Source organism: Aldersonia kunmingensis (assembly GCF_001646865.1).
Taxonomy (GTDB): Bacteria; Actinomycetota; Actinomycetes; order Mycobacteriales; family Mycobacteriaceae; genus Aldersonia; species Aldersonia kunmingensis.
Window position 1 is genome coordinate 1 of the sequence record NZ_LRRB01000250.1, and the last position, 44977, is coordinate 44977.

Annotated in this window: 47 protein-coding genes and 1 pseudogene; 21 read left to right on the forward strand and 27 right to left on the reverse strand. The window is 67.1% G+C overall.

Annotated elements, in window-relative coordinates; all coding sequences use genetic code 11:
* From A8G08_RS19210 to menD, 5 genes are all read right to left on the reverse strand, one after another.
* Positions 1–3496, reverse strand: a 3496-nt coding sequence (locus tag A8G08_RS19210) for a bifunctional nitrate reductase/sulfite reductase flavoprotein subunit alpha (RefSeq protein ID WP_084436556.1), incomplete at its 3' end; no start/stop codon positions are given.
* Between the two features lie 114 nt (positions 3497–3610).
* Entirely contained in the window at positions 3611–4309 is a 699-nt protein-coding gene (locus A8G08_RS19215; RefSeq protein ID WP_281182167.1) for a demethylmenaquinone methyltransferase, read from the reverse strand.
* 28 nt (positions 4310–4337) lie between these two features.
* Positions 4338–5477, reverse strand: coding sequence for a glycosyltransferase family 4 protein (locus A8G08_RS19220; protein ID WP_084436549.1), 1140 nt, complete (start codon positions 5475–5477; stop codon positions 4338–4340).
* Positions 5478–5540: 63 nt separating this feature from the next.
* Positions 5541–5963 (reverse strand): DUF3592 domain-containing protein, encoded by a 423-nt coding sequence (locus tag A8G08_RS19225; RefSeq protein ID WP_425394583.1) that lies wholly within the window; start codon positions 5961–5963, stop codon positions 5541–5543.
* Positions 5964–6073: 110 nt separating this feature from the next.
* On the reverse strand, positions 6074–7699 hold the full coding sequence (menD, locus tag A8G08_RS19230; RefSeq protein ID WP_068277768.1) for a 2-succinyl-5-enolpyruvyl-6-hydroxy-3-cyclohexene-1-carboxylic-acid synthase: 1626 nt from the start codon (positions 7697–7699) through the stop codon (positions 6074–6076).
* Positions 7700–7797: 98 nt separating this feature from the next.
* Between menD and A8G08_RS19235 the strand changes: the two genes are divergently transcribed.
* Positions 7798–8622, forward strand: coding sequence for a siderophore-interacting protein (locus tag A8G08_RS19235; protein WP_068277859.1), 825 nt, complete (start codon positions 7798–7800; stop codon positions 8620–8622).
* Between the two features lie 87 nt (positions 8623–8709).
* Here A8G08_RS19235 and A8G08_RS19240 read toward each other — a convergent pair whose 3' ends face one another.
* Both A8G08_RS19240 and A8G08_RS19245 read right to left on the reverse strand, forming a co-directional pair.
* Entirely contained in the window at positions 8710–9156 is a 447-nt protein-coding gene (locus tag A8G08_RS19240; protein ID WP_245672903.1) for a DUF6918 family protein, read from the reverse strand.
* A gap of 43 nt (positions 9157–9199) precedes the next feature.
* Entirely contained in the window at positions 9200–10189 is a 990-nt protein-coding gene (locus A8G08_RS19245; RefSeq protein ID WP_157108670.1) for an o-succinylbenzoate synthase, read from the reverse strand.
* 79 nt (positions 10190–10268) lie between these two features.
* Here A8G08_RS19245 and A8G08_RS19250 point away from each other — a divergent pair, with 79 nt between their 5' ends.
* On the forward strand, positions 10269–10877 hold the full coding sequence (locus A8G08_RS19250; protein WP_068277772.1) for a lipocalin family protein: 609 nt from the start codon (positions 10269–10271) through the stop codon (positions 10875–10877).
* Between the two features lie 125 nt (positions 10878–11002).
* On the opposite strand, the gene A8G08_RS19255 is transcribed toward A8G08_RS19250, so the two are convergent.
* Genes A8G08_RS19255 through A8G08_RS19265 form a run of 3 tightly spaced genes read right to left on the reverse strand, consistent with a single transcriptional unit; the run spans position 11003 to position 13435 of the window.
* Positions 11003–11659: a PaaI family thioesterase gene (locus A8G08_RS19255; RefSeq protein WP_068277775.1), complete on the reverse strand. Its 657-nt coding sequence runs from the start codon at positions 11657–11659 to the stop codon at positions 11003–11005.
* 60 nt (positions 11660–11719) lie between these two features.
* Positions 11720–13141 carry a CYTH and CHAD domain-containing protein gene (locus A8G08_RS19260; protein WP_068277778.1) on the reverse strand — a complete coding sequence of 474 codons (1422 nt, stop codon included), beginning with the start codon at positions 13139–13141 and terminating at the stop codon, positions 11720–11722.
* A gap of 60 nt (positions 13142–13201) precedes the next feature.
* Entirely contained in the window at positions 13202–13435 is a 234-nt protein-coding gene (locus A8G08_RS19265; protein ID WP_245672904.1) for a hypothetical protein, read from the reverse strand.
* Positions 13436–13622: 187 nt separating this feature from the next.
* Between A8G08_RS19265 and A8G08_RS19270 the strand changes: the two genes are divergently transcribed.
* The 10 genes from A8G08_RS19270 (at position 13623) to A8G08_RS19315 (ending at position 20940) form a co-directional block, all read left to right on the forward strand.
* Positions 13623–14204: an HD domain-containing protein gene (locus tag A8G08_RS19270; RefSeq protein WP_068277781.1), complete on the forward strand. Its 582-nt coding sequence runs from the start codon at positions 13623–13625 to the stop codon at positions 14202–14204.
* Positions 14205–14213: 9 nt separating this feature from the next.
* The gene (locus tag A8G08_RS19275) at positions 14214–15107 is read left to right on the forward strand and encodes a 1,4-dihydroxy-2-naphthoyl-CoA synthase (protein ID WP_068277784.1); all 894 of its coding nucleotides are present in this window, start codon (positions 14214–14216) and stop codon (positions 15105–15107) included.
* 76 nt (positions 15108–15183) lie between these two features.
* Entirely contained in the window at positions 15184–15579 is a 396-nt protein-coding gene (locus A8G08_RS19280; RefSeq protein WP_068277788.1) for a VOC family protein, read from the forward strand.
* A gap of 125 nt (positions 15580–15704) precedes the next feature.
* Positions 15705–16949 carry an inorganic phosphate transporter gene (locus tag A8G08_RS19285; protein WP_068277868.1) on the forward strand — a complete coding sequence of 415 codons (1245 nt, stop codon included), beginning with the start codon at positions 15705–15707 and terminating at the stop codon, positions 16947–16949.
* 11 nt (positions 16950–16960) lie between these two features.
* On the forward strand, positions 16961–17236 hold the full coding sequence (locus tag A8G08_RS19290) for a hypothetical protein (protein WP_068277791.1): 276 nt from the start codon (positions 16961–16963) through the stop codon (positions 17234–17236).
* Positions 17237–17271: 35 nt separating this feature from the next.
* Positions 17272–17577: a DUF3349 domain-containing protein gene (locus A8G08_RS19295; RefSeq protein WP_068277793.1), complete on the forward strand. Its 306-nt coding sequence runs from the start codon at positions 17272–17274 to the stop codon at positions 17575–17577.
* Positions 17578–17588: 11 nt separating this feature from the next.
* Entirely contained in the window at positions 17589–17894 is a 306-nt protein-coding gene (locus tag A8G08_RS19300) for a DUF3349 domain-containing protein (RefSeq protein WP_068277870.1), read from the forward strand.
* A 13-nt stretch (positions 17895–17907) separates the two neighbouring features.
* On the forward strand, positions 17908–19068 hold the full coding sequence (gene menE, locus A8G08_RS19305; RefSeq protein WP_068277796.1) for an o-succinylbenzoate--CoA ligase: 1161 nt from the start codon (positions 17908–17910) through the stop codon (positions 19066–19068).
* A 58-nt stretch (positions 19069–19126) separates the two neighbouring features.
* Positions 19127–20110 carry an ATP-binding cassette domain-containing protein gene (locus A8G08_RS19310; protein WP_068277799.1) on the forward strand — a complete coding sequence of 328 codons (984 nt, stop codon included), beginning with the start codon at positions 19127–19129 and terminating at the stop codon, positions 20108–20110.
* Positions 20107–20940, forward strand: coding sequence for an ABC transporter permease (locus A8G08_RS19315; RefSeq protein ID WP_068277802.1), 834 nt, complete (start codon positions 20107–20109; stop codon positions 20938–20940). The genes A8G08_RS19310 and A8G08_RS19315 overlap by 4 nt, the downstream gene beginning before the upstream one ends.
* A gap of 147 nt (positions 20941–21087) precedes the next feature.
* Here A8G08_RS19315 and A8G08_RS19320 read toward each other — a convergent pair whose 3' ends face one another.
* A complete protein-coding gene (locus A8G08_RS19320; RefSeq protein ID WP_245672905.1) occupies positions 21088–24354 on the reverse strand; it encodes an AfsR/SARP family transcriptional regulator in 3267 nt (1088 codons plus the stop codon).
* A gap of 152 nt (positions 24355–24506) precedes the next feature.
* On the opposite strand from A8G08_RS19320, the gene A8G08_RS19325 reads away from it, so the two are divergent.
* Positions 24507–25376, forward strand: coding sequence for a 1,4-dihydroxy-2-naphthoate polyprenyltransferase (locus tag A8G08_RS19325; protein WP_068277804.1), 870 nt, complete (start codon positions 24507–24509; stop codon positions 25374–25376).
* A 2-nt stretch (positions 25377–25378) separates the two neighbouring features.
* On the opposite strand, the gene A8G08_RS19330 is transcribed toward A8G08_RS19325, so the two are convergent.
* From A8G08_RS19330 to A8G08_RS19350, 5 genes are all read right to left on the reverse strand, one after another.
* Entirely contained in the window at positions 25379–25759 is a 381-nt protein-coding gene (locus A8G08_RS19330; RefSeq protein WP_068277808.1) for a phage holin family protein, read from the reverse strand.
* A 34-nt stretch (positions 25760–25793) separates the two neighbouring features.
* The gene (locus tag A8G08_RS19335; RefSeq protein ID WP_068277810.1) at positions 25794–26381 is read right to left on the reverse strand and encodes a Clp protease N-terminal domain-containing protein; all 588 of its coding nucleotides are present in this window, start codon (positions 26379–26381) and stop codon (positions 25794–25796) included.
* Positions 26381–26602 (reverse strand): hypothetical protein, encoded by a 222-nt coding sequence (locus tag A8G08_RS19340; protein WP_068277875.1) that lies wholly within the window; start codon positions 26600–26602, stop codon positions 26381–26383. Before A8G08_RS19340 ends, A8G08_RS19335 begins: the two co-directional genes overlap by 1 nt.
* Positions 26603–26901: 299 nt before the next feature.
* A complete protein-coding gene (cds1, locus tag A8G08_RS19345) occupies positions 26902–27990 on the reverse strand; it encodes an L-cysteine desulfhydrase Cds1 (protein ID WP_068277812.1) in 1089 nt (362 codons plus the stop codon).
* Complete coding sequence (locus tag A8G08_RS19350; protein WP_245672906.1) at positions 27987–28355, reverse strand: DUF4229 domain-containing protein; 369 nt, start codon at positions 28353–28355, stop codon at positions 27987–27989. The genes cds1 and A8G08_RS19350 overlap by 4 nt, the downstream gene beginning before the upstream one ends.
* Positions 28356–28547: 192 nt before the next feature.
* On the opposite strand from A8G08_RS19350, the gene A8G08_RS19355 reads away from it, so the two are divergent.
* The 4 genes from A8G08_RS19355 to A8G08_RS19370 all read left to right on the forward strand — a co-directional run bounded on the left by A8G08_RS19355 (position 28548) and on the right by A8G08_RS19370 (position 30567).
* Entirely contained in the window at positions 28548–28760 is a 213-nt protein-coding gene (locus tag A8G08_RS19355; protein WP_068277878.1) for a BldC family transcriptional regulator, read from the forward strand.
* A gap of 85 nt (positions 28761–28845) precedes the next feature.
* Positions 28846–29730: a phosphatase PAP2 family protein gene (locus A8G08_RS19360; protein ID WP_084436553.1), complete on the forward strand. Its 885-nt coding sequence runs from the start codon at positions 28846–28848 to the stop codon at positions 29728–29730.
* Entirely contained in the window at positions 29727–30305 is a 579-nt protein-coding gene (locus A8G08_RS19365; protein ID WP_068277820.1) for a TetR/AcrR family transcriptional regulator, read from the forward strand. Before A8G08_RS19360 ends, A8G08_RS19365 begins: the two co-directional genes overlap by 4 nt.
* A gap of 70 nt (positions 30306–30375) precedes the next feature.
* On the forward strand, positions 30376–30567 hold the full coding sequence (locus tag A8G08_RS19370; protein ID WP_068277885.1) for a hypothetical protein: 192 nt from the start codon (positions 30376–30378) through the stop codon (positions 30565–30567).
* A gap of 4 nt (positions 30568–30571) precedes the next feature.
* Here the strand turns inward: A8G08_RS19370 and A8G08_RS19375 are convergent, their stop codons facing one another.
* The gene (locus A8G08_RS19375; protein ID WP_068277822.1) at positions 30572–31213 is read right to left on the reverse strand and encodes a TetR/AcrR family transcriptional regulator; all 642 of its coding nucleotides are present in this window, start codon (positions 31211–31213) and stop codon (positions 30572–30574) included.
* A gap of 229 nt (positions 31214–31442) precedes the next feature.
* On the opposite strand from A8G08_RS19375, the gene A8G08_RS19380 reads away from it, so the two are divergent.
* The 3 genes from A8G08_RS19380 (at position 31443) to A8G08_RS19390 (ending at position 34488) form a co-directional block, all read left to right on the forward strand.
* Positions 31443–32477 (forward strand): beta-propeller fold lactonase family protein, encoded by a 1035-nt coding sequence (locus A8G08_RS19380; RefSeq protein WP_157108672.1) that lies wholly within the window; start codon positions 31443–31445, stop codon positions 32475–32477.
* An 11-nt stretch (positions 32478–32488) separates the two neighbouring features.
* Positions 32489–34174, forward strand: coding sequence for a GMC oxidoreductase (locus tag A8G08_RS19385; RefSeq protein WP_068277827.1), 1686 nt, complete (start codon positions 32489–32491; stop codon positions 34172–34174).
* A 110-nt stretch (positions 34175–34284) separates the two neighbouring features.
* Positions 34285–34488, forward strand: coding sequence for a cold-shock protein (locus tag A8G08_RS19390; RefSeq protein ID WP_068277829.1), 204 nt, complete (start codon positions 34285–34287; stop codon positions 34486–34488).
* Positions 34489–34579: 91 nt separating this feature from the next.
* On the opposite strand, the gene ccsB is transcribed toward A8G08_RS19390, so the two are convergent.
* The 6 genes from ccsB to hemL are packed head-to-tail and all read right to left on the reverse strand — an operon-like array spanning position 34580 to position 40639.
* Positions 34580–35548: a c-type cytochrome biogenesis protein CcsB gene (gene ccsB / locus A8G08_RS19395; RefSeq protein ID WP_068277831.1), complete on the reverse strand. Its 969-nt coding sequence runs from the start codon at positions 35546–35548 to the stop codon at positions 34580–34582.
* A gap of 2 nt (positions 35549–35550) precedes the next feature.
* Positions 35551–37218 (reverse strand): cytochrome c biogenesis protein ResB, encoded by a 1668-nt coding sequence (gene resB / locus A8G08_RS19400; protein ID WP_068277833.1) that lies wholly within the window; start codon positions 37216–37218, stop codon positions 35551–35553.
* On the reverse strand, positions 37215–38051 hold the full coding sequence (locus A8G08_RS19405) for a cytochrome c biogenesis CcdA family protein (RefSeq protein WP_068277836.1): 837 nt from the start codon (positions 38049–38051) through the stop codon (positions 37215–37217). Before A8G08_RS19405 ends, resB begins: the two co-directional genes overlap by 4 nt.
* 13 nt (positions 38052–38064) lie before the next feature.
* Positions 38065–38643: a TlpA disulfide reductase family protein gene (locus tag A8G08_RS19410; RefSeq protein ID WP_483757017.1), complete on the reverse strand. Its 579-nt coding sequence runs from the start codon at positions 38641–38643 to the stop codon at positions 38065–38067.
* 26 nt (positions 38644–38669) lie between these two features.
* Positions 38670–39320: a histidine phosphatase family protein gene (locus tag A8G08_RS19415; protein ID WP_068277838.1), complete on the reverse strand. Its 651-nt coding sequence runs from the start codon at positions 39318–39320 to the stop codon at positions 38670–38672.
* Positions 39317–40639: a glutamate-1-semialdehyde 2,1-aminomutase gene (hemL, locus tag A8G08_RS19420; RefSeq protein ID WP_068277888.1), complete on the reverse strand. Its 1323-nt coding sequence runs from the start codon at positions 40637–40639 to the stop codon at positions 39317–39319. The genes A8G08_RS19415 and hemL overlap by 4 nt, the downstream gene beginning before the upstream one ends.
* A gap of 144 nt (positions 40640–40783) precedes the next feature.
* Between hemL and A8G08_RS19425 the strand changes: the two genes are divergently transcribed.
* Entirely contained in the window at positions 40784–42748 is a 1965-nt protein-coding gene (locus tag A8G08_RS19425) for an acyl-CoA dehydrogenase family protein (protein WP_068277841.1), read from the forward strand.
* A gap of 118 nt (positions 42749–42866) precedes the next feature.
* Here A8G08_RS19425 and A8G08_RS26825 read toward each other — a convergent pair.
* The 4 genes and pseudogenes from A8G08_RS26825 to A8G08_RS27595 all read right to left on the reverse strand — a co-directional run.
* Positions 42867–43529: pseudogene (locus tag A8G08_RS26825) on the reverse strand (PQQ-dependent sugar dehydrogenase).
* Positions 43530–44011: 482 nt separating this feature from the next.
* Positions 44012–44293 carry a metal-sensitive transcriptional regulator gene (locus A8G08_RS19440; protein WP_068277848.1) on the reverse strand — a complete coding sequence of 94 codons (282 nt, stop codon included), beginning with the start codon at positions 44291–44293 and terminating at the stop codon, positions 44012–44014.
* Positions 44290–44571 carry a hypothetical protein gene (locus A8G08_RS19445; RefSeq protein WP_245672908.1) on the reverse strand — a complete coding sequence of 94 codons (282 nt, stop codon included), beginning with the start codon at positions 44569–44571 and terminating at the stop codon, positions 44290–44292. Before A8G08_RS19445 ends, A8G08_RS19440 begins: the two co-directional genes overlap by 4 nt.
* Positions 44568–44977: hypothetical protein (locus A8G08_RS27595; RefSeq protein ID WP_169823335.1), on the reverse strand; the 410-nt coding region annotated here is incomplete at its 5' end. The genes A8G08_RS27595 and A8G08_RS19445, both read right to left, overlap by 4 nt.

Here is a 44977-nt window from a genome sequence, read left to right on the forward strand (position 1 = left end):
CCTGAATCGGGAACGCGCGCATCAGGTCGGGCGCGTGCCGGCCCCACATCCACTTGGCCAGGTCGTTCTTGTTGTCCCGGCGGAGCAGCCGCGCGAGTTCCAGATCGGAGTTGCGCGCGGCCACGAACTTCAGCAGATCGGGGGTGATCCGGCTGATGTCGAAGCGGGTGCGCAACGCTTCGGCCAAGGGAATGTCCACACCGTCGACGTCGATCCGGCGGTCGCCGTCCAGGCCGGTGGCCTCGAGCCAGCTGTCCACCGCGGCAAGGGTGTTGGTGGGGTACACGCCGAGCGAATCGCCCGCCGAGTACGTGACACCGGTGTCGGCGAGATCGAACCCGAACCGGCGCACCTCCTTGGTCGACTCGGAACTGGTGAGCACTTCGTTGCGCACGAGCGGCGCGAGCACGGGCTTCGCCCTGGTGCCGAGCGCGCCCGCAGTCTTCCGGGCCGGCGCGGCGGCGCGCGGCGTCACGACCTCGACCCTGGCCCGCGCAGGGGCCGGTGCGGTGAGGGTCGCTACGCCACCGACGGCAGGGCCTACCGGGGCCGGCGCTGTCGGAGCAGTCGGTGCCGAATCCTCGCCGCCGCGTTCCCGCAGCATGTCGATCATTTCGACGAGCCACGCGTCGGCCGGTGCGGAATCGTCGGGTTCGCATTCGACGCGGGGCTTCATCCGGCTCGCGCCGAGGCTCTCCAGCCGCGCATCGAGGTTCTTCGCGTGCCCGCAGAAGTTGTCGTAGGCGGGGTCGCCGAGTCCGAGCACAGCGAACCGGATGCCGTCGAGGCGCGGCGCGTCCTCGGCCTCGAGCTGCGACCAGAAGTCGGCACCGTTGTCCGGCGGCCCGCCGTCGCCGAACGTGCTGGTGACCACCAGCAACTCGCGGCAGCCGATCAGATCCGCCGGCCGGGCGTCGTCCATCCCCACGGTGCGGACCGCGATCGAGTTCTCAGCGAGTGTCGCCACAGCGTGCGCAGCGAACTCCTCGGCATTGCCAGTCTGCGAGGCCCAGAGCACCAGTACGCCCGGGGTTTCCGGCTCTGCTGCGGGCGCGTGTGCGGCCACCGCCGCGGCGTCGGCGCGGCTGAACATCCCGGCCAGGACGCCGTCCACCCACATCCGCATCGGCTTGCTCAGCGGTGCCGAGGCCGGAACGCTCGGCACGCCGACCGGATCGGCGCCGATCCCGGCCAACAGTCCGGCGAGATAGAACTTCTCGTTCTCGGTCGGGGTCGGCGGCATGAAGCCGGAGAGCCCGAGCATGCCGTGCAGGTCACCGGCTGCCGGCGCCGCCGGCAGGGCCACCGGCACATCGACCGGGCGCAACGAGACTGCGCACACCTTGAACTCGGGCTGCAACGACGCGGCGTCCGTCGCGTCGTTGGTGACCGCGTTGATGGTCAGGTACTCCCCGTGCTCGTCGTTCCAGTGGAACGGGGAAAAGCAGTTGCCGGGCCGCACCCGGTTGGTGACGACTGCGGGCAGCACGGCCCGGCCACGGCGGGATGCGATCTCCACCTCGACCCCCTCACGAATGCCGAGGCGCTCCGCGTCGTCGGGGTGGACTTCCACGAACGGCTTCGGGTTCAGCTTGTTGAGCTTGGCCACCTTGCCGGTCTTGGTCATGGTGTGCCATTGGTGTTGTAGCCGACCGGTATTCAGCACGATCGGGTATTCGTCGTCGGGCATCTCCCGCGCGTCCATGTGCGGCCGGGCGTAGAACACCGCGCGCCGGCTCGGCGTCGGGAACGCAAGGCGCGGGGTGTACCCGTCCTCGTCGACGAAGAGATCCTGACTGACCCCGTCGTTGAGGTACCGGATCGGGTGACGGTCGGTGCGGTCACCCGGAGGCGCGGGCCACTGCACCGGCTCGCGGCGCAGCCGCTCATAGCTGACACCGCGCAGGTCGTATCCCGTGCGCGGGTTGGAGAACCGGCGGATCTCCTCGAAGATCTCCTCGCTCGTCTTGTAGGAGAACGCCTCCGCGAAACCGAGCGCGCACGCGACATCCGCAATCAGCTGCCAATCCGGCCGGGCGTCGCCGGGCGCCTGCGTCGACTGCTGCAGCAGGGTCATGTTCCGTTCGGAGTTGACCATCACCGCGTCGGCTTCCGACCACAGGGTCGCGGGCAGCAGGATGTCGGCGTAGGCGTTTGTCGCGGTCTCGGTGTAGGCGTCCTGGGCGATAACCAGGTCGGCCTGTTCCAGCCCGTTGATGACGATCTTCCGATTTGCCACGGAGGCAACGGGGTTCGTGCAGATGATCCAGCACGCCTTGATCTCGCCGGCACCGAGCCGATCGAACAGTTCGATGGTGCCCGGGCCGACATCGCTGCGGATGCTGCCCGGCTCGAGTCCCCATTCCGCTTCGCAGAATTCGCGGTCGTCGGCCGACAGCACCGCGCGCTGACCTGGCAGGCCGGGGCCCATGTAGCCCATCTCGCGCCCGCCCATCGCGTTCGGCTGGCCGGTGAGCGACATCGGCCCGCTGCCCGGCTTGCAGATCGCGCCGGTCGCGAGGTGCAGATTGCAGATCGCGTTGGTGCTCCACGTGCCGTGCGTGGACTGGTTCAGGCCCATCGTCCAGCACGAGATCCACGACTTCGACTGCGCGATCAACTGCGCGGCAGTGCGGATGTCGTCCTCGGCGAGACCGGTGATCTCGGCGACCCGCTCCGGCGTGTAGTCGGAAAGGAATTCCGGGAGAGCTTCGAAGCCCTCGGTGTGCTCGGCGATGAACTCCTCGTCGATTTCGCCCGACTCGACGAGCAGGTGCAGCAGTCCGTTCAGCAGCGCAAGGTCGGTGCCCGGCTTGATCTGCAGGAACAGATCGGCCTTCTCCGCGGTGGTGGTGCGGCGCGGGTCCACGACAATGAGCTTTGCGCCCGCCTTGAGCCGGTCGGCCATCCGCAGAAACAGGATCGGGTGGCAATCGGCCATATTCGAGCCGATAACGAAGAACAGGTCGGTGATGTCGAAGTCGGCGTAGGACCCGGGCGGGCCGTCGGCGCCGAGCGACTGCTTGTAGCCGGTGCCTGCGCTGGCCATGCAGAGCCGGGAGTTCGACTCGATGTGCACGGTGCGCAGGTAGCCCTTGGCAAGCTTGTTGGACAGGTACTGCGCCTCGATCGACATCTGCCCGGAGACGTACAGCGCGACCGCGTCGGGACCGTGCGTGTCGACGATGTCGCGGATCCGGCGAGCCGCCTCGGCGACCGCATCGTCCACCGGGACGGGCGTCGGAACGCCGCCACGCTGGGTACGGATATGCGCGGTGGTCATCCTGCCGTCAACCGCGGCCATCAGTTCCGCATGCGTCGCGCCTTTGGTGCACAGCCGACCGAAGTTGGTCGGATGCAGCTTGTCACCGCTTACCTTCGCGATGAGCGGGTTGCCCGCGGGCCCCGGCGTGGTCTCGACCACAACACCGCATCCCACGCCGCAGTAGCTGCATGCGGTGCGGGTCTTCGCTGTCGTCCCCGTTGTCTCGACCATCGCCACCGATGATTGCGGCGGCGCGTTCCGCTTGATCGACAACGACGTTATCGTCGTGTCACGGCTGGCTCACTTTTGTAACAGGTAATGACGTGAGGAACCGGAAAGCGCAGGTCAGGGCTTGGTTGCGCGGTGTAGCCCGACGATGCCGCCAGTGAGATTCCGCCACTGTGTCCCCGACCACCCATTGGCGTCGATCCGGTCGGCGAGACGGCGCTGATCGGGCCACGCACGGATCGATTCGGCCAGGTAGACGTAGGCATCGGGGTTGCTCGACACCCGGCGCGCCACCTGCGGCAGCGCCTTCATCAGATATTCGAGGTACACCGTCCGGAACGGCCTGAACACCGGGGTGGAGAACTCGCACACGACCAGGCGCCCGCCGGGCTTGGTGACCCGAGCCATCTCGCGCAGACCGGCCTCGAAATCGTGGACATTGCGCAGCCCGAACGAGATCGTCACCGCATCGAAAACGCCGTCGGCGAACGGCAGCGCCATCGCGTCGCCTGCGACCATCGGGACGGGACGCGAACGCCCGGCCGCGAGCATGCCCTTGGAGAAGTCGGTGGCCACGCACCACGCGCCGGATTTCTGCAGCTCAACGGTGGAAACTCCGGTGCCTGCGGCGAGGTCGAGAACCTTCTCGCCGGGCTTGAGATCGAGCGCTTTACGGGTGGCGTGCCGCCAGTAGCGGTCCTGTCCCATGGAGATCACCGTGTTGGTGATGTCGTACCGCTTGGCGACCCCGTCGAACATCGACGCGACCTCGTGCGGAGCCTTTTCCAGTGACGCGCGCGAACCCTTGGCTTCGATCACCGGTCGACCGTACCCGTCCCCTTGGTCAGGCCGACCGGGAGTCCCGGCCACGCTCGCCACCGATCACGGCGGCATAGTGCCCGAGCAATTCGTCGCATATCGCGGGCCAGCTTCGCCGCAGGACCGAGCGGCGTGCGGCGGCCGCGAAGCGGGCCCGCAGGGCCGCGTCGGTGAGCGGACCGATGGCACCGGGCAGCAGCTCCGCGAAGCGCTGCGGATCGAGCAGGTAACCGGTGCGGCAGTGCCCGATCAGGTCGCGCGGGCCGCCGGCGTCGGGCGCGATCGCCGGCACCCCACTCGCCAGCGCCTCCTGCACTGCCTGGCAGAAGGTTTCGTGCTCGCCGGGGTGGATGAAGACGTCGAGGCTCGCGTAGGCCTGGGCAAGTGCGTCGCCGCCGAGCTGACCGGTGAATACCGCCGACGGCATGAGCCGCTCGAGCCGCGTCCGGTCTGGTCCGTCGCCGACGACAACGAGCTGCAACCGCGGGTCGGCCGCAAGGACGGCGAGCCGTTCAACATGCTTTTCCGGAGCGAGCCGGCCTACGAAGCCGACGATCAGCCGGCCATTGGGCGCCCAGAAGTTACGCAATTCGGCCCGGCGAGCATGCGGACCGAACCTGTCGAGATCCACACCGCGGCCCCAGCGGTGCACCCGCGGGATCCGGTGCCGCTCGAGGTCCGCCACGGCCGCGGTGCTCGGTGCGAGTGTCCGTGCGGCGCGCGTATGGATGCGACGGGTCCACGCCCATGCCGCGCGGCTGGTCACACCCAGCCCGTAGCTGGCCGCGAACCCTGCAACGTCGGTCTGGAAGACCGCTATCGCTGGCACATCGAGGCGCAGCGACGACGAAAGACCACCCGCGCCCAGCAGAAACGGCGACGCGAGATGCACGACGTCCGGATCGAATTCGCGCAACGCCGAGGTCATCCGCGGCTGCGGCAGCCCGATCGGCAACGAGTTGACCTTGGGCACCATCACCGCCGGGAACCGGTGGACCGGGACGCCTCGGTACCCCGGCCGCAGCGCCTCGCCGCCGGGCTGTCCCGGCGCGAGCACGATCGCCTCGTGCCCGCAGCGCTCGAGATGAGCGAGCACATGCAGCACCGAGTTCGTCACGCCGTTCATATTCGGCAGGAACGATTCCGCGACTATTGCCACCCGCACGGACCCGAGTGTGACCGGCGTGAGGTCACCGATGCGAACAGCCGGGTGACGGGTCGGCGAAGTTCAGGCGAAGGATTCGGGTGAGGGTCCGCCAGCGATTCGGCGCTCGCGCCGGTGCCGCATTCTGCGCTCGAGGTAGAGGGCCGGTATGGCGATTGCCCACACGACCACGATCACCGAGGCGGTCGGGAGGATCGCGACCCGCGCATCGCGGCCGGCGACGCGAACCAGGTCCGGATCCGCGCGGAAGTACTCGACGTCGATGCGCTGACCCGCGGTGAGGTTCGTCGGGTAGAGCACCCCTAGCTCGGGGTTGTGCGTCACGCCGTCCGGTGTCACGAAGCTGACCGCCGAGCGCAACTTGCCCGCCGAAAGCACCTCGGCAGTCGCCTTGCCCATGTCGCTTTCGATCTTGGCGTCGTCGCGCCACGCGGCGAGCAGCAGCAGTATCGACAGCACCGTGATGGTGATCGCCGCGATGTAGATACTGAGCCGGACCCGGTTGCGCTGCTGAGGAACTGGAGTTTCTTTGGACACCGGCGTCTCGTCCGACGTCGGCGTTTCGTTTGACACGACAGGCTCCAGCGCGGGTTCGGTCACAGCCGGGCCCGCACCGCGGCGTGCAGCTCGCGCAGTCCTGAGCGTTCGGTGGCCACCTCGAGCACCCGCACGCCGCCGGCCGGCAACTTCAGTTCGACCGCGAGTTCGGCGGGATCGACCAGTGCGTGTGGGATCCGGTACGCGCTGCACAGCGCGGCGAGATCCATGCCGTGCGGTGTCCCGAATACCCGCTCGAAGACACCCGCGTACTGCGGGTCGCCCTGTTCGAGCAGTTCGAAGATGCCACCGCCATCGTCGTTGGCCACCACGATCGTCAGATCGTCGGGCCGCGGCTCACCCGCACCGATCAGCAACCCGGCCGCGTCGTGCAGGAAGGTGAGGTCGCCGATCAGCGCGATCGTGCGGCCGTCGTGGTGCAACGCCGCGCCGACGGCCGTCGACACAGTGCCGTCGATGCCCGCGACACCGCGGTTCGACAGCACCTTCACCCCCGGCTTCGGGTGGCTCACCAGGGCGGCGTCGCGCACCGGGTTGGAGGCACCGAGCAGTAGCTGATCGCCCTCGCGCAGCGCGTCCATCACCACGGCCGCGACATGCAGACCGGTGGGCTTGGGATGCGCGGCGAGTTCGTCACGGACCGCGCGGTCGGCACCCTCGCTGATCCGTGCGCAGCGCGTCAGCCAGGCCTCGCGCGGCTCACCGGTGATGACCGCGCGGGTACCGGTGCCAACGACGTTGCCGGAGACGTCGGGCCAACGGGGCCCGGTGGTGAGGGCGTAGACCGCTACGGCCGGATCTGCGAGCAGCTTGGCCACCGGGCGGTGCAGCGTGGGACGGCCGGTGATGATCGCCTGCCGCGGTTCGAGCAGCGGCAGGACGAGCGGGTGCAGCGCCGGGCCATGCAGCGGAGCCGTCGGCTCGGCCACGGTCGGCAGATGGGCCAGCTCGGGACGGTAGGCCGCGCCGTGACCGGAGATGACCACGGTGTCCGGGGTCAGGTCGATCTCGAGCGGGACATCGAGGGTGGCGTGCGCGGTGGACGTCCACGGTGCGCCTTCGGGCCGGCCGGACGGTGTCCCCGCGCCGGGGTGCAGATCCGGCACGAGCGGCTCGCGCAGCGGGATGTCGAAGTGGACCGGGCCCGCATTGCCGGAGCGCGTGCCGCGCGCGGCGGCGAGCACGCGGCAGACCGCCGAGCGCCACTTGCTGTTCTGTTCGCGGCCGTGTTCGTCGCGATCGTCCTCTGCGAGTCCCAGGCTTATCGTCGCGCGCACCTGCGTGCCGAACAGGCCGAGCTGTTCGATCGTCTGGTTCGCGCCGGTGCCGAGCATCTCGTAGGGGCGGTTGGCCGACAGCACGACCAGCGGCACACGCGCGTAGTTCGCCTCGAGAACCGCCGGGCCGAGGTTAGCCACCGCGGTACCCGAGGTCATCACGACGGGAACCGGCTGCCCGCTCGCGATGGAAAGTCCAATCGCGAGGAATCCGGCAGTCCGCTCGTCGATGCGCATGTGCAACCGGACGCGTCCGTCGACATCGGCCTGCTGCAGCGCGAACGCCAGCGGCGCGTTGCGCGAGCCGGGGCACAGCACCACCTCGCGCACGCCGCCGCGAATCAGTTCATCGACGACGACAGTGGCCTGAGCGGTGGACGGATTCACCTCACCAGATTGTCAGAACCGCGGAGAAATTCGTGCAGCGCTCTCTTATTAGGTTTTGCTAACCTAATCGCGACTTGTTTCGGATGAGCGAGGAATCGATGGCCAAACGCAGTAAGTACGTCAAGCCCGAAGAGCCCACCCTGCTGCGCGCGCATGTTCTCGCCAGCAAGCAGGTGAGCCCGAACTTCGTGCGCGTGACAGTGGGCGGCGAGGAGCTGAGCAGCTTCACCGCAATGGGTTTCGACCAGTGGTTCAGGCTGTTCGTCAAGAAGCCCGGACAGGCCGAACTTCGCCTTCCCACGCAGACCAGCCTGCTTTGGTACGCGCAGTACCTCATGATGGGCGCGGAGAAACCCCTCTGCCGCAACTTCACGGTCCGCGAATACCGCTCGGCCGAAGCCGCGCTACACGGCGCCGGCCCGGAGATCGACATCGACTTCGTCTCGCACGGCGATGCGAGCCCGGCGTCGGCATGGGCCAACTCGGTGAGCCCCGGCGATGAGCTCGGCATGCTCGATGAGGGCCTGATCTACAACCCCGAGCCCGCGGCCGACTGGCAGCTTTTCGTTGGCGACGAGAGCGCACTCCCCGCAATTCTCGGCATCCTCCGGTCGGCCGATCGGGGCCTTCGCGGCGAGGCTTTCATCGAAATTCCGCACGCGGATGACGCGCAGGAGGTGGATGCACCCGAGGGTGTGAACTTGCACTGGCTGGTCCGCACCGATTCGCACGCGCGCGCCGGAAAGCTTGCGCTGGACGCGGTGACGGCGGCAACGCTGCCCACCGGACGCGGCTACGCGTTCCTGGCCGGAGAAAAGGATCTCGCCACCGGCCTGCGCCGCCTGCTGGTCAACGAGCGGGGTTTCGCAAAGGAGGACATCTCCTTCACTGGCTTCTGGCGGTTCGGTAAGGCCCAGGGCTGAGCCTTCACCCCCTCCAGAGACAACTGCGCGCGGCGTGTGCGACTCCCTAACGGGAGATCAGCACAGCCGCGCGTCGTTGTTTCTGGACTAGCTTGCGTGCTTCTCGATCACGTCGCCCAGACGGGGCAGCGCTTCCACGACGTTCTTCTTGGCTCCGGAACGCATCGTCGAGTACACCGGCTTGACACCCTGCTGGCTGGTGTTGGCGACCTTGGCGTCGACCACCTCGAGCAGCTCTTCGGCGACCTGGTCGCCGCGATCCGCAAGGAATGCACCGAATCCGGTACCGGCAGCGCCGTATTCGCTCCAGTGCTTGTCGAGCTTGTCGACGAACGCGGGCAGCAACGAATCGAGCGCGTCGGACACCAGACCGGACTTAATCTTGTTTACTGCTCCGTAGCCCGCCTTCACGGCGAGGCCAGTAGCGCCGCGCTTCTCTTCGACCTCGGCGTCAATGACACCCACCGCAGCCTTCAGGAACGCTTCGCGACCCGACCCGAGCAGCGCGTCGTGCAAAGTGGTTACAGCGACCACCGAACTCCTCCGAACACCGTTGTTGGGGACCTCGAGAACGAGGCTATTGACCGTTGAACTGTACAAGCGAAAAGCAACGCCTGATACGTGTGGTCCACCACTCTTGTCGATCTTGTGGCGCGCTCAGACGACGTAGCAGGTCAGGGTCAGGTTCCACCGAATTCACCTGTACGGCACCGGCACTCATGAGTTGCCCAGCCGAGACATCGCGCTCGAAAAAGCCACCGGTTCCGAGCCCGCACGCGAGCCTCAGATCCGGCAGCGCGGCGGCCGCGGCCAGCCCCGCAGCGATCCCCACCGCCGAGTCCAATGCACTCGAGACGACCAGATCCGCGCCCATCCCGCGCAATTGCTCCGCCAGCGCGATCGTTGCCCGCATGCCGCCCAAAGGCGCGACCTTCACCACCGCGACATCCAGACCGCCGACCCGTGCGACCCGCAACGGATCGTTTGCCCGGCGTATGCTCTCGTCCGCGGCGATCCGCACCTCGGGCATCCGGCTGCGCAACTCGACGAGTTCGTCCACGCTCGCGCACGGCTGCTCGGCGTACTGCAATGCGCCCGACTCGGTCAGCGCCCGCAGCGCCGCTTCGGCCTGCCCGACGCTCCAACCGCCGTTCGCATCGACCCGCACATGCGCGATATGTGCTCGTACCGCCTCGACCCGCGCGACATCGTCGGCGAGGGACTGACCGGGCTCGGCGACCTTCACCTTGGCGGTGTCCGCACCCGGAAAGCGGGCCAGGATTTCCGGCACCCTCGCCGCGTCGATCGCGGGCACCGTGGCATTGACCGGAACCGAGGACCGCAGCGCAGGCGGAGGCCCCTGCCAGGCCGATTCGATCGCAGAGGCCAGCCAGTTCGCGGACTCGGCGTCGTCGTACTCGAGGAAAGGCCCGAACTCGCCCCAACCGGCCGGGCCGCGCAGTAACGCCACCTCCCGGGTGGTGATGCCGCGGAAACGGACGCGCATCGGTAACTGCAGGACGTGGAGATCGGCGAGCACATCGGTCAGCGGTGGCAGCTCGAACACTCAGACATTGTTGCGCCCAGCCAAGCCGGGTTCGGCTCCGAATCGTTTATGCACCGAACTTTTCGGGAAGGAACAGGGCATGAAGAAGGTCGTTCGCGCCGCAGCCGTTGTCGTCGGCGTGGGCGCCGTCGTCGTACTGATCGGGGTGATCGCGGCCCTGTGCCTGCCGGCCACCGCGAAGGCGCAACCCACGCCACTGCGCCCAGTGGCCGGTCTCGAGCTCGATCGCTACCTCGGCCGCTGGCATCAACTCGCCGCGATCCCGCAGCCGTTCAGCCTCGTCTGTGCGCGCGATACAACCGCCGACTACGGGCTGACGCCGAACGGCGTTATCTCGGTGCGCAACAACTGCACCACGTGGGCGAACACCCCGAATTCGATCACCGGCAGCGCCCAGGTGCTCGATCCGGTGACCAAGGCGCAACTGCGCGTGAGCTTCCCGTTCGGGTCGCCCGACCCGGTCGGGGTGCCGAACTACATCGTCACCGCCATCGCGCCGGACTACAGCTGGGCGCTCGTGGGCGATCCAACGCGATTCTCGGGATTCCTGCTCTCCCGGACACCCGCGTTCACCGCGGAACAGTGGCAATCCGCGCGAGCCGCGATTGCCGCCGCGGGCTACAACGGCTGCTTCTTCCTCACCTCGCCGACGACTGGTGGCCGCGGGGATATCACCCCGCTGTGCTGACTGAATTGGCCTGTTGATGGATGGGCGGCTGTGGATAGCGCACACCCATCTCGGGCCGTGAACGGAAGATTTGTTGCGTTAGACGGGGTGAACGCTTCCGTTCACTCCGGACGCACGAAACTGGCTCAGGGCTGGTGCGGCAGCAGCTGCACCATGAGCGCGTCGCAGTCCGCGAGCAACTTGCCCGACGTATCGGTGAGCTTCGCGCTGACGAAGCTCTTGCGCCCGTCGACGCTGTCGAGCTGACCCTCCACCACGAGCGGGGTGTACAGCGGGGTCACCGCGCGGTAGTTGATGTGCAGGTAGGCCGTGCGGCTGATCGGGCGGCCCGACGCATGCACGATGACGCCGAACAGGTCGTCGAACAGCAGCGGCAGTACACCGCCGTGCACCGCGGCGTTGCCGCCGAGGTGGTAGCGGGTGAACATGCCCGTGCTGCGGACGCCCTCTGGGCCGAACTTCTCCCAGGTCCACGGCAACATCAGCAGGCTTCCACGGCCGGGCAGCCTGGGCAGCCGGCCCGCCGGGCCGACACCCTCGGGCGCCTCGTAGGGGGTGAGGAGCTCGGAAAGCTCCTGCGCAAGTGAACGGGCCTTCTCCACCACGTCGTCGGGGGCATCGATCGAGACCGCGAGATCCTGAACGCGACGCATCTCCGCTACGAACTCGCCGAACGCCTCGGGGGCCTCGACAGCGGCGGTGTACTTGGGAAAACCGCCGTGATGCTCGTACGAGTCGTCCTTCGGCGCATGCGGCGGGCGCTGCGGCGCGTTTTCGGTCATACCAGTCACGTTAACGGTGATCAGGAATCCCGCGACGCCCGACCCACAAACCGACCGCTTCTACCGCCTGCGCACCGCCGCGACGGCGGCGTCGGCACGAGCCTGCTCGCGCGCGAAGAGCAACCCGTAGGTGAACCCGTTCGCGCCGCCCGCATCCGCGCTCCGCGTCGCCGCGCGCCACAGCGTCTCGGCGGCGACGACGCTGTCCTGATGGTCGCCGAGGTGGGTCTGAATCTTCTTGTACCGCTTGACGAGCCGCTTCGCCTTCTTGTTCCCGAGCAGACCGTCGCCGAGCTCGGCGGCATAACGCGCGCGCTTCGCGGACTTACGTGCGCTGTGCAGCGCCTCGTCGTCGTCCGACTTCAGCGCCGCGGCGAGCCGTTTGTCGGCCTTGCGCGTCGCCTTGCTGACCGCCGCGCGCAACTTCTTGCCGCCGACGCCCGCGGCGATCGGCGGCTGGGCCGCCCACGCGGTGACCACCTCGAGCAGCGCGGTGTAGCGGGCAGTGGTCATCGCCTTGGTCACCACCTCGCGGGCCCGCAACTGCTCGCCGAGCAGATGCGCATCGAGGTCGGCGGCGACCGAGCCGAGCACATGCTCCGGCGGCAGTGCGGCGATGTCGTCGGCGAAGTGTGCCCGCTGCACCTGCCGGTCCCGCACCTCGCCGAGCAGCCCGGCGAAGAGCTTCAGCTCCTGCTCGAAGTCAGCCGGAGCATCGAGCAAGTCCCCGAAAACGCGCATGGTGCTACGCAATCGGCGGATCGCGACGCGGGTCTTGTGGATCGGATCGATACCGCGGCGCAGGGCCACGTCACCCCGCAGGATCTCCTCGGCCTGGGTCGAGATGTACTCGGCGAGCGCGCGCGCCGCGCGGGCGCCGTCGAAGGATCCGTTCGTGGAACCGAGCACCTTGACCAATTTCGACGACGCGGACGACACCTCTGCACCGGCGGCGAGCATGGACTCACGGACATCGTCGAGCACCGTGGGCGCCGCGGCAGCCAGTTCCACCTCGACCTCGCGCCAGCGCAACGACGCACCGCCGCTCCGCAGGTCCTCGGCCTCCACGCGATCGTCGGCGACCTCCAGAAGTAGGTCGCCGTCGGCGCCGAGGATGCGATCGATACCGCGCTCGGTCGTCATCCGGACAACCGGTTCGAGCGGCTGGCGCAAACGAACGCCCTCAACCACATCGAGCAGCGCGGCCGGAATCTGCTCGCCGTCACCGAGCGGTTCCTGCAACTCGACTCGGGCGTTACCTTCCGGCACCTTCAGCTGCCAGCCCTCGTCCGAGCCGCCGATCCGTCGGCGCAGCAACAGCCCGCGGGCACGCAGCGCGCCATCGGCGGTATCGAAGTAGGTGTTCTCGAGTCGCACATGGACGGCCTCGCCGTGCGTTCCTGCAACGACAGCGGTCAGGTCGGGGACGGCAAAATCCGCGTCGACGTCGTACTTGTCCTCGCGCTCGAGATACTCGGCCATGCCGACAGCATTTCCCCTACTGGACGAATCGACAAGTGCTCCAGGAATCGGGCGGACGCGTCAGGCGACGAGCCACAGACGACGGCGCACAACGCGTTTCATGTCCTCGACAACACCGAGCGGGAGCCCGCGCGGCGGCAGGCTCTTCAACGCGACATCCAGTTCACGGAAGAAATCAGCTTCATCGACCCCGAAAACGTCGCGGATCTCGGTGGCCGGTCCGCCACCGAGGCTGTACCAGCGCAGTTCGAACTCGACCATTCGTTCGTGGTCATCGGGCCCCATTGCCACCATGACTGTTCCTTCCGTCACACAGTGCCGGCACACCATAGCGTTACAACCAGGTTAAGAGAAAAATCGGACAGCGCTCGAGCCGCCTTCTCGACTATCGTCATCAGCTACACCCAGGCAGGGCACAGCCGATCGGCGCTGTGCGGGGGGCCTCCGATGCTGTAGGTGAGACGGATCGGCGGGAGGCGTCGTGGACGAAACCTCTTCGGTTGCAGCACCACTCATCGATGCCGCGGAGACCCTGGCCCGTCGGCTGACTGCCGATCAGCCTGCACTGCTTCGGCACCTGTGCGGGGTCGCAGCACATGCCACCGCGCTCGCGCCCACCGTGGCACCCGACGAACGCGAATCGCTCATCGCCGCGGCCTGGTTGCACGACATCGGCAAGGTGCCCGCGCTGCGCGATACCGGCATGCACTCGATCGACGGCGCTCGATACCTGCGCCGGGAGGGCTGGCCGCCCCACGTTTGCGATCTGGTCGCCTACCACTCGGGCAGCCGATTCGTCGCGGAGCTGCGCGGGCTCACCGCAGAACTGTGCGAGTTCGACGACTCCGACGAGGCCGTGACCGATGCGCTCACGGCGGCCGACCAGACCACCGGCCAGAACGGCGCCGACGTCGAGCTCGACGAGCGCATGGCCGACATGCTCGCCCGGCATAGCCCGGATTCGCCGAGCGTGCTCGTCCACCCGGTGCGCGAGGTCTACCTGCGTGCGGCAACCGATCGGGTGCATGCGCGCGCCGCCGGGCTGAAGGTGGGCGGGTCGTAGTCTCGGGGCGTGACCTTCAACCCCGACCTCTGGCGCCCGGTTCCCGGCTTCGAGAACCTCACCGACATCACCTACCACCGGCATGTGGACGTTCCCGTGCTGCGCGTGGCCTTCGACCGGCCCGAGGTGCGCAACGCGTTCCGGCCGCACACCGTCGACGAGCTCTACCGGACGCTCGACGATGCTCGGATGGCCGCAGACGTCGGCGCGGTGCTGCTCACCGGCAACGGCCCGAGCCCGAAGGATGGCGGCTGGGCGTTCTGCTCCGGTGGCGATCAGCGCATCCGCGGCCGCTCGGGCTACCAGTACGCCTCGGGTGACACCGCGGACACGGTCGACAAGGCACGTGCCGGACGGCTGCACATCCTCGAGGTCCAGCGCCTGATCCGCACCATGCCGAAGGTCGTCATGTGTCTCGTGAACGGCTGGGCCGCCGGCGGCGGACACAGCCTGCACGTGGTGTGCGACCTGACCCTGGCCAGCCGCGAGCACGCCCGCTTCAAGCAGACCGATGCCGACGTGGGCAGCTTCGACGGCGGGTTCGGCAGCGCCTACCTCGCGAAAATGGTCGGGCAGAAGTTCGCCCGCGAGATCTTCTTCCTCGGTGAGACCTACACCGCCGAGGACATGCACCGGATGGGTGCGGTCAACAAGGTGGTCGATCACGACGAGCTCGAGAACGTCGCCATCGAGTGGGCCCGGACCATTAACGGCAAGTCGCCACAGGCGCAGCGGATGCTCAAGTACGCGTTCAACCTCACCGACGACGGGCTCGTGGGCCAGCAGCTGTTCGCGGGCGAGGCCACCCGGATGGCATACATGACCGACGAGGCCGTCGAGGGCCGCGATTCGTTCCTGCAGAAGCGCGAGCCGGATTGGTCGCGCTATCCCTGGTACTTCTGATCGCTCGCGCATGTGCCGCTCGAATCGTCACTTCGATTCGAGCGGCAAACCGCACGCTCCCGGGTAGACATAAGCGATGGAGATCCTCAGCAGCCGGACGCTCCTGCGGCCCGCAGACTACGAGCGCACGCTGACCTTCTATCGCGACGCACTCGGCCTCGCGATCGCCCGCGAGTACCCGGGCGGGACGGTTTTCTTCGCGGGGCAGGGCCAGATCGAGATCGCGGCCCATGGCGGCAGCGGGAAGCAGTCGTCGTTCGAGGGCGCGTTCTGGCTCCAGGTGCGCGACATCACTGCCGCGCAGGCAGAGCTCGAACGCAACGGCATCGACATCGTCCGGCCGGCGAAGCAGGAGCCGTGGGGTTTGTACGAGATGTGGGTCACAGACCCCGACGGTGTCGCAATAGTGCTGGTGGAGGTCCCGCCCGACCACCCGATCCGCCGCGATACGCGCGAGTCCGACTCAGCCTGAACGGACCTCACGCCCGCAAACTTCGAGCCCATCGAGAGCGGAGAGATTTGAGTGCCGAAACGACACGCTGCTAACGTCCGCGAACGGTTTGGTTTTAGCCGAGCGAGTGTGCACACTCCATGACTGTGAGCGCAGAGTTCCTCATTCTGGCCATCGTCGTCGTGACGGCCTTGGCGTTCGACTTCACGAACGGCTTTCACGACACCGCGAACGCGATGGCAACCTCGATTGCGACGGGGGCGCTCCGGCCGCGAGCCGCGGTCACTTTGTCGGCGTTCCTCAATCTCCTCGGCGCCTTTCTCTCCGTTGAGGTCGCGGCAACTGTCGCCAAGGGCATCGTCAACCTCGGCGGTGTGGGCGGCGAGGACCTGCTCGTCATCGTTTTCGCCGGTTTGGTCGGCGGCATCCTGTGGAACCTGCTCACCTGGCTGTTCGGCCTGCCGTCGAGTTCCTCGCACGCACTGTTCGGCGGCCTGATCGGCGCCACCATCGCCGCGCTCGGCGCGAGCGGCGTCGAGTGGTCCGGCGTCATCAGCAAAATCATCATTCCCGCCGTGCTGGCCCCACCGGTCGCGGCGCTGGTCGCGATGATCGGCACCTGGGGCGTCTACCGAATCACGCACAAAATCGCCGAGAAGGACCGCGACAAGGGCTTCCGGTACGGCCAGATCGGTACCGCCTCGATGATCTCGCTGGCGCACGGCACGAACGACGCCCAGAAGACGATGGGCATTATCTTCCTCGCGCTCGTCGCCTACGGCTCCGTCGATGCCGACTCCACCATGCCGTTCTGGGTCAAGGTCGTGTGTGCGCTCGCGATCGCGCTGGGCACCTACCTTGGCGGCTGGCGAATCATCCGCACCCTCGGCAAGGGCCTGGTCGAGATCTCGTCGCCGCAGGGTTTCTCCGCCGACTCGAGCTCGGCCGCGATCATCCTGACCTCGAGCCATTTCGGGCTTCCGCTCTCAACGACACAGACCGCGACCGGCTCGATCCTCGGTAGCGGCCTCGGCAAGCCCGCGGGCGAGGTGCGCTGGCGCGTGCTCGGCCGAATGGGTGTCGCCTGGCTCCTCACGCTGCCCGCGGCCGGACTGGTTGGTGCGCTCTGCTGGGCGATCGCAAACGGCATCGGCGGACTTGCCGGTGTGATCGTGGTGTTCGCACTGCTGATCTTGGGTGCTACCACGATGTGGATGCGCTCACGCCGCAACCCGGTCGACACCACCAACGTCAACGAGGCCTGGGACGACGGCAGCCCGGCGCCGCTCGCGAACCCGCTCACCGCCGATCCCGGCGTAGAGGTTCCGAACGACGCGGCAGCCATCACGCCGCGGCCTGCCGGGACCGCGTCGGACGCAGGGAAGGGCTGAGAGGTCCTGCAATGGAGACCATTTCCAACACTCTCGACTCGCTCTGGCAGGTACTCGCCGTCGGCATCGCCTTCGGCGCAGGTGGGCCCTTGATGTTCGCGTTAGGACTCCGATTCCTCTACGCGCACAACGGCGAGATCGCCGCCGATGGCACGGTTAAACGCGATGTGCGCGGGACGATCCTCGCCGGCGTCTGCTTCGCCGTCGTGTTGATCACCGTCATCACGGGAATACTGTTCATCATGAAGAATTTTTTGGCCAACGACCTGGGCATTCATATCTTCTGACAAGCCTGGGACGTTCGCCGAAAGGGGCAATACTCGTGGCGCGCAATCCGATTAGTGCGGCCTTGGACTGGCTGCGCGGCGGCTATCCGGACGGTGTGCCGCGTGAGGACTACGTTGCGCTGCTCGCCGTGCTCCGGCACAAGCTGACTGAGGCCGAGGTCCGCGAGGTGGCGGCCTTGATCACCGCGGAGCGCGAGGCCGACAAACCCATCGACAGCGCCGAGATCGAGGCGACGATCGCCGAGCTATCCCTGCAGGAACCGTGCGACGAGGATGTCGCCCGCGTGCAGGCGCGCCTCGCCGCCGGTGGGTGGACACTCGCCGCCGCGCAGGAGGAGTGACGGCCTTGGCCATCGAACTGCCTCCCATCCTGAGCAATATCGTCGGCTGGTTGCGCGCTGGATACCCGCAGGGCGTGCCGGAAGCCGACTACATCCCGCTGCTCGCGATCCTCACCCGTCGGCTGTCCGACGAGGAAGTGCAGCAGATCACCGGGCGGCTCGTCGATATCGGTGTGCTGCCCGTCGAGAAGACCGACATCGGCGTAATGATCACCAAGGTCACCGACGAGATGCCGCTCGAGACCGATGTCCAGCGCGTGCGCAATCGCCTCGAATCCGGCGGTTGGCCGACCATCGGCATCAACGAGCCCAGTTGAGACGACGGCCGGCGTGACCGCTCTCCTGCGCGCGCTTCCGATTCCGTCCGGACAGCGCGTCCTCGACCTGCTGCCCACACTGCGCGATGTGCTGGACGGCACCGGTCCCGCCGTGCTCCCGGTGCCGGCGGACGATCCGCGCGAGACCGAGCGACTCGCCTCCGCATTGCGCCCCGGCGAGCCGATCGATGACGAAATCGCTGTCGTAGTCGCGACTTCGGGCACGACTGGCGTTCCGAAGGGCGCGCAGCTGAGTGCTGCCGCGCTGCGGGCCAGTGGTTCCGCGACACACAGCTTCCTCGGTGGACCAGGAGGCTGGCTGCTCGCCCTTCCCGCCCACCACATCGCCGGTTTGCAGGTGCTGCTGCGGTCCGTGCTCGCAGGCACCGAACCCGTTGTGCTCGACGTCTCCGGCGGGTTCGACCCCGCCGATCTCGTGCCTGGCATCGAGCGCATGACCGGGCCGCGTCGCTACACCTCCCTGGTGCCGACCCAGTTGGTGAAGGCCCTCGACGATCCCGCCGCCACCGCTGCGCTGGCTGACCTCGACGCGGTCTTGCTGGGCGGCGCCGCTACGCCGGTGCCGTTGCGCGAGCGGGCGGAGGCTGCCGGAATCACGATTGTGCGGACCTATGGCATGAGCGAGACGTGTGGCGGCTGCGTCTACAACGGGATCCCACTCGACGGGGTTCGGGTGCGCATCGCCGAGGACGGGCGGGTGCTGCTCGGCGGCACCGTCCTCGCCACCAGCTATCGCGGACTGCCGGACCACCCGGCATTCGCCCAGCCCGGCTGGTTCCGCACCGACGACGCGGGCGCAGTGCAGGACGGGGTCCTCAGCGTGCTTGGCCGCCTCGACGAGGCGATTTCCACCGGCGGGCTGACCGTGGTGCCGCAAGTCGTGGAGGCCGTCCTCACCACCCATCCCGGCGTGCGTGAATGCGCGATCGTGGGCCTGCCCGATGCCCGACTCGGCGAGCGGGTGGTCGCGGCGGTAGTCCCTACCGGCACCCCACCCACCCTCGATGAGCTGCGCAAACACGTCACAGACCAGCTGGACCCGACGGCCGCACCGCGGGAACTCCAACTGCTCGACGCGCTGCCGCTGCGCGGGCCGGGCAAGGTAGATCGGGTGGCCTTGCGAGCTGCGCTTGCAGCGCACGACGGCAACTGAAGCCCGGCGCAAGCGCGACGCAAGGGCCGTGCAAGACGGGGCATGCACTGTAGGTGTCATGACCAATCCAGCAATGCATCCGGCCGTCGAGGCCGACAGCCTGGTGAAGACCTTCGGGGAGCAGCGCGCGGTCGACGGAGTCAGCCTCACCGTGCCCACCGGGTCGGTGTACGGCGTGCTCGGCCCCAACGGCGCCGGCAAGACGACGACCATCCGCATGCTCGCCACCCTGCTTCGCCCGGACGCGGGCAGCGCACGAATCTTCGGCTACGACGTGGTGCGCGAGCCCACCGCCGTGCGCTCACTCGTCGGCGTCACCGGGCAGTACGCCTCCGTCGACGAAGACATGACCGCGACCGAGAACCTCGTGATCTTCTCCCGGCTGCTCGGCCTCAGCCGAACCGACGCCAAGCGCAAGTCCAACGAACTGCTCGAGGAATTCGACCTCGTCGAGGCAGCGAACAAGCCGCTGAAGAACTTCTCCGGCGGTATGCGTCGCCGGCTCGACCTCGCCGCGAGCCTGATCGCCGCACCCCCGCTGCTGTTCCTCGATGAGCCGACCACCGGCCTCGACCCGCGCACCCGCGCCCAGATGTGGGAGACGATCCGCCGCCTGGTGCGCGAGGGTTCGACCGTGCTGCTCACCACCCAGTACCTCGACGAGGCCGATCAGCTCGCCGACCGGATCGCGGTGATCGACCGCGGCCGCGTCATCGCCGATGGCACCGCCGACGAACTCAAAGCGTCCGTTGGTGTTTCGACGCTGCAGCTAACCCTCGTGGACCGGACTCAGACCGAAGCGGCTCGTCAGGTGATCGCCACCCAGCTCGGCACCGAGGTCGCCATCACGCCCGAGGCCGGCCGGCTGTCCGCGCCGATGAGCAATACGAGCATCACACCCGAGATCCTGATCCGGCTGCGCGACAACGATATTGCCGTCGACGAGATCACCGTGTCCAAGCCGAGCCTGGACGAGGTCTTCCTCACCCTTACCGGACACAGCGCCGAGGACGATGCCGAAACCGAACGGAGCGTCGCATGACAACTACAACCCTGACCACTCCCGCGCCCGTCGAGGCGCCCGCCCGGCCGGTCGCGACGAAGCGCATCAGCCTGCGCCAGTCGGTGGAGCACTCCTTCACGATGGCTTACCGCGGCATTCTCAAGATCAAGCACAACCCGGAACAGCTGTTCGACGTTACTCTGCAGCCGATCCTGTTCACGCTGATGTTCACCTACATTTTCGGCGGCGCGATCTCCGGCGACGTGCACAGCTACCTGCCGGTCATCATCCCCGGCATCCTCGTCCAGACGGTGATCATCACCTCTGTGGTCACCGGAACGCAGCTGCGCGAAGACATGGACAAGGGCGTCTTCGACCGGTTCAAGTCGTTACCGATCGCGCGGATCGCACCGCTGTCCGGTGCGCTGACCGCCGACATGGTCCGCTACGGCATTGCCACCGTGCTGACTTTCGTCATGGGCTTCATCATGGGTTACCGCCCCGACGGCGGCATCGTCGGCGTCGTCGCGGCCGGCCTGCTCGTCATCGGTTGCTCGTTCGCGACCAGCTGGATCTTCGCGCTGATGGGCGTGCTCATGAGCAAGGCTTCTGCGGTGCAGGGCGTTTCGATGCTGATCCTGTTCCCGCTGACCTTCATGTCGAGCGCGTTCGTGCCGGTCGAGACGATGCCCGGCTGGATGCAGGCGTTCGTCAACGTCAACCCGATCAGCCACCTGGTGTACGCGGTGCGTGACCTGGCAAACGACGGTCACATCGGCGCGCACTTCGGCTGGTCGATCCTTGGTGCCGGGATCATCATCGCGATCTTCGCGCCGCTGACCGTGCGGATGTACATGCGCAAGGCCTGACCGCCTGATCTACGGATGCCCGGCGAGCCCCAAGGGTTCGCCGGGCATTCTCGCGTTCCATGCCTCAAGAGTGCAAAACTTCGTCCCGGGCGCAAAACTTCGCCCCACGAACACAATTCGCCCCCGTTTGGCCCCGGCGACGGCGCCTCAGCGGAGCAGGTCGATGATCTCGTCCGCCGCGCGGCGGCGCGGCACTCCGGTCGCGGCCTGCAGCGCCGCGTTCACCGTCTCGTCCCCGAGCGATTCCCGAGCCAAGTCGAGGTACTTCGCGATCGACATCGACGGAAGGTCCTGCCGTGCCCGCGCATTCGCGGCAAGGGCGACCATTCGCAGCCCGCTCTCGGCGTCGATACCGGTCGCGATCCGGTAGCTTCCGATGGCCGCGCCGAGCGCTCCAATCTGCGGCAGGTCGGGGTATTTCGGCATCCAATCCAGGGCGAGCGCGGTGAGGTCGGCGACCGTCGTGCGGACCTTGTCCGCCTGGCCATGGCGTACATGCGCTCCGATCACCGCGCTCGCGTGCATCGTGACCGACGGCCCTGGGTTGGGCTGCATGGCAGCCGGCCAGCCGACAATCGCGAGCGCATTGCGGTACCCCGCAAGCCCGCGCTCGATGTTTCCGTCGGCGAGGTCGGCCTCGGCCAGGGTTGCCTGCACGCTCGCGAGCCGTTGGTTCGCTTCCCCGGTGACGGAAATACCGGAGCCGATGAGCCCGTCAGCGGCGCTGACGAATTCGGCAAGGTCGCGCCGGGCCTCTGCGACGCGACCCGACCCGATTAGCGACGCATTCAGGTACGCCCGGATCTCAACTCGTTCCTCGTGCGCGTGCAGGATCGCCGCGGAATCCGCCGCCCGCCGGTAGTACTCGACCGATTCCGCGTACTGCGCAGACTGCCCGTACAGGCTGCCGAGGTGCTGGCTCGCCATCGTGGTGGTCCACACGTCGTTGCCCTGTTCGGCAAGCACCAACGCGGCCAGCGCATCCCGGCGCGACAGGTAGGCGCCGCCGAAATTCTCGGCGAAGTTCGCCCGCGCGATGAGCGCCGCGATTCGGGTCGTTCGGTCCCCGGAGCGCACCTCCTCGGCGAGCAACCGGGCAGTGCCGAAGCCGTTCGGCGGCAGACACATCAACCGGCCGACAAAAAGCATCGCGCTGGAAATATCGGCACGCTCGCGCAACAGGCGCCGAATTCGGCTGCGCGCCAGTGCCGTTCCCCGAGTCCCGCGCCCGATGGCCATATGCAGACCGGCAAGCAGGTAGGCGAGGGTCAACAGGTCGCCCGGAATCTCGTCCCAATCCGCACCGCTTGGGTCTACGGCAAGCACCCGGATGGACCAGTTGTACACCTCGGAGTGCGCACCACGCATCGCCCACAGCGTGCCGAGTACCGGGAAAACGTGGTACGCCGTGCGCGCATCGCCCGTGGTAATTGCATTGCGCAGCACAGCAATTAGATTGTCGTGCTCGGCTTCGAGGAGATTCATGGCGCGAATCTGGTCGTCGATGACGAGGGTGGCCACCTCGGCCGCGCATGCGCATGCCCATTGCGCCATCCGCCGGGCCACCTCGTCGGCCTCGCCGTCCGGATCGGCTTCGAGGAGGTCGTCGCCGAACTCGCGCACGGTCTCGAGCATGTGATAGCGCAGCCCAGCGATTTCGGTCTCGTCGACGCCGAGCAGCGATTGATTCACGAGTCCGTCGAGGGCCGTTGCAATATCGTCGACCGCTCCCCATTCCGCCACCACCGCAGCGGATTCCAACGAGAAACCGGCCGGGAATCTGCACAGTCGACGCAGTGCGGCCTGTTGCGGCGGATCGAGCAGCCGCCAACTCCACTCGATCACTGCGCGCAGCGTGCGGTGCCGATCCGGCGAACTGCGATCGGCGCTGCGCAACAACACGAATCGATCGACGAGCCTGTTGTTGATCTCCTCGACCGACATGGCGCGCACCCGGGCGGCGGCAAGCTCGATGGCCAGCGGCAGACCGTCGAGAGTGCGGCACAGTCGGGCCACCTCGACCGGGTCGAGGCGTGCCGAGGGCCGCACCGCCAGCGCTCGTGCACGGAAGAGCTCGGTGGCCGGCGAACCCGCCTCATCGACCTCGAGCGGCGGCAACGGATACACGGTCTCGGCCGAAATCATCAGTGGCGAACGGCTTGTCGTCAGGACCGAGAGCGTCCCCGTCGCGGCGACCAGATCGGCGACCACCGTAGCGACCGCGTCCACCACTTGTTCGCAGTTGTCCAGGATCAGCAGCGTCGGGCGCAGCGACAGCGCGATCTTGAGCCGTTCGTAAGCGGTATGCAACTGCGCACGGACACGGGCGCCGGGCTGCAATTCGGTCTCGCTCAGCCCCAGTACCGAGCAGATCGACGCCACAACATCGTCACCGCTGCGCACCGAGGCAAGCTCAACCAGAACAACGTGGCGCTGATCGGACAGCCGCAGCCCGATTTCGTTGGCCACCCTGGTCTTTCCGGTGCCGCCGGGTCCCAGGATTGTCGTCACCCGCGCCCGGTCCACCGACACCTCTATGGCCGCAAGGTCGGCATCGCGCCCGAGCAATACGTTCGGTGCCGCGCGCAGCCCGATCGCCGCGGGCGGGCGCTCAATCGGTCGAGTCTCGGTCTCGCCCCGCAGGATTCGCGTGTTGAGTTCCACCAGCGCTGCGCCCGGATCGGTGCCGAGCTGATCGGCGAGCCGTTCGCGCAGCGCGGCGAAAACATCGAGCGCTTCGTTGCCGCGGCCGAGTTCGGCAAGTACGCGCATCAGGTCGAGGTGGGCCGGTTCGTCGAGCGGGCTGCGATCCGACCGCACGCGCACGAGTGGCAGCGCAGCGTCGAAGTCGCCGATCGTCGTGAGCGCGTCGATCTGCAGATCCGCCAGCGCCTCGAAGCACGCCTGAGCTTGGCGGGATAGGTCGCGCGCGGGTTCGCCATCGGGAAGGTCGGCACCTGGTTCGCCGCGCCATAGCGTCCGGGCACGCGCCACGGCCGCGAGACAACCTCGCGAATCCCCCGACTCGGTTGCGCGCCGCGCATCGCGGGCGAGGCTTCGCGCGAGCGTCAGATCGACCTCGCCCTCACCGAGGGCCAGCCGGTAACCGGCCGGGCCGGCTTCCAGCGCACCCTCGGGCAGCGCGGCCCGCAGCCGTGACACCTGCGTGTGCAGTGCGTTCATCGGCGAACGCGGCGGCGAGTCACCCCACACGTCGTCGATCAATCCCTGTGCGCTGCGGCTCTGTCCGGGCCGGCAGGCGAGCGCAGCAATCAGGCTGCGGGCCCGCGCACCCGGAAGCGGCACAAGCTCGCCATTGCGGCGCGTGCACACCTCACCGAGCAGAGCCACCACAACCGGTGCGTTCACGGACTCCGCCAGGTCGCTTCCCGCCGCGGCTGACTGTATGGACACGATGCTCCGAATCGTATTCGCGGGCCGGGCGATGCTGCCACCCGCCGCGTCGAGGTGTCCGATATGTCGCAACATATGCGGGCGACCAGCGAGTTCCGGTCGCGCGCGATGCTCGCCCTGGGCATGGCCGGTCATCGTGGAAGGATCGAGTCATGGCATCTGTGGCCCAGTGGATCGAAGGCGCACGCCCGCGCACCCTGCCGAACGCGATCGCCCCGGTGTTCGCTGGAACCGGTGCGGCGGCGTCCATCGACGGCGCGGTGTGGTGGAAGGCGCTGCTGGCGCTCGTGGTGTCGTTGGCCCTCATCATCGGCGTCAATTACGCCAACGACTATTCCGACGGAATTCGCGGCACCGACGACGACCGAATCGGTCCGCTGCGCCTTGTGGGCTCGCGGGTCGCGACGCCGACCGCCGTTCGCAATGCCGCGGTGGCCAGCCTGGCCATCGCGGCGGTCGCGGGCCTGGTGCTCGCGGTGACGACGGCATGGTGGCTCGTCGCGATCGGCGCCGCGTGCATCGCCGGCGCCTGGTTCTATACCGGCGGGCAAAAGCCATACGGCTATAGCGGCTTCGGCGAAATCGCGGTGTTCGTCTTCTTCGGCCTGGTGGCTGTGCTCGGCACCCAGTACGTGCAGGCGGAAGAGGTGGACTGGGCCGGCCTGGTGTGCGCGGTCGCGGTCGGCAGCTTCTCCAGCGCGGTACTGGTGGCCAACAACCTGCGCGATATCCCGACCGACACCGTCTCGGGCAAGATCACGCTGGCCGTGCGATTCGGCGACGCACGCACCCGCGTTTTGCATCTCGCGTTGCTCGCGGTTCCGGTCGTCGCGACGCTGGTCCTCGTCGCGCGCTCGCCGTGGGCGCTGGTGGGCCTGCTCGCCGTGCCGCTGGCCGTGCGCGCGAATGCGCCGGTCCGGTCCGGCGGCCACGGGATGGAACTGATTCCCGCACTTCGCGATACCGGTCTCGCGATGTTGGTGTGGTCCCTGGCAACGGGCATCGCGCTCGCGGTCGCCTGAGTTCAGTCCTTGTCGGGCACGAGCAGCCCGAGCGCGAAGTTCACGATCGAGATGATGATCCCGCCCCAAACGGCGGTCCAGAAGCCGTCGACGTGCAGCCCGTAGTCGGTGGTCTCGGTGATCCACGACGTGAGCATCAGCATCAGTGCGTTGATGACGATCAGGAAGATCCCGAGGGTGAGAATCACCAGCGGCAGCGACAGCAACTTGACCAGCGGCTTCACCAGCATGTTCACCACAGTGAACACCGCGGCAATACCAAGAGTGACCACGACATCCCAGGTGGTTCCCCGGCCGGAGCTCGAGATATCGATACCGGACACCCAGGATGCCGCCAGCCACAGCGCCACCGCGTTGATCAGCACGCGCGCAAGGAAAATCATGCTGCGATGCTGGCACAGTTCGAATCCCGGCGCCTCAGGCGGCTCGATCGAGCAGGTCGAGCACCTTGGCTCGCAGATCCCCGATCGGTATGTGCGCCTCGACGAGTCCCCGCGCGACAGCGCTGGGTGCGCGCAGAATCCCGAGCAGTAGGTGCTCGGTGGCGATGCGGTCGTCCTTGCGCGCGATTGCTTCCCGCAGTGCGAGTTCGAGCGTCTTCTTCGCGCCCGGCGTGAACGGAATGTGATTGCCGCGCAACCGCGCGAGGAATCCGCGCGGCTCGTCCGAGTCGGCCGTCGGTCGTTCCACCGCATCCTCACCAAAGGTCTCTGCGAGGCTGCGCCGGACGGCGTCGAGATCGATCCCGATCGAGCGCAGCGCCTCGGCGTCCTCCTCGCCGAACGGCTCCGAACCCGGCTGGTCGATGCCCGCGCTCAACGCACTCGTCGCGGCATCGAGCGTCAGCCCGTGTTGTTCGAGCAAGATTGCGAGCGGATGGTCGGCGCTCGCAAGCACACCGAGCAGGATGTGTTCGACGTCGATAACCGGACTGTTCAGGCCGCGCGCCTGATCCTGCGCGGCAATCACGGCGGCCCGGGCGTCCTTGCTGAACCGCTCGAACATCAGCGGATCCTTCCTCGTCGGTTGTGCTTCTGATGGACCGCCTGCCTGCTCACCTCGAGGGAGTCGGCGATCTGCTGCCACGACCAGCCCTGGGTGCGGGCGTTGTCCACCTGGATCGCCTCGAGCCGCTCGGCCAGCCGTCGCAGCGCGAGTACCGCGCGCAGACCCACCTTCGGGTCGGGGCTGCCGGCGGCGGCAGCGAGGTTCGTCGCTTCGGTCATGGTGTCAATGTAGGTTGACAGCTCGGATCCGTCAATGTTGATTGACAACCTGTGCATGAGCGCACTCCATTTTCCGGAGTGAACGGAAGCGTTCACCCCGTCTAACGCAACAAATCTTCCGTTCACGACCACTTCAGATGAGCGCTGCAGAAGCGCTCGGTCACCGTGATCACGAGCAAATGGCCGCCGCAACCCCAATTATTGGGGCCATCCGTTCGGTGTCGCGAGACCGAACAAATGGCCGCCGACACGCCGATCCGAGGGGCCAGATGCTCGTGATCACCGCGAAAGCAGCGCGCTCAGGACGCCGGCCAGCTCCCGGTCTTGGCGAAATCGTCGAGCTGGGCCGCGGGACCACTCAGGTCCATCCCCTGCTCGCGCACCCAGTCGTCGTCGAAATACGTTCCGGTATACCGGTCCCCGCCATCACAGAGCAGCGTGACGACGCTGCCCGACCGGCCGGCCGCGAGCATCTCGGCGATCAGTCCGAACGTGCCCCACAGGTTGGTGCCGGTCGATCCGCCGACGCGCCGACCGAGCGCCACGCTGCCGTGCCGCATCGCCGCGAGGGACGCCGCGTCGGGAACGGCGATCATCCGGTCCACGACCTGCGCGATGAAGGACGGCTCGACGCGGGGGCGCCCGATGCCTTCGATCCGCGACGACATCCCGGTCTGGTACTCCCGCGCGCCCGTCTCGTACGAGCCGAAGAATGCGGAGTTCTCGGGGTCGACGACCGCGAGCCGCGTGTGGTGTCGTCGATAACGGATATAGCGGCCGATCGTGGCGCTCGTCCCGCCGGTGCCCGCGCCGACGACGACCCAGTCCGGCACCGGATGCTGCTCGAGGGCCAGCTGCTCGAAGATCGACTCGGCGATGTTGTTGTTCCCGCGCCAGTCCGTGGCCCGCTCGGCGTGCGTGAACTGGTCCATGTAGTGGCCGTCGGTCTCTTCGGCCAGCCGCGCTGCCTCGACGTAGATCGCCGAGGGCTGGTCCACGAAGTGACAGCGCCCGCCCTGCGCCTCGATTAGCGCGATCTTCTGCGGGCTCGTGCTTGCGGGCATCACGGCAACGAATTCGAGGCCGAGCAGACTCGCGAAATACGCCTCGCTGACCGCCGTCGATCCCGATGACGCCTCGACGACGGTGGTGCCTTCGGTGACCCAGCCATTGCAGATCGCGTAGAGGAACAGCGACCGGGCCAGCCGGTGCTTCAGGCTGCCGGTGATGTGGGTGGATTCGTCTTTGAGATAGAGCTGCACCGACCAGTCGGCAGGTAGCGGATATCGCAGCAGGTGGGTGTCGGCGCTGCGTTGAGCGTCCGCCTCGATGAGCCGGACCGCATTGTCGACCCATTCACGGGAGACGCTGCGGTCAACGGTGGTCATCGCGACGCGCTCCCGCCTTCCCCGTCGCCGCGGCGGGCGGCGCCATCCTTACCGTCACCGCGCAGCTTGGCACGCAGATCCGCCTTGTCGCGGCGGCGCTTCTCGTCGACATCGGTAATGGATTCGTTGACCTGGATGCGCAGCTTCTTGAACAGCACGAGCGACAGCGGAAGTGCAATGACTACGGCGAAAATCAACGCGACGAGCAGCGGAACATCGACGTCTACGAGCGCTGCAACACCGAGGATGACGGCCGCGAGAACGATGACGAGACCGAGCCGTGCCAAGGTGTAGAGCGCGAGGTTGCGTGCCAACCGACCGCCCGGGCTAGTCGTCGAGTGGGGAGTCGGAGTATCTTCGGCCACCAGGTCAGCGTAGGCGATGCGCTGCATGCGCCCGCTCGCCGGGACCGGAATCCCGCCCAATCTTTGGCGAGTCCCGAGTATCCGTTTTGTCCATTACCTCCCCTTTACCTGAATTAGAGGGTTCGAGTACCCGGGCCTCCGAATGCAACTATGGCGACGGCAACCGACGTCGAGAACCCGGGGGTAAAACCGATGACCGCACCCGCCTTTCATGGTGGCCACGAAGCCTTGATGACCCCTGGGCAGGTGGCGGCGCTGTTCCACGTCGATCCCAAGACCGTGACCAGGTGGGCGCTCGCCGGACGGCTGAGTTCGCTCCGCACACCGGGTGGTCATCGCCGGTTCCGCGAGGCCGAGGTCATGAATCTGCTGGCCTCCCTCACCACCGAAGCAACGGTCAGCTGACCTCTGCTTTGACCTATCGACCGGTAGGTTTTTACTTGCCGCCCGGTTAATAGCGGGTGTATTTTCGGCCCACAGGAGGGTCGCGATGGCACCTAACGTCAGGTCGTCCGGTTCGCCCGAAGGGCCGGACCGTGTGCCCGCTCGTGCCTGGTGGCGAAAATACGCAGCCGCACTGATCGTCAACGACCCCTCGCGGCGCGTAGTCGGCACCGCACGCCGCCCCGCCTGGTGGTTCGAAATCGCGCTTCTTGCCGCGTGCTACGCCGTGTACAGCATGATTCGCAACCATGTCGGCAACGTCCGCGAAGCGGCCTACGCGAACGCGAACATCATCGCCGACATCGAGAACGCCCTCGCGATCGATGTGGAACCCCTGCTCAATGACTGGCTGCACGGGAATCCGGTAGTCGCGGTCCCGTCCTGCTTCTACTACGCGTCACTGCATTTCGTCGTCACACCGGCGCTGTTGATCTGGCTTTACGTCCGCCGCCCACAGGTCTACACACGGGCGCGCTCCGTACTCATGCTCGCGACGGGTGCGGCCCTGATCGGCTTCTATCTCACGCCGACGGCGCCACCGCGCCTGATCGGCGAGCCCAATGGACTGCACGACATCATGGCCGAGTTCGCCGGCTGGGGTTGGTGGCCCGACAGCGGCGCGCCTGCCTCGGATGCGATCTCCAACCCGTACGCCGCAATGCCCTCGGTGCACTGCATGTGGGCGATCTGGGTCGGGCTGGTCCTGTTCGCCTGCGCGCAGCCGATCTGGCTCCGGATGGTCGGCCTCGCCCACCCCATCATCACCGTTTTCGTGGTGATGGCGACCGGCAATCATTTCCTGCTCGACGCCGTCGCCGGCCTGGCATTGCTGGCCATTTCGCTGCTGGTCGTCGTCCTACTCAGCAAGCGTCGTAGTGCGCGACAATTGACCCAGAAAAGCGAGATCGAGGACAGAGAACTGGCAGCATGACTGCCCCATCGCCCACCCGCGAAGGCACCAGGGAACGCATCCTGGCTGCCGCTGTCGTCCTGTTCGCCGACCACGGTTTCGAGGCGACGTCGCTGCAACAGATCGCCGATGTCCTGCCGGTGACGAAGGCCGCGCTGTACTACCACTTCCGGTCCAAGGACGATCTGCTCGCCGCGCTCGTCGAGCCGATCTTCGCCGACCTCGAGGCACGGCTCCGGGCCGCCGAGATCGACAAGCCGTCGCCGGCCGCCCGCCGCGCGGCGCTCACCGATTTCCTCGACGGACTCCTCGCACACCAGCAGCTGATCGGGTTCATCACCCGTGACCCCGCGGCCCGGGCGAACCCGATCGTCCTCGCGCAAACCGAGCGCGTTCGCGAGCACATCGACACTCTGCTGCTCGGCGCAGACCTCGACGAGTCCGAGCAGATCGTGGCGAGCATGGCGCTCGGCGGCATGTACAGCGCAGTCGTCGATCATGGTGACGCCGACCCCGATCTGCTCCGGCCGATAGTCGTGGAATCCATCGAGGCGATGCTGCGCACCATCCGCCGCCGTCACAAGGTCGCGCACTGATCTCGGCTGACCCCACGCGTATGCCTTTGTGACCTAGCGGCGCTAGTCTCGACAGCAGGAGGTGGGCGTCGTGATCTACGTATTGGCGCTGATCGTGCTGGTGACGCTGGCCGTGCTGGCCTGGAAGGCATTCGGTCCCCAGTTGCGCACGCCGAGTCCCGGGCGAGTCCGTGGCCCGGAGGACGATCCCGACTTCATGTGGCGCATGAAGCGCGAGCGCCGCTCCGATGGACCCGAGCCGGACCAGCGCGACGCGCAGTAGGTCCCTAACCGCTCGGGCGAGTTCGAAGCCCGTCCAGAATCACGTTCATTCCCGCGACGGCCTCGTCGTGTGCTGCTGTCGAACCGCCGGACGTGGCGATGAACAACGCGGCTTCGTCGAGCGCGGCGAGCAGGATGTTCGCCAGGACATCGATCGGCACCCCTGCGGCCAGGTCCCCGTCCTTCGACGCCTGCTCGAGCAAGGCGCGCATCACCGTGACCCCGTGGCGACTCTCGATCTCTCGCCAGCGCTGCCATCCCAAAACCGCGCGACCGTCGATGAGCAGAATTCGTTGCACATCGGGACTCAGGCAGGCTCGAAGAAATGCGTGCGCTTCCTGCTGCAGGAGATCGAACGCCCCGGCGTTGTCGGTCACGGTGAATTCGGCGGCAACATTTCTGAGTAGCTCTTGCTCGATATCGAGCACCACCGCCTCGAAGAGCGCCTTCTTGTCTGCGAAGTGGTGATAGAGCGCCCCGCGCGTACCTACTCCGGCGGCAGCGACGATCTCGTCGGTGCTGGTGTCGTCGAAACCCTTGGTCACAAACAACTTTCGCGCGGCGGCAACGAGGGCCTCCTTGGTGGCCTCGGCCTGCGCCGCCCGGCGTGCCCGGGTGGGGTTGGGGTCCGACGAGGCAGCGCTCACGGGAGAAACCCTATTGCACTCGTGGGGTGGCTGAGATACGGTCGCATCTCACATACAGCTGTATGTGAAGTTCCAACAGGCACGGCCCGGAACTCGGGGGCCTCGGCGCACCCGAATGACTGCTGCCCAAATGCATTACGTCCCAGCATGTTCACTGTCGAACAGGAGCGTTGTGCGAACGAGAATTCTGACCGCCGCGTGTGCGACCCTGATGTCCGTAGGTGCCCTGGTGGGCCCGGCAATCGCGACTGCCCAACCGAGTTTGGATTGCAGCCCGCAGGCCCTGAAGAACCGCGGCTACTTCTCCAATCAAGGCGACGGAACCGTTTCCATACTGGACCTCACAACCAATCGCGTGGTGGGAACGATCGGCGGGTTCGAGCATCCGTGGAACGTCAACGTCAACGCCGACGGCACAAAGTTGTATGTGGATGACGTCCCGGTATTCGATCTCGGTTACGCAAATATCTCCGTCGTCGACACCTGCACCCACGCCGTGCGGAAACGGATTCCGACGTCCGGCTTGGCCATCGGGTCGGCCCCCGCGCACGGACGCGAAGTATTCACGGCGGCGTATATCCCCCGGGAACTACTCGTGCTCGACACCGCACGGGATGAGGTGACCGCGACCTATCGCACTACATCGATTCCGTCGGGCGTGATCGGTGATGAACATGGAAAAGACTTGTGGGTCACCGCCTTTCCGAACCTCGTCTACCACATCGACCGACGGACCGGCGTGTCCACCGAGAGCACTCCCATCTACACCGCCGGGCCGGCACCACAGCAGATGGCGCTCTCACCGGACGGATCCACGCTGTCCGTTGCGGACAGCACCGGTATCTCCCTCATCGACACCGCGACGAAAAGCATTCGCGCGCGAGTGGTCCTGCCAGGGGAGTTGAGTTCCCCCGCGTACGGCGGCGTGAGCCCCGACGGGAGACACCTGTGGATGGCGTACTTCAGCGGCCAGGTCGCCGTCATCGACATCGCCACCGGACACGTCCGCCGCATCCACCAAACCGGCGGCTGGGGCATCGGCGTCACCTTCTCCAAGGACGGCAGCCGCGTATACGTCCCGACAACCCCGCCGGGCACGGTTATCAGCCCCTTGGGAATCGGCTATGCGATCCCGGCGTTCGTCAAGTCCTGGCGCCCCGGTGGAGTTGTACGCATCTATGACACAACAACATTCGGCGAAGTCGGCGAGATCACCGCTGGAAACCTACCAATGGCCGTCGCGATTCCCGGGGTCGTGAAATAGGGGGTCCGCATATGGCCGACATCCCACGGCGCTCCGCGCTGATCGGCGCCGCACTCGCGACCGCCGGGGCCTTCCTGAGCGGATTGAGCCCGGCGCACGCGTCACCGCCGTTACGTGAACTCCGCACTCGAGCGGTCGTGATCGGCGCCGGCCTGGCGGGCGCTATCACCGCATACCGGTTGGCAGAGGCCGGAGTTCAGACCCTCGTGCTCGAACGAGGCAGACGCTGGGCGGTCAGCCCCGCCGGAAATACCTTCGCCACCACGCGCGCTGTCGACAAGCGGGTGTTCTACGCCGCCGGGTCCCCTCCCCTGCCCGGTGTCGACCTTCCCATCGAGCCGTACCCGGGAATTCTCGAGATCCTGCCCGGCGACGGGATGGCGGTAGTGTGCGGCGCGGGCGTCGGCGGCGGCACCCTCGTCTACGCGGGTGCCACGATCCGGCCTCGCGAAGCGGCATTCGGCGAGATGCTGCCCACGGTCGACTGGCGAACGATGGACGCCGAATACTACCCCCGCGCGGCGCGACGACTGCAGGCCACGCCCGTTCCGGATGACGTTCTGGCGCACCCGAATTGGACCGGGGTGCGCGCTTTCATGAAGATGGGCGAGGATGCCGGGATGCGGCCGGAACGCGTCCTGCAGACCGTCGATTGGAACATCGTCAGGCAGGAACTCGCCGGGGAGCGGGTGCCTGCGCTCAGCATCGGCGAGTACCTCCTTGGCGTCAACAGCGGTGCGCGGAACTCCGTCGACAAGACCTATCTGGCGCAGGCGGAACGCACCGGCAAAGTCAGCGTCGCGCCGTTGCACCGCGTTCTGGACATCGGATTCGACGCCAGGACCAGTCGCTTCACACTGACCGTGGAGCAGGTCAGCGAGACCGGAGCGGTCCTCGCACACGTGCGCGTCGTCGCCGACGCGGTGTTCTGCTCCGCAGGGTCGGTGGGAACCTCGAAGCTGCTTGTCGCCGCTCGCGAGACCGGGACGCTGGTCAATCTCAACGAGGAAATCGGTCGGCACTGGGGCGGCAACGGCGACGAAGGCTGGGCCAACCTGCTGACATCGAGCCCGATCGGGGTGATGCAGGGCGGTGGCATCAGTGCCGCGATCCGCGACGACACCAACCCGGCCAGGCCGACCGTCCTGGAGAACGTGGGTCTCCCCGTTCCATTAGAAATGCACGTCATGGGCATGCTCTGCATGAGTGTCTGCCCACCGGCGGGCGAATTCCGCTACCACGCGGCGACCGGTGACGTCACCCCGTTCTGGCCTGCAGGCGTCGAAGCCGCCGACCGGGCGGCAACCCGCAACCTCGCCCGAACAGTCGGCGCCGGCCCGAACACGTCGGGCGCCGAACTGTCCGTGGCGATCGATCGAGCCATCCGTGCCATCGCCGACCAACCCGGCATGAGCACTCAGGCCCGCGGACTAATGCACCTGCTCACAGGCGCCCCGACCCGCTCGGTCAATGTCGGGCCGCTGGCTCCCTTCACCGGGCACCCACTGGGCGGTGCCACACTGAACACCGCGTGCGACAACTTCGGACGGGTCGACGGCTATCGCGGGCTGTACGTCACCGACGCTGCGCTCATCCCCGGTTCGACCGGTGGATGCAATCCGACGTGGACGATCGCAGCGCTTGCCGAACGGTGCCTCGACACCATCGTCCAGCAGGACGTTGGGGTGGTGTTCTAGCCCGACTGGCGCGTGGTCGTACGGAAACGATCTTCGAATGGCACAATCAGCGGTATCGAGATCGGGAATTCGATGTGAGTCCCCGGATCGAGTTTGTAGGGAGTATTGGTATGACGCAGGGCACTGTGAAGTGGTTTAACGGCGAAAAGGGCTTCGGCTTCATCGCACCCGACGACGGAACTCCGGACGTCTTCGTGCACTACTCGGAGATCCAGGGCAGCGGCTTCAAGTCGCTCGAGGAGAACCAGCGGGTGGAGTTCGAGGTGGGTCAGGGCCAGAAGGGCCCCCAGGCCACGAACGTTCGGGCTGTCTAACAAGCCTTCGAGGACCGCATCCGACTGATGCGGTCCTCGCTCGTTAGGCCCAGTTCTTCAACAACCGGCGCGAGGATCCTCGGCCGGGGAGCTAGTTCAGCCCTGCATAGCTGTGCAGACCACTCACCACCATGTTGATGATGAAGAGGTTGAACAGCATCGCCGTGAACCCTGCGACGTTGATCCACGCCGCGCGGGTGTCACGCCATCCCGACGTCGCGCGGGCGTGCAGGTAGGCCGCGTAGACCACCCAGGTGATGAACGACATCGTCTCCTTGGGATCCCAGCCCCAGAACCGGCCCCAGGCCGCTTCGGCCCAGATCGCGCCGAGGATGACGCCGGCACCGAATAGCGGGAAGCCGATGATCGTGGTCTTGTAGGCGAGCCGGTCGAGCGTGCGGGCATCCGGCAGTCGCCGCGCGATCGCACCGATGCGGCCGTGCTCCTCGCCCTCCGGCTGGCGCAGCCGCAGCAGGAACAGCAGGCTCGCGATACCGGACACCAGGAAGATCCCGCTGCCGGTGGAAACGATAGTGACGTGGATGGGCAGCCAGTAGGAGCGCAGCGCGGGCACGACCGGTGCCGCGTCGGCGTAGAGCACGGTGGCTGCGAGGAACATCAGCACCATGACCGGCACGATCAGGAACACCCACATCGACCGGTAGCGCTGCCCGCGCAGGAACACCAGGCCGACAACCATCGCCGCAGCGGTCGCCATCGTCACGAACTCGTACATGTTGCCGAGTGGGAAGCGGTGTGTCGCGAACCCGCGCAGCACGATCGAGCCGACGTGCAGTGCGACGCCAACGATGAGCACGGCGTAGGCCATGTTGCCCAGGCGCTCGGACCACGGCTTACGCGGCGCTTCGACCACGCGGCCGGGCACTGCCGACGTCGGCGAAGCGACACCACCGGCCGCGACGAGCTCGCGTGCCTCGGCCTGCTTCGTGCGCGCACCGGCGTACTGCCAGATGAGCAGGACGAACGCGAGGAGATACACCGCGAAGGCGCTTTCGAACGCCAGGTCGCTGTATCCGGCGATTGTCTCGTCGATCGGCATGGTCACTCTCCGCTTGATGCGTTGTCTCGCTCGCCCGGAAGCAGGCGGCTGCGCAGCCGGTCGAACTCGTCGCCCCAGCCGGCATGGTCGGTCCGGGCGAGTCCGCCCAGCTCTACTACGGTACGTCGTGAACGGGTCTCTGCGCTCCCGGGTCCGTCGGCGGCCGGGTACGCGCGCACCCAGATCCGTCGTCGCCGGATCAGCAGCGACACCAGCAGACCAGCCATCATCGTGATCGCACTGATCAGCACCCAGCCCTGCGCGGGGTCGTGGCTGACCTGAAGGTTGACGAACTCCTTGGCGCCGTCGAACGTCACCTTCGTGCCGTCGGCGAGCGTCGTGCTCTCCCCCGGCTTCAGGTTCACCCGGGCCTGCTTCACCAGCCGGTCCTGCTCGATCAGGCTCTTGTCGAGCGAGAACAACGACTGCGGCTTGCCGGTGTCGAGCCCGGTATCGCCCTTGTAGACGTCCACCGCGACAGCGGGATCGGTCATCTCCGGGTACGCCGAGGTGAGCAGCTTGCCGTTGAATGCAGCTGTCGGCGCGAACAGGCCCTCGATGGCGATCTGCTGCTTGCGGCGCTCGTCGTTGTTCGGGTACATCCCGCCCGGCGGGTCGAACCGCAGCGCACCACTGGACAGGAACGTCGTCGCGTCGTCCGGCCGCCACTGCACTGTCTCGGTGCGGGTCTCGCCGTTGGGGAAGGTCACCGTGAAGGTTGGCGCGTAGCCATGGCCCTGCAGGTACACCCGATCGCCCGCGACGCGCAACGGGTGATTGACCTGCAGCGTGGCCTCGCGCCAAGTGTTGCTGCTGAGGTCGTCGCCAGCCTGGTAGGCGATGTTGCTGGTGAACATCTCGGCCTGGCCGTTGTCGAGGTAGTCGGCCTTGAAGTCCTTCACTCGGATGCAGACCGGAGTCATTCCGGTGCCGTCGCGCACATTGCCGGCGCGGAAGGAGTCGAAAACGGCGGGCGAGGTGCTGCAGAAGCCCGGACCGTCGTCGGCGATCACGATCACTGTGCCCTCGTAGCCGAACAGCTTGCCGACCGCGATCGACACGAGCAGCGCGACCAGAGCGAGATGGAACACCAGGTTGCCGAGCTCACGGGTGTAGCCCTTCTCGGCCGAAAGTGTGACTTCACCCGACTGCACCGACTTATCGGACTCGCCCCGCTGGACAGTGCGCCAACCGCGCATGCGGCCGCGAATCCGCTCGACGACTTCCTCGGGCGCTTCGTCGACGGTCGTCGAGTAGTGATGCGGCAGCCGCGAGAGGTTGCGCGGCGTCGGTACGGGATCGGTGCGGAGCGCCCGGTAGTGATCGAGGCAGCGCGGCAGGATGCAGCCGACCAGCGAGACGAACAACAGCACGTAGATCGCGGTGAACCAGAAGCTGGAGAACACGTCGAACAGCTCGAGCCGGTCCATCCACGGGCCGAGCGTCGGGCGGTCGAAGATGTACTGCTCGACCTTCTGCTCGTTGAGACTGCGCTGCGGCAGCAATGCACCGGGGATCGCCGCGAGGGCAAGCAGGAACAGCAGGGCGAGCGCGGTCCGCATGCTGGTGAGCCCGCGCCAGGTGTTGCGCACGAACGCCAGGACTCGGCCGGGCAGCGACTGACGCTGCGGCGCGGCCGGACTGCTCGGCGGTGCCTGGGTGGTTGTCATATCGGCAGCGTCACCTCGGAGACGAACGCGTCCCGGACCCAGCCGACGAAGTCGTCCCACATCCCGGTCACAAGGGCGATGCCGACGAAGACCAGCATGACCCCGCCGATCACTTGGATGGTGCGGGCATTGCGCCGCAACCAGCCCACGCCGCGCAGCGCACCGGCCGATCCGAAGGCGAGGATGACGAACGGCAATCCGAGGCCGAGGCAGTACGCGATGATCAGCAAGACCCCGCGCGCGGCGGTGGTGCCGTCGGTGCCGGCGGCCACGGACATCACGCCGGCCAGCGTCGGGCCGAGGCACGGCGTCCAGCCGAGCGCGAACACCGCACCGAGCAGCGGCGCACCGGCCAAGCTGGTGATCCGGCGCGGCTCCATCCGGGTGTCGCGCTGCAATGCCGGGATCAGGCCGATGAACACCAGGCCCATGATGATCGTCACCACGCCGCCAACGCGTTGCAGCACTTCACGATTCACTGCGAGCGTCTGGATCAGCCCGAACACAGACGCGGTAGCGAGCACAAAGACGACGGTGAATCCGGCGACGAAGAGTCCAGCGGCGCCGGCGACTCGGGCCCGGCCCGTTTTGGTCGACCGTGTATTCGGGTCGCTCCGCAGGCTCCGCTCCTGCGCCGCGCCGGAAACGGTGACGGGCGGGGCATCCGCGCCGACGACGCCGGCCAGGTAGGACAGGTAGCCGGGCACGAGCGGCACGACACACGGTGAAGCGAACGAGACGAGACCGGCGAGCAGGCAGGCGCCGAGAGCCAGCACCAGCGGCCCGGTGGCCGCGGCGGTCTGGAAGCTGTCACCGACGCCTGCGAGGTTCACAACTGCTGCCCTGTCATGACTGCTGCTCGGCGGCAACGCGCGCGACGACCGGTTCGAGGTCCTCGGCGAGCAGTTCGCGCAGGAACACCGCTGCCACCCGGTGCTCCTTGTCGAGCACGAGGGTAGTGGGCACAACGCTGGTGGGGAAATTGCCGCCGAGCGCGATCAGGCTGCGCATCGCCGGGTCGTAGATCGACGGGTAGCTGATGGCGTTGTCGGTGACGAAATCGCGCGCCTTGTCCTGCTGGTTATCGCGCACGTTGATGCCGAGGAACGCCACGCCGGAGTCCTTGGTGTCGAGGTAGACCTTCTCGAGGTCGTCGGCCTCGCCGCGGCAGGGTCCACACCACTGACCCCACAGATTGATCACGACGGCCTTGCCCGCGAAGTCGTCGAGCGAGACGGTCTTGCCGTCCTCGGTCAGGCTCGGCCCGGACAGTTCGCCGAGCGTGCCCCGGCTCTCCGGCGGGTCGTAAAAGATGTCGGTCTTGCCGCCGGGCGAGACGAAGTCGAACGTGCCGCCCTGGGCGACTGCGTCCGAACCCGTCGAGCACGCCGAGGCGGCACCGACCGCGACGGCTGCGAAAAGCACAGCCGCCGTTCGAACAGAAAACACCTTCACGCGCCGGTCACCTTCGGGTCCGACGCACCGGCCGGCTCTGAGTAGACGATGTCGACGAGGGTGTCGCCGACGTACACCAGCGAGGTCAGCGACGCGAGCGAGCACTGCCGCTGCCGCGGGTCGTGCCAGAGCCGCTGGCCCTGCAGGAAGCGGCGCAGCGTCCACACAGGAAGCTGATGGGAGACGACGACGGCCTCGTGGCCGGCGGCCTCGGCGCGGGCCTTGTTGACCGCCGCAAGCATGCGGTGCGCAATCTGCAGGTACGGCTCGCCCCAGGACGGCGTGAACGGGTCGCGCAGCTTCCACCAGTGCCGCGGCTTACCCAGCGCACCGTCGCCGACGGCAACCTTCAGTCCCTCGAAGGCGTTGCCGGCCTCGATGAGGTTCTCGTCGGTCTCCACCTGCAGGCCATGCGCAGCGGCGATCGGCACAGCGGTCTCCTGGGCGCGCTGCAGCGGCGAGGCGATCACGTTGGTGATGTCGTGCCCGGCGAGTGCCTTGGCCACGGCGGCAGCCTGGGTCTGACCGGTGACGGACAGATGGAAACCCGGCAGGCGGCCATAGAGGATCCCGCGCGGGTTGTGTACCTCGCCGTGCCGCAGCACGTGCACGATGGTGCGCAATTGCTCGGTCTTGGGTTCGGTCACGAGGAAGTTCCTTCGGTTGCGGCGGCGGCAGCCTGGGCGGCGGCCGGCAGGGCGGCAGCGATCTTCTCGAACGAGGCGTCGTCCAACGCGGCCGATACGAACCATGCTTCGAACGCGCTCGGCGGGGCATAGACCCCGCGTTCGAGCAGCGCGTGGAAGAACGGTGCGAAGCGCCACGTCTCGGCCGCCTTGGCCGACGCGTAGTCGGTCACCGGCTTGGCGGAGAAGAACACGCTCACCATGTTGCCTGCGAACTGGACCTGGTGGGCCACACCCGCGGTGTCCAGCGCCGATCCGAGCAAATCGCCGAGACGCTTGGCGTTCGCGTCGAGCTTCGCGTACACGGCGGCATCGGCGGCGCGCAGCGTCGCGAGTCCGGCCGCCACGGCGACGGGATTCCCGGACAGGGTGCCGGCCTGATACACCGGCCCCGCCGGAGCGAGGTGGTCCATGATGTCCGCGCGGCCGCCGAACGCCGCCGCGGGCAGGCCACCACTCATCACTTTGCCGAACGTGTAGAGGTCGCCGGCGACGCCGTCGATGCCGTACCAACCTGCCGCGCTCACGCGGAAGCCGGTCATCACCTCGTCGACGATCAGCAGCGCGTCGTGCGCGTTGGCGAGGCGGCGCAGGCCCGCGTTGAAGCCTGGCTCCGGCGCGACCGCGCCCATGTTGCCCGCCGCCGCCTCGGTGATGACTGCCGCGATCTGACCCTGGTTGGCGGCGAAGGCCTCGGCCACCGCATCGAGATCGTTGTAGGGCACGACGATGGTGTCCCCGGCCTGCGCACCGGTGACACCGGGCGATGTCGGCAGCCCGAGCGTCGCGACGCCCGAGCCTGCGTCGGCAAGCAGCGCGTCGACGTGGCCGTGATAGCAGCCGGCGAACTTGATGATCTTGGTCTTGCCGGTGAATCCGCGCGCAAGCCGGATGGCGCTCATCGTCGCCTCGGTACCGGAGTTGACCAGGCGAACCCGCTGCACGGGCTCGACGCGACCGATGATCTCCTCGGCGAGTTCGATCTCGCCCGCGGTCGGAGCACCGAAGGACAGCCCGCCCGTCGCGGCCTCACGTACCGCCTCAACGACGGCCGGGTGGGCGTGGCCGAGGATCATCGGCCCCCACGAGCACACCAGGTCGACGTAGGAGTTACCGTCTACGTCGGTCAGCGTGGCACCGGACGCGCTAGCGATGAATCGTGGCGTACCGCCCACCGCCGAAAAGGCGCGGACCGGGGAGTTGACCCCGCCCGGAATTACCGCACTCGCCCGCTGGAATAACTCGGCCGACCTCGACGAACTGAAAGACACGACTTCCAGTGTCTCAGCCCGAAGCAAATCGGCAACGACAGGGTGTAGTGGTCCTCACCACGTTGTTGTCACTGCGCCTTCGCTGCGTAGCGTCGGTCACAGCGGGCAATCCATTTGGTTTCGGGAAATTTGCCGCGGGGGATACCGTCGGACATGGCCATCACGCGGGAACCGACGCCAACCACCGGGGACCATCTCCGTCGCGCGCTCGACGGAGTTTTGCACGACACCAAGGAAAAAGTCCGCGTCGACTTGAACCGCGACGAATTCCTCCCGCACTACACCCCGGATCTCGAACAGGCGCGCGCAAAGACGCTCGAGCAGATGCGGTTGTTGACGGCATCGGGCAACGCCGCCAATGGCTTTCGCGTGGAACATGGTGGCACCGGCGATGTCGGCGCGGCGGTCACCAGCATCGAACTGCTTGCGATGTCCGATCTCTCGCTGATGGTGAAAGCCGGCGTGCAGTGGGGACTGTTCGGTGGCGCAATCGAAAACCTCGGCACCGAACGCCACCACGAGCAGTACGTGAAACCGACCATCGACCTCGACCTGCTCGGTTGCTTTGCGATGACCGAAACCGGTCACGGCAGCGACGTGCAAGCACTAGAGACGACGGCCACCTACGACCCGGCAACCGACGAATTCGTCATTCACTCCCCCACGCCGTCCGCGCGCAAGGACTACATCGGCGGTGCCGCCCAGCACGCGACGATGGCGGCGGTGTTCGCGCAACTCATCGTGCCGACAGAGGGACAGCCTTCCGATGCTGCCGAGTCGCAGGGCGTGCACTGCCTGGTCGTTCCCATCCGCGACGAACAGGGCAACGACCTGCCCGGCGTGACCACGTCGGACTGCGGCTACAAGGGCGGACTGCCCGGAGTCGACAACGGCCGCATCGTTTTCGACCACGTGCGCGTGCCGCGGAACAACCTGCTCAACCGGTACGGCGACGTGGACGAGAACGGCGTCTATCACTCACCGATCGAGAACACGAGCCGCCGCTTCTTCACCATGCTCGGCACTCTGGTCCGCGGGCGGATCACCGTCGGCGGCTCCGCGGCGGCCGCCGCACGGGTGGCACTGACCATCGCGACGAAGTACGGGTTGCAACGGCGGCAATTCGACGCGCCCGAGTCCGACGACGAGATCTTGATCATGGACTACCTCGTCCATCAGCGGCGGTTGCTGCCGCTGATCGCACGGGCCTACGGGCTCGGGTTCGCGCAGAACGAGCTGGTCTCCACCCTCGCCCGGCTGCAGAACGATCCGTCGGAGAATCCGCAGGAGCAGCGCGAGCTGGAGAACCGCGCGGCCGGGCTGAAGGTCGCCAATACCGATTTCGCGACCCGCGCGATCCAGGAATGCCGCGAGGCGTGCGGCGGCGCGGGCTACCTGATGGAGAACCGGCTGGTCGCGCTCAAAGCCGACACCGATGTCTTCACCACCTTCGAGGGCGACAACAAGGTGCTCACACAGCTCGTCGCCAAGGAACTGCTCACCGGCTATGCCGACGAGGTGCAGGGCATGAGCCCGGTCGAGTGGATGCGCTTCGCCGTGGACGTTGTCGGCGATGTGGTGAAGAAGCGCACCGCCGCCCAGCAGATCATCCAGACGCTCCTCGACACCCGGAAGGACAACGAGGAAGAGGGCAGCCTGTTCGACCGCGGCACCCAGCTCGACATGTTCTGTGACCGCGAGGAGTACCTGCTGTCCACCGCGGCCCGGCGGCTGCAGGGCGCGTTCAAGCGCGAGGACGATCCTTTCGACGCCTTCAACTTCGTGCAGGACCACGTGCTCGCCGCGGCTCGCGCGCATATCGACCGGGTGGTGCTCGAGGCGTTTGTCGCGGGCATCGATGACTGCAAGGACGACACCGCCAAGGAACTGCTCGGCGAGCTGTGCGACCTGTACGCGCTTTCGGTGATCGACGGGGACAAGGCCTGGTTTATCGAGCACCGGCGGCTGTCGGTCGAGCGCGCGAAGGCCGTCACCCGTGGCATTAACGAGCGGTGCCGCACGCTGCGCCCGCACGCGGAAACGATCGTCACCGGCCTCGGCGTGCCCGACTATCTCCTCGGTGCCGCCATGCTCGACGGCCCCGGCACGGACGGCTGACACCCGCTTCGCCGCACACATCCTGATGGCGCGCACAAGGTTTGGGGTGCGGGAGCGTGTGCGGCGCGTCAGGAAGTGTGCGGCGGTGGGGGGTGCGAGGCGAGGACAGCGCCGTGAATCAGGACGGCCGCACGCGCAGGATCTGGTCGGTGCCGCCGCCGTTGTCGGTGGTGAGCAGGAACGAACCGTCACCTAGCGGAGTGGTCGACCGCAACCGGCCATACTGGTTCTCCAGTGCGGTCGCTTGCGCGGCCACTCCTCTCCCGTCGGGAGTCAGCTGGAAGAAGATCAGCTTCCTGGCCTGTTGCGTGGCAATCACCAGCGAATTGCTCCACGCACCCCAGCCCGGACCCGGCACAAAGGTGCCGCCCGGGGTGGCGAGCGACGGCGGCGGACCGGAAGTCCTCCACACCGCCGGAATGGCATTCGGGAAGCGAACGGTGTCGGTCATCGGCACCGACTCGTCGTAGATGCCCGGTATCCGGTTCGGCAAGTATCCGTAATTGCCGCCCGGCACAATGTGATTCACTTCCTCACCGCGGATCGTGCCCTACTCGATCGCGTAGAGCCGCCCGGTGCCGGGCTGGAATGTCAGGCCCTGCGGATTGCGGTGCCCGAAGCTGAACACCGGGCTACCCGGGAACGGATTGCCGACGGCTGGGCTGCCATTGGTGTTGATAAGCAACACCTTTCCGCCCAGTATTCGCAGATCCTGCGACACATTGGGTTGCGCCGAATCGCCCGCGCCAACCCACAGCGTGCCGTCGCCGACCGCGAGCACGCGGCAGCCGCCATGGCGCCCGCCCGAGGCCAGCGGCAGCCCCGGTGATCACGTCCCCGATGCGGTCGAGCTTGGTCCATCCTGGGTCGGCCCGCCACGCGATCACCCTGATATCGGCGCCGGGATCCCGATGGCCCTCATGGCGTTTACGCCCGGTGTGGCACACGGCCAGCCACCACTGCCTCGGCTGCAGGTTGAGCAGGTTCTGGGCGGACTCACCAAGCCGTTGGATGTGGCACGCGCGCCCGACGGGGCAATCATCACCGGCGAACGCGGTGGGCGATTCGTGGTCAAACGAGCGGACGGGTCGGTCGCGACGCTGAATGCGGACCTGTCGGACGCTGCCGTGAGTAGGAACAGAAACGCCTTGACGATCGTGTTTCGCATGCAGACACCTGCGCTCGGTCGGTCCCCCTGCTACACCGGTTACCTCACAGTGCCTAGAACCAACCCGCCGCGCCGCGGTAGCGAGAAATTCGCGCTCAGGAACGCACGAGCCGCGCGATCGCCTCGGACGCCTCTTTCACCTTCGCGTCCGCATTGGGACCGCCCTCCTTCGCGGCCTCGATTACGCAGCCGGCGAGATGCGCGTCGAGCAATTTCAGCGATACCGACTGCAGCGCGCTGGTCACCGCCGACACCTGCGTAAGCACGTCGATGCAGTACCGGTCTTCGGCAATCATGCGCGAGATGCCGGCGACCTGGCCTTCGATGCGACGCAGCCTTTTGAGCAGTTCGTCCTTCTCCGGCGAGTAGGAGTTCATTCCCCCACGATACCCCCGGCGGGTACGCAGGGCGGCGTTTCGACAGGCCCGCGAAACCGCCGGTAGATGTCGATTGCCAGCACCGCCGCGACCATGAACGCCACCGATGCCGCGACGATCCACGGACCCGAATACGAGGTGCTCTCGTAGGACGGCGCGTTTTCGTGCATCGGACCGAAGTGCGTCGTCTGCACGCCTGCCAGCCAGCACGACACCGCCACGACGACGAGCGCGAGCGACGCGACCGCCTCGACAATCGGAATGGCGCGTCGGATCACTGTGCGGCCTCGTCGCCGGAATCGGCCGGCTCGTCATCGGGATCGATGGACGGCCAGTGATCGCCCGACCCACCGAGCGCACCGACGAGTTCCGCGCGAAGCGTGGTGTCGTCTTTGGCCCATGCGCGCACCAGCACGCCCTTGCCCAACTTGAGGCCGATCGCTCCGCGCCTGCGTGGCACGTCGGTCAGCTCGCCGAGCGTACGGGCGGTCTCCCAGGCTTCGATGTCCCACGAATGGTCGTCGCGCGGCGGGAAGACCTCGAGAATCTGGGTCAGCTCGATCGTCTCGGTGCCGTTGCGCAGCATCGTCGGGGTCAGCTCCACACTCGCGTGCCGCCGTGCGGCAACCACCTGGATCGACACGGCGCCGGCAAGCACGACGGCACAGATCGGCAGGGTCAGCC

Bases quoted from the DNA above. Each gene is read 5' to 3' on its own strand.
- A8G08_RS19340 (WP_068277875.1), bottom strand. From the start codon at position 26,602: ATGACCGAAGCGACGAACCTCGCTGCCGCCGCCGGCAGCCCCGACCCG.
- ccsB (WP_068277831.1), bottom strand. From the start codon at position 35,548: ATGCCGATCGACGAGACAATCGCCGGATACAGCGACCTGGCGTTCGAA.
- A8G08_RS19255 (WP_068277775.1), bottom strand. From the start codon at position 11,659: ATGACCGAAAACGCGCCGCAGCGCCCGCCGCATGCGCCGAAGGACGAC.
- A8G08_RS19425 (WP_068277841.1), top strand. From the start codon at position 40,784: ATGGCCATCACGCGGGAACCGACGCCAACCACCGGGGACCATCTCCGT.
- A8G08_RS19250 (WP_068277772.1), top strand. From the start codon at position 10,269: ATGAAGAAGGTCGTTCGCGCCGCAGCCGTTGTCGTCGGCGTGGGCGCC.
- A8G08_RS19235 (WP_068277859.1), top strand. From the start codon at position 7,798: ATGGCCAAACGCAGTAAGTACGTCAAGCCCGAAGAGCCCACCCTGCTG.
- A8G08_RS19260 (WP_068277778.1), bottom strand. From the start codon at position 13,141: ATGGCCGAGTATCTCGAGCGCGAGGACAAGTACGACGTCGACGCGGAT.
- resB (WP_068277833.1), bottom strand. From the start codon at position 37,218: ATGACAACCACCCAGGCACCGCCGAGCAGTCCGGCCGCGCCGCAGCGT.
- cds1 (WP_068277812.1), bottom strand. From the start codon at position 27,990: ATGACCACCGTTGACCGCAGCGTCTCCCGTGAATGGGTCGACAATGCG.
- A8G08_RS19365 (WP_068277820.1), top strand. From the start codon at position 29,727: ATGACTGCCCCATCGCCCACCCGCGAAGGCACCAGGGAACGCATCCTG.
- A8G08_RS19280 (WP_068277788.1), top strand. From the start codon at position 15,184: ATGGAGATCCTCAGCAGCCGGACGCTCCTGCGGCCCGCAGACTACGAG.
- A8G08_RS19325 (WP_068277804.1), top strand. From the start codon at position 24,507: ATGGCATCTGTGGCCCAGTGGATCGAAGGCGCACGCCCGCGCACCCTG.
- A8G08_RS19310 (WP_068277799.1), top strand. From the start codon at position 19,127: ATGACCAATCCAGCAATGCATCCGGCCGTCGAGGCCGACAGCCTGGTG.
- A8G08_RS19265 (WP_245672904.1), bottom strand. From the start codon at position 13,435: ATGGTGGCAATGGGGCCCGATGACCACGAACGAATGGTCGAGTTCGAA.
- A8G08_RS19360 (WP_084436553.1), top strand. From the start codon at position 28,846: ATGGCACCTAACGTCAGGTCGTCCGGTTCGCCCGAAGGGCCGGACCGT.
- A8G08_RS19355 (WP_068277878.1), top strand. From the start codon at position 28,548: ATGACCGCACCCGCCTTTCATGGTGGCCACGAAGCCTTGATGACCCCT.
- A8G08_RS19390 (WP_068277829.1), top strand. From the start codon at position 34,285: ATGACGCAGGGCACTGTGAAGTGGTTTAACGGCGAAAAGGGCTTCGGC.
- A8G08_RS19335 (WP_068277810.1), bottom strand. From the start codon at position 26,381: ATGTTCGAGCGGTTCAGCAAGGACGCCCGGGCCGCCGTGATTGCCGCG.
- A8G08_RS19330 (WP_068277808.1), bottom strand. From the start codon at position 25,759: ATGATTTTCCTTGCGCGCGTGCTGATCAACGCGGTGGCGCTGTGGCTG.
- A8G08_RS19385 (WP_068277827.1), top strand. From the start codon at position 32,489: ATGGCCGACATCCCACGGCGCTCCGCGCTGATCGGCGCCGCACTCGCG.
- A8G08_RS19315 (WP_068277802.1), top strand. From the start codon at position 20,107: ATGACAACTACAACCCTGACCACTCCCGCGCCCGTCGAGGCGCCCGCC.
- A8G08_RS19440 (WP_068277848.1), bottom strand. From the start codon at position 44,293: ATGAACTCCTACTCGCCGGAGAAGGACGAACTGCTCAAAAGGCTGCGT.
- A8G08_RS19290 (WP_068277791.1), top strand. From the start codon at position 16,961: ATGGAGACCATTTCCAACACTCTCGACTCGCTCTGGCAGGTACTCGCC.